General features: G+C 46.1%; 56 protein-coding genes, 1 rRNA gene and 1 other RNA gene. 11 read left to right on the top strand and 47 right to left on the bottom strand.

The genetic code is table 11. The features are described 5' to 3' along the window. The first annotated feature begins 25 nt into the window (after nucleotides 1-25). Nucleotides 26-700 (top strand): endonuclease, encoded by a 675-nt coding sequence (locus tag ABD744_RS00295; protein ID WP_344794253.1) that lies wholly within the window; start codon nucleotides 26-28, stop codon nucleotides 698-700. A 92-nt stretch (nucleotides 701-792) separates the two neighbouring features. Here the strand turns inward: ABD744_RS00295 and ABD744_RS00290 are convergent, their stop codons facing one another. The 10 genes from ABD744_RS00290 to bioB all read right to left on the bottom strand — a co-directional run bounded on the left by ABD744_RS00290 (nucleotide 793) and on the right by bioB (nucleotide 11,703). Continuing rightward, nucleotides 793-2,592: an acyl-CoA dehydrogenase C-terminal domain-containing protein gene (locus ABD744_RS00290; protein ID WP_344794251.1), complete on the bottom strand. Its 1,800-nt coding sequence runs from the start codon at nucleotides 2,590-2,592 to the stop codon at nucleotides 793-795. 132 nt (nucleotides 2,593-2,724) lie between these two features. Continuing rightward, nucleotides 2,725-3,642 (bottom strand): prenyltransferase, encoded by a 918-nt coding sequence (locus ABD744_RS00285; protein ID WP_344794249.1) that lies wholly within the window; start codon nucleotides 3,640-3,642, stop codon nucleotides 2,725-2,727. Between the two features lie 112 nt (nucleotides 3,643-3,754). Next, the gene (locus ABD744_RS00280) at nucleotides 3,755-5,557 is read right to left on the bottom strand and encodes an acyl-CoA dehydrogenase C-terminal domain-containing protein (RefSeq protein ID WP_344794247.1); all 1,803 of its coding nucleotides are present in this window, start codon (nucleotides 5,555-5,557) and stop codon (nucleotides 3,755-3,757) included. Between the two features lie 330 nt (nucleotides 5,558-5,887). Continuing rightward, the gene (locus ABD744_RS00275) at nucleotides 5,888-6,712 is read right to left on the bottom strand and encodes a putative metalloprotease CJM1_0395 family protein (protein WP_344794245.1); all 825 of its coding nucleotides are present in this window, start codon (nucleotides 6,710-6,712) and stop codon (nucleotides 5,888-5,890) included. A 41-nt stretch (nucleotides 6,713-6,753) separates the two neighbouring features. Continuing rightward, on the bottom strand, nucleotides 6,754-7,005 hold the full coding sequence (locus tag ABD744_RS00270; RefSeq protein ID WP_344794243.1) for a flagellar biosynthesis protein FlgE: 252 nt from the start codon (nucleotides 7,003-7,005) through the stop codon (nucleotides 6,754-6,756). A 92-nt stretch (nucleotides 7,006-7,097) separates the two neighbouring features. Next, nucleotides 7,098-7,796 carry a dethiobiotin synthase gene (gene bioD / locus ABD744_RS00265; protein ID WP_344794241.1) on the bottom strand — a complete coding sequence of 233 codons (699 nt, stop codon included), beginning with the start codon at nucleotides 7,794-7,796 and terminating at the stop codon, nucleotides 7,098-7,100. A gap of 12 nt (nucleotides 7,797-7,808) precedes the next feature. After that, nucleotides 7,809-8,585 (bottom strand): malonyl-ACP O-methyltransferase BioC, encoded by a 777-nt coding sequence (gene bioC / locus ABD744_RS00260; RefSeq protein WP_344794240.1) that lies wholly within the window; start codon nucleotides 8,583-8,585, stop codon nucleotides 7,809-7,811. Between the two features lie 34 nt (nucleotides 8,586-8,619). Continuing rightward, entirely contained in the window at nucleotides 8,620-9,378 is a 759-nt protein-coding gene (locus ABD744_RS00255; RefSeq protein ID WP_344794239.1) for an alpha/beta fold hydrolase, read from the bottom strand. After that, entirely contained in the window at nucleotides 9,378-10,601 is a 1,224-nt protein-coding gene (bioF, locus tag ABD744_RS00250) for an 8-amino-7-oxononanoate synthase (protein ID WP_344794237.1), read from the bottom strand. Before bioF ends, ABD744_RS00255 begins: the two co-directional genes overlap by 1 nt. Nucleotides 10,602-10,644: 43 nt before the next feature. Next, nucleotides 10,645-11,703 carry a biotin synthase BioB gene (bioB, locus tag ABD744_RS00245; RefSeq protein ID WP_344794235.1) on the bottom strand — a complete coding sequence of 353 codons (1,059 nt, stop codon included), beginning with the start codon at nucleotides 11,701-11,703 and terminating at the stop codon, nucleotides 10,645-10,647. A gap of 114 nt (nucleotides 11,704-11,817) precedes the next feature. Here bioB and ABD744_RS00240 point away from each other — a divergent pair, with 114 nt between their 5' ends. Both ABD744_RS00240 and ABD744_RS00235 read left to right on the top strand, forming a co-directional pair. Then, nucleotides 11,818-12,498, top strand: a complete 681-nt coding sequence (locus tag ABD744_RS00240; protein WP_344794233.1) for a ComF family protein — start codon at nucleotides 11,818-11,820, stop codon at nucleotides 12,496-12,498. A gap of 37 nt (nucleotides 12,499-12,535) precedes the next feature. Next, nucleotides 12,536-13,510: a serine/threonine protein kinase gene (locus tag ABD744_RS00235; protein ID WP_344794231.1), complete on the top strand. Its 975-nt coding sequence runs from the start codon at nucleotides 12,536-12,538 to the stop codon at nucleotides 13,508-13,510. A 41-nt stretch (nucleotides 13,511-13,551) separates the two neighbouring features. Here the strand turns inward: ABD744_RS00235 and ABD744_RS00230 are convergent, their stop codons facing one another. Then, nucleotides 13,552-14,934, bottom strand: a complete 1,383-nt coding sequence (locus ABD744_RS00230) for a trehalose-6-phosphate synthase (RefSeq protein ID WP_344794229.1) — start codon at nucleotides 14,932-14,934, stop codon at nucleotides 13,552-13,554. Between the two features lie 189 nt (nucleotides 14,935-15,123). Between ABD744_RS00230 and coaE the strand changes: the two genes are divergently transcribed. Continuing rightward, nucleotides 15,124-15,720 carry a dephospho-CoA kinase gene (gene coaE / locus ABD744_RS00225; RefSeq protein ID WP_344794227.1) on the top strand — a complete coding sequence of 199 codons (597 nt, stop codon included), beginning with the start codon at nucleotides 15,124-15,126 and terminating at the stop codon, nucleotides 15,718-15,720. Between the two features lie 33 nt (nucleotides 15,721-15,753). After that, complete coding sequence (gene yacG, locus ABD744_RS00220; protein WP_344794225.1) at nucleotides 15,754-15,954, top strand: DNA gyrase inhibitor YacG; 201 nt, start codon at nucleotides 15,754-15,756, stop codon at nucleotides 15,952-15,954. 9 nt (nucleotides 15,955-15,963) lie between these two features. On the opposite strand, the gene ABD744_RS00215 is transcribed toward yacG, so the two are convergent. The 22 genes from ABD744_RS00215 to rsmI form a co-directional block, all read right to left on the bottom strand. Beyond that, nucleotides 15,964-16,854: a Nudix family hydrolase gene (locus tag ABD744_RS00215; RefSeq protein ID WP_344794223.1), complete on the bottom strand. Its 891-nt coding sequence runs from the start codon at nucleotides 16,852-16,854 to the stop codon at nucleotides 15,964-15,966. Nucleotides 16,855-16,950: 96 nt separating this feature from the next. After that, a complete protein-coding gene (argJ, locus tag ABD744_RS00210; protein WP_344794221.1) occupies nucleotides 16,951-18,171 on the bottom strand; it encodes a bifunctional glutamate N-acetyltransferase/amino-acid acetyltransferase ArgJ in 1,221 nt (406 codons plus the stop codon). Between the two features lie 133 nt (nucleotides 18,172-18,304). Beyond that, entirely contained in the window at nucleotides 18,305-21,022 is a 2,718-nt protein-coding gene (secA, locus tag ABD744_RS00205; protein ID WP_344794219.1) for a preprotein translocase subunit SecA, read from the bottom strand. A 166-nt stretch (nucleotides 21,023-21,188) separates the two neighbouring features. Then, nucleotides 21,189-22,031, bottom strand: coding sequence for a peptidoglycan DD-metalloendopeptidase family protein (locus ABD744_RS00200; protein ID WP_344794217.1), 843 nt, complete (start codon nucleotides 22,029-22,031; stop codon nucleotides 21,189-21,191). A gap of 231 nt (nucleotides 22,032-22,262) precedes the next feature. Continuing rightward, nucleotides 22,263-23,171: a UDP-3-O-acyl-N-acetylglucosamine deacetylase gene (lpxC, locus tag ABD744_RS00195; RefSeq protein ID WP_344794215.1), complete on the bottom strand. Its 909-nt coding sequence runs from the start codon at nucleotides 23,169-23,171 to the stop codon at nucleotides 22,263-22,265. 112 nt (nucleotides 23,172-23,283) lie between these two features. Continuing rightward, nucleotides 23,284-24,444 carry a cell division protein FtsZ gene (ftsZ, locus tag ABD744_RS00190; RefSeq protein ID WP_344794439.1) on the bottom strand — a complete coding sequence of 387 codons (1,161 nt, stop codon included), beginning with the start codon at nucleotides 24,442-24,444 and terminating at the stop codon, nucleotides 23,284-23,286. 55 nt (nucleotides 24,445-24,499) lie between these two features. Continuing rightward, entirely contained in the window at nucleotides 24,500-25,738 is a 1,239-nt protein-coding gene (gene ftsA, locus ABD744_RS00185; protein ID WP_344794213.1) for a cell division protein FtsA, read from the bottom strand. Nucleotides 25,739-25,788: 50 nt separating this feature from the next. Then, the gene (locus ABD744_RS00180; RefSeq protein ID WP_344794211.1) at nucleotides 25,789-26,640 is read right to left on the bottom strand and encodes a cell division protein FtsQ/DivIB; all 852 of its coding nucleotides are present in this window, start codon (nucleotides 26,638-26,640) and stop codon (nucleotides 25,789-25,791) included. 6 nt (nucleotides 26,641-26,646) lie between these two features. Further along, a complete protein-coding gene (locus ABD744_RS00175; protein ID WP_344794209.1) occupies nucleotides 26,647-27,573 on the bottom strand; it encodes a D-alanine--D-alanine ligase in 927 nt (308 codons plus the stop codon). Between the two features lie 8 nt (nucleotides 27,574-27,581). Further along, entirely contained in the window at nucleotides 27,582-29,042 is a 1,461-nt protein-coding gene (gene murC / locus ABD744_RS00170; protein WP_344794207.1) for a UDP-N-acetylmuramate--L-alanine ligase, read from the bottom strand. Beyond that, the gene (murG, locus tag ABD744_RS00165; protein ID WP_344794205.1) at nucleotides 29,032-30,123 is read right to left on the bottom strand and encodes an undecaprenyldiphospho-muramoylpentapeptide beta-N-acetylglucosaminyltransferase; all 1,092 of its coding nucleotides are present in this window, start codon (nucleotides 30,121-30,123) and stop codon (nucleotides 29,032-29,034) included. The genes murC and murG overlap by 11 nt, the downstream gene beginning before the upstream one ends. After that, nucleotides 30,113-31,306, bottom strand: a complete 1,194-nt coding sequence (gene ftsW / locus ABD744_RS00160; RefSeq protein WP_344794203.1) for a putative lipid II flippase FtsW — start codon at nucleotides 31,304-31,306, stop codon at nucleotides 30,113-30,115. Before ftsW ends, murG begins: the two co-directional genes overlap by 11 nt. Continuing rightward, complete coding sequence (gene murD, locus ABD744_RS00155; protein ID WP_344794201.1) at nucleotides 31,299-32,657, bottom strand: UDP-N-acetylmuramoyl-L-alanine--D-glutamate ligase; 1,359 nt, start codon at nucleotides 32,655-32,657, stop codon at nucleotides 31,299-31,301. The genes ftsW and murD overlap by 8 nt, the downstream gene beginning before the upstream one ends. Before the next feature lie 29 nt (nucleotides 32,658-32,686). Further along, nucleotides 32,687-33,769, bottom strand: a complete 1,083-nt coding sequence (gene mraY, locus ABD744_RS00150; RefSeq protein WP_344794199.1) for a phospho-N-acetylmuramoyl-pentapeptide-transferase — start codon at nucleotides 33,767-33,769, stop codon at nucleotides 32,687-32,689. 9 nt (nucleotides 33,770-33,778) lie between these two features. After that, complete coding sequence (locus ABD744_RS00145) at nucleotides 33,779-35,155, bottom strand: UDP-N-acetylmuramoyl-tripeptide--D-alanyl-D-alanine ligase (RefSeq protein WP_344794197.1); 1,377 nt, start codon at nucleotides 35,153-35,155, stop codon at nucleotides 33,779-33,781. Beyond that, a complete protein-coding gene (gene murE / locus ABD744_RS00140) occupies nucleotides 35,152-36,624 on the bottom strand; it encodes a UDP-N-acetylmuramoyl-L-alanyl-D-glutamate--2,6-diaminopimelate ligase (RefSeq protein WP_344794195.1) in 1,473 nt (490 codons plus the stop codon). The genes ABD744_RS00145 and murE overlap by 4 nt, the downstream gene beginning before the upstream one ends. Nucleotides 36,625-36,636: 12 nt before the next feature. Further along, the gene (locus tag ABD744_RS00135; protein WP_344794193.1) at nucleotides 36,637-38,325 is read right to left on the bottom strand and encodes a peptidoglycan D,D-transpeptidase FtsI family protein; all 1,689 of its coding nucleotides are present in this window, start codon (nucleotides 38,323-38,325) and stop codon (nucleotides 36,637-36,639) included. A 40-nt stretch (nucleotides 38,326-38,365) separates the two neighbouring features. Continuing rightward, nucleotides 38,366-38,755: a cell division protein FtsL gene (gene ftsL / locus ABD744_RS00130; protein WP_344794191.1), complete on the bottom strand. Its 390-nt coding sequence runs from the start codon at nucleotides 38,753-38,755 to the stop codon at nucleotides 38,366-38,368. A 2-nt stretch (nucleotides 38,756-38,757) separates the two neighbouring features. Further along, nucleotides 38,758-39,693, bottom strand: coding sequence for a 16S rRNA (cytosine(1402)-N(4))-methyltransferase RsmH (gene rsmH, locus ABD744_RS00125; protein ID WP_344794189.1), 936 nt, complete (start codon nucleotides 39,691-39,693; stop codon nucleotides 38,758-38,760). Further along, nucleotides 39,693-40,148, bottom strand: a complete 456-nt coding sequence (mraZ, locus tag ABD744_RS00120) for a division/cell wall cluster transcriptional repressor MraZ (RefSeq protein WP_344794187.1) — start codon at nucleotides 40,146-40,148, stop codon at nucleotides 39,693-39,695. Before mraZ ends, rsmH begins: the two co-directional genes overlap by 1 nt. A gap of 293 nt (nucleotides 40,149-40,441) precedes the next feature. After that, an RNA gene (gene rnpB, locus ABD744_RS00115) (RNase P RNA component class A) lies at nucleotides 40,442-40,802 on the bottom strand. 52 nt (nucleotides 40,803-40,854) lie between these two features. Further along, complete coding sequence (gene rsmI / locus ABD744_RS00110; protein WP_344794185.1) at nucleotides 40,855-41,703, bottom strand: 16S rRNA (cytidine(1402)-2'-O)-methyltransferase; 849 nt, start codon at nucleotides 41,701-41,703, stop codon at nucleotides 40,855-40,857. Between rsmI and ABD744_RS00105 the strand changes: the two genes are divergently transcribed. The 4 genes from ABD744_RS00105 to ABD744_RS00095 are packed head-to-tail and all read left to right on the top strand — an operon-like array spanning nucleotide 41,696 to nucleotide 45,027. Continuing rightward, on the top strand, nucleotides 41,696-43,504 hold the full coding sequence (locus ABD744_RS00105) for a penicillin-binding protein activator (RefSeq protein ID WP_344794183.1): 1,809 nt from the start codon (nucleotides 41,696-41,698) through the stop codon (nucleotides 43,502-43,504). The two genes, rsmI and ABD744_RS00105, sit on opposite strands and share 8 nt — an antisense overlap. Continuing rightward, nucleotides 43,449-43,847: a YraN family protein gene (locus ABD744_RS23115; RefSeq protein WP_425562104.1), complete on the top strand. Its 399-nt coding sequence runs from the start codon at nucleotides 43,449-43,451 to the stop codon at nucleotides 43,845-43,847. Before ABD744_RS00105 ends, ABD744_RS23115 begins: the two co-directional genes overlap by 56 nt. 20 nt (nucleotides 43,848-43,867) lie before the next feature. Further along, nucleotides 43,868-44,461, top strand: a complete 594-nt coding sequence (locus ABD744_RS00100) for an SIS domain-containing protein (protein ID WP_344794181.1) — start codon at nucleotides 43,868-43,870, stop codon at nucleotides 44,459-44,461. Continuing rightward, nucleotides 44,458-45,027 (top strand): BON domain-containing protein, encoded by a 570-nt coding sequence (locus tag ABD744_RS00095; protein ID WP_344794179.1) that lies wholly within the window; start codon nucleotides 44,458-44,460, stop codon nucleotides 45,025-45,027. Before ABD744_RS00100 ends, ABD744_RS00095 begins: the two co-directional genes overlap by 4 nt. Nucleotides 45,028-45,069: 42 nt before the next feature. Here ABD744_RS00095 and ABD744_RS00090 read toward each other — a convergent pair whose 3' ends face one another. From ABD744_RS00090 to rplM, 7 genes are all read right to left on the bottom strand, one after another. Then, nucleotides 45,070-45,486: a ClpXP protease specificity-enhancing factor gene (locus tag ABD744_RS00090; RefSeq protein ID WP_344794177.1), complete on the bottom strand. Its 417-nt coding sequence runs from the start codon at nucleotides 45,484-45,486 to the stop codon at nucleotides 45,070-45,072. Between the two features lie 21 nt (nucleotides 45,487-45,507). Then, entirely contained in the window at nucleotides 45,508-46,131 is a 624-nt protein-coding gene (locus ABD744_RS00085) for a glutathione S-transferase N-terminal domain-containing protein (RefSeq protein ID WP_344794175.1), read from the bottom strand. Between the two features lie 80 nt (nucleotides 46,132-46,211). Then, nucleotides 46,212-46,973, bottom strand: a complete 762-nt coding sequence (locus ABD744_RS00080) for a cytochrome c1 (RefSeq protein ID WP_344794173.1) — start codon at nucleotides 46,971-46,973, stop codon at nucleotides 46,212-46,214. Beyond that, a complete protein-coding gene (locus ABD744_RS00075; RefSeq protein WP_344794171.1) occupies nucleotides 46,973-48,196 on the bottom strand; it encodes a cytochrome b in 1,224 nt (407 codons plus the stop codon). The genes ABD744_RS00080 and ABD744_RS00075 overlap by 1 nt, the downstream gene beginning before the upstream one ends. Next, nucleotides 48,196-48,789, bottom strand: coding sequence for a ubiquinol-cytochrome c reductase iron-sulfur subunit (gene petA / locus ABD744_RS00070; protein ID WP_344794169.1), 594 nt, complete (start codon nucleotides 48,787-48,789; stop codon nucleotides 48,196-48,198). Before petA ends, ABD744_RS00075 begins: the two co-directional genes overlap by 1 nt. Nucleotides 48,790-49,006: 217 nt before the next feature. Next, nucleotides 49,007-49,399, bottom strand: a complete 393-nt coding sequence (gene rpsI / locus ABD744_RS00065; protein ID WP_344794167.1) for a 30S ribosomal protein S9 — start codon at nucleotides 49,397-49,399, stop codon at nucleotides 49,007-49,009. An 11-nt stretch (nucleotides 49,400-49,410) separates the two neighbouring features. Continuing rightward, complete coding sequence (gene rplM / locus ABD744_RS00060; protein WP_344794165.1) at nucleotides 49,411-49,839, bottom strand: 50S ribosomal protein L13; 429 nt, start codon at nucleotides 49,837-49,839, stop codon at nucleotides 49,411-49,413. 225 nt (nucleotides 49,840-50,064) lie between these two features. Here rplM and ABD744_RS00055 point away from each other — a divergent pair, with 225 nt between their 5' ends. Next, nucleotides 50,065-50,874 carry a hypothetical protein gene (locus ABD744_RS00055; RefSeq protein ID WP_344794163.1) on the top strand — a complete coding sequence of 270 codons (810 nt, stop codon included), beginning with the start codon at nucleotides 50,065-50,067 and terminating at the stop codon, nucleotides 50,872-50,874. Here ABD744_RS00055 and ABD744_RS00050 read toward each other — a convergent pair. From ABD744_RS00050 to ABD744_RS00025, 6 genes are all read right to left on the bottom strand, one after another. Then, a complete protein-coding gene (locus ABD744_RS00050; protein WP_344794162.1) occupies nucleotides 50,871-51,668 on the bottom strand; it encodes a TatD family hydrolase in 798 nt (265 codons plus the stop codon). The two genes, ABD744_RS00055 and ABD744_RS00050, sit on opposite strands and share 4 nt — an antisense overlap. Beyond that, entirely contained in the window at nucleotides 51,668-53,248 is a 1,581-nt protein-coding gene (locus ABD744_RS00045) for a peptide chain release factor 3 (protein ID WP_344794160.1), read from the bottom strand. The genes ABD744_RS00050 and ABD744_RS00045 overlap by 1 nt, the downstream gene beginning before the upstream one ends. A 268-nt stretch (nucleotides 53,249-53,516) precedes the next feature. Then, a complete protein-coding gene (locus ABD744_RS00040) occupies nucleotides 53,517-54,194 on the bottom strand; it encodes an energy-coupling factor ABC transporter permease (protein ID WP_344794158.1) in 678 nt (225 codons plus the stop codon). A gap of 2 nt (nucleotides 54,195-54,196) precedes the next feature. Then, nucleotides 54,197-54,703 carry a ribosomal protein S18-alanine N-acetyltransferase gene (gene rimI, locus ABD744_RS00035; protein WP_344794156.1) on the bottom strand — a complete coding sequence of 169 codons (507 nt, stop codon included), beginning with the start codon at nucleotides 54,701-54,703 and terminating at the stop codon, nucleotides 54,197-54,199. After that, nucleotides 54,667-55,401 (bottom strand): hypothetical protein, encoded by a 735-nt coding sequence (locus tag ABD744_RS00030; RefSeq protein ID WP_344794154.1) that lies wholly within the window; start codon nucleotides 55,399-55,401, stop codon nucleotides 54,667-54,669. The genes rimI and ABD744_RS00030 overlap by 37 nt, the downstream gene beginning before the upstream one ends. A 20-nt stretch (nucleotides 55,402-55,421) precedes the next feature. Then, nucleotides 55,422-56,972 carry a 2-isopropylmalate synthase gene (locus ABD744_RS00025; RefSeq protein WP_344794152.1) on the bottom strand — a complete coding sequence of 517 codons (1,551 nt, stop codon included), beginning with the start codon at nucleotides 56,970-56,972 and terminating at the stop codon, nucleotides 55,422-55,424. Between the two features lie 164 nt (nucleotides 56,973-57,136). Between ABD744_RS00025 and ABD744_RS00020 the strand changes: the two genes are divergently transcribed. Next, a complete protein-coding gene (locus tag ABD744_RS00020; protein WP_344794150.1) occupies nucleotides 57,137-57,475 on the top strand; it encodes a glutaredoxin domain-containing protein in 339 nt (112 codons plus the stop codon). A 104-nt stretch (nucleotides 57,476-57,579) separates the two neighbouring features. Here the strand turns inward: ABD744_RS00020 and rrf are convergent. Then, nucleotides 57,580-57,671: ribosomal RNA gene (rrf, locus tag ABD744_RS00015) — 5S ribosomal RNA — on the bottom strand; the annotation flags it as partial.

The following is a 57,671-nucleotide window of genomic DNA, read 5'->3' as shown; positions in this document are numbered from 1 at the left end:
ACAAACGTAAGTAGGGATTGAACCGATGAAACCCAGAGGCCTGATTACAGCCTCATTTATCACATTAGGTATCTTTGCTACATACAATGCTTTTGCCGATGGGCAGTCTAAAATTGATGACCCTAAAAAAGCAGCCAAAGATATTTTTTGGGATGAGCTGTATCCAAACGGCGGAAAATCATTTTTCTGCGAACAGCCCTTCGAGGGCAAAACAAGACGTATTGTCGCCGGGCATATTTATAACACCCAATGGATGTTAGACCACTATGACTGCGGCACCAAAAGCCGTTGTCGTAAATCCAATACCGATTATAAATACGCTGCTTCCGATCTACATAACTTATATCCGGTTTCACCTCGGGTAGAGTTAAATCGCAGAAACTCAAAATACTCGGAGTTACCGAATCGCAGCGACCAATTTCCTAATCTGAATTGCTCTTACAAGTCAGCGTTTCAGTCGGTTGAGCCTGCAGATGAAATCAAAGGCAACATTGCACGGGTTATTTTCTATATGAATAAGGCATACAACCTGCCCATTCTGGGAAGCTCACAGATGCTACTAGAGTGGAACGAACAAGACCCGGTGGATCAGGCCGAAATAGACCGAAATAACCTGGTAGAAAAAATACAGGGCACCAGAAATCGGTTTATCGATAACCCACATGCGATAAAAGACTTGGATATTACAATTACCCGATAACAATTAATCCAGTTCATCAGCACGAACCTTAAATTGTTACAGACAATAAAAAAGCTCGCATAAGCGAGCTTTTTTATTGAATCAAAGAACGCTTAGAAAGCGAACTTATCATCATCCAATTCGTAAAGCACTTCCGCGCCATTCTTGATCGAAGCAGTTAAGCCAATGTAGTTAGGCAACAAACGCTTGATGAAGAAACGACCAGTCGACAATTTAGCATCGTAGAAACCGCTGGTATCACCTTCCGCAATTTTAGTTAGAGAAGCCTTAGCCATCTTAGCCCACATGTACGCGTATGCAGTGAAGCCGAATACATGCAGATATTCTACTGAAGCAGAACCAATTTCATGCGCGTCTTCTTTTGCTGCAGCAAGAATATGAGCTGTCAGATCGTCCAGGTTAGCAACCGCATCTTTCAATGCCGTGATGAACTCAGCCAATTCGGCATTACCTTCATTCTCTGCGATGAACGCTTTCATTTCGTCCGCGAACAACTTGTATGAAGCACCACCGGTCATTGCAACTTTACGACCCATAAGGTCAAGCGCCTGAATACCGTTTGCTCCTTCATAAATCTGAGTAATACGAATATCACGAACGTGTTGCTCCTGGCCCCACTCACGAATGAAACCGTGGCCACCAAACACCTGCTGACCCGCGATTGCAGACTCAAGCGCTTTATCAGTCAAGAACGCTTTAGCAACCGGAGTAAGAAGAGCAACCATAGTATCTGCAAGTTTCTTCTCTTCTGCATCGTCAGTAAACTTAGCACGATCCAACCAAGCTGAAGTATAGGTTGAGAAAGCACGGCCCGCTTCCGTGTAGGCTTTCATAGTCAAAAGCATACGACGTACGTCTGGGTGTACGATAATCGGATCGGCTACTTTATCTGGGTGCTGAGCTCCTTTTGGAGAACGACTCTGAACACGGTCAAGCGCGTATTCAACAGCACTCTGGTAAGACGCTTCTGCCGCACCAATGCCCTGAATACCTACCGCCAAACGCTCGTAGTTCATCATAGTGAACATACATGCCAAGCCTTGGTTCTCTTCACCAACCAACCAGCCTTTCGCGCCGTCGTAGTTCATTACACAAGTAGCAGAACCTTTAATGCCCATCTTCTTCTCGATAGAGCCACAAGAGAAGTCATTGCGCTCGCCCAAAGAACCGTCGTCATTAACCAGGAACTTAGGTACCAAGAACAAAGAAATGCCTTTAGGGCCTTTCGGTGCATCAGGAAGCTTCGCCAACACCAAGTGAATGATGTTTTCAGCCATGTCATGCTCACCCCAGGTAATGAAAATCTTAGTACCTGTGATGTTAAAACTGCCATCAGCATTTGGCTCTGCCTTAGTACGGATAATACCAAGATCTGTACCTGAATGAGGCTCAGTCAAATCCATCGCACCAGACCAAACGCCTGAGTACATGTTTGGAAGATACTTATCTTTCAACTCTTGACTGGCGTGAGCGTTGATTGAAAGACATGAACCAGCTGTCAACATCGGTGCAAGACCAAACGACATGTTAGAACCCTGGATCATTTCTTCGAACTGACCAACCAAAGTCTTTGGCATGCCCATGCCGCCGAACTCTGGGTTACCACCCAGGCCGTTCCAGCCACCTTCGATGTAGGTCTTGTATGCCTCAGTAAAACCTTCCGGAGGTGTTACCTTGCCATCTTCCCACTTTGAGCCTTGCTCATCTGCTTCACGGTTTAAAGGCGCAAGCACTTCATTCGCGATTTTTGATGCTTCTTCCAGAATTGCGTCAGCAGTTTCAGGATCAACAACGTCTGCTACGCCAGGCAACCTTGCCCATAGCTTATCAGCTTCAAAAACATCCTTAAGAAGGAACTGCATATCACGCACAGGCGCTTTATATTCAGCCATTTTCGTCTCCAGCTTTGTTATTTAGCTCAATCAATTAGGAAGGCAATTTACTCGAAATTAACCGCCAACTCTCACAAATTGGGCGTAATTTTACTCGAATTAGAAACGTTTGTATAACGAGCGAACGCTTGGTCAAGCGAAGATTCTGGAAAAAATCAAAGAGATCGCCAAAGAAAGCGGAAAAAAGTGGCAAAGCATGACATTTTTCCCGAGAGCAGCCAGTTCATTTTGCTTTAACCGAGCCAGACTGAAAGTATCATAAAACAACGGAAACACGAAAAACAGCACCGCAAAAGTCACTGCACTTAAAGACGGCAACCAGCCGGTCATGACGGCAATGGCCAACAGGGCAAACACCCCCAACAACTGAACCCGAAACACCGCCAGTGAAAAATCGTAACCGTAAGCAATCCACAAGTGGTTTCGGTTTACTGTCCGGTCTGCTTCGACATCAGGGTACTGGTTCAATAACAAAACATTGTTAATCAATACGCCAAACATCAAGCTCACCAGCAAGGCCTGCACTGAAATCCCGCCCGATAAAATATAAACACCACCAAGAAGCGCCAACCCTCCAATGCCAAGTCCAGGCGCTACCACACACAACCAAGGATGCTGATTCACTTTATCCGAATAATTCACAACCAACCATAGCCCTAATACGCCCGCAGGCAGCAATTCAATGCCAACACTCAACACGAACCACACACCAATAATTGACGAGACAGTGATGCAGGTTTTGGCTATTCGGCGCGTAGTTTCTAAGTAATCCGGATACTCAACCAGCGTGCCACTGCCGCCACTGAACATGGTTTTTTGCGTTGATGTGTCCAGGCCGGATATAAAATCCTGATACTCATTAAGCGCATTGACTCCCATATGTGCAGAAACCAAAGCAACCAGAATCAACAAGCTATCAAACAAAGAAGGTAAACCGGACTGGAAAAAGGCCAAAGACCAAATCAAAAAAGCGCAGGTCAAAGATAAACTTAAGAACGGTGCTCGAATCACACCCAAAAAATTAGTAAGCCACTGCTGATCAACTTTCATCCGCCATCATCCCTGACATTTAAGACCATGAAAAATACAAGAGTCAAAGCAGTATAACCGAAAACAAAAAAACCGCAGCCAGGCTGCGGTTTTTTTTAAGAAGAGCTATGCCTTATAGGAAAGACATGTTTTCTTCTTCGATGTCCATCAAGTTCTCTGCACCAGACAACATAGTTGCTGCGTGTGCACGAGTACGAGGAAGGATACGCTCAAAGTAGAACTTAGCAGTCTGAAGCTTAGCTGTATAGAAAGCCGCTTCTTCAGTACCAGCGTCCAACTTGTCTTGAGCTACTTTAGCCATTTCTGCCCAGAAGTAAGCAAGCGTTACGTAACCAGAGTACATCAGGTAATCAACAGAAGAAGCACCTACTTCATCACGGTTCTTCATTGCTGCCATACCAATCTTCATAGTTAGGTCGCCCCACTCTTTGATGTGCTCAGAAAGAGGTGCTACAAACTGGCTGATTGCTTCGTTGCCTTCGTTCGCTTTACAGAACTTATGAACAATCTTAGTGAAACGCTTCAGAGATTCACCTTGAGTCATAAGAACCTTACGACCAAGAAGGTCAAGCGCCTGAATACCTGTGGTTCCTTCGTACATCATAGAGATACGAACATCGCGCATTAACTGTTCCATGCCCCACTCTGCGATGAAACCGTGACCACCGAATACCTGCATACCGTGAGAAGTAGATTCGAAACCAACCTCAGTCAGGAATGCTTTAGCGATTGGCGTCAAGAAGCCCAGTAGCTCATCTGCTTCTTTACGCTCTTCTTCAGAAACGTTCGCAGACTTAACAATGTCAGCTTGCTTAGCAGTCATGTACGCAAGTGCACGACCACCTTCACCCAATGACTTAATAGTCAAAAGCATACGACGTACGTCTGGGTGAACAATAATTGGATCAGCGCCTTTCTCAGGAGCCTTAGGACCAGTCAATGAACGCATTGCCAAACGGTCTTTAGCGTAAGCAAGCGCACCTTGATAAGACGCTTCCATTGCAGAGCTACCCTGCAGAGCAGTACCGATACGTGCAAAGTTCATGAATGTGAACATGCAGTTCAGGCCTTTGTTCTCAGGACCGATCAACCAACCTTTCGCACCGTCGAAGTTCATTACACAAGTTGAGTTTCCGTGGATACCCATTTTATGTTCGATAGAACCACAAGATACGGCGTTACGCTCACCTACAGAACCGTCTTCGTTTGGAAGCATCTTAGGTACGATGAACAAAGAGATACCTTTCGTACCCTTTGGCGCATCCGGAAGACGAGCAAGACAGATATGGATGATGTTATCAGCCATGTCGTGCTCACCAGCAGAGATAAAGATCTTAGTACCTGTGATGTTGAAGCTGCCGTCTGCATTTGGCTCAGCTTTAGTTTTCAACAGACCCAAGTCAGAACCACAATGTGGCTCAGTCAAACACATAGTACCTGTCCACTCACCAGAGATAAGCTTAGTCAGATACGTTTCTTTCTGTTCTGGAGTACCGTGTAATTCAACAGTATCAACCGCACCGTGAGAAAGACCTGGGTACATGCCCCATGCCCAGTTGGAAGCACCAACCATTTCACTGACTGCGATACCGATAGATGCAGGTAGACCTTGACCGCCGTACTCAGGGTCACAAGTCATTGATGGCCAACCGCCTTCAACGTACTGCTGATAAGCTTCTTTAAAGCCAGTTGGAGTTTTTACGCCATCCTCGCTCCAAGTACATCCTTCTTCATCGCCTACGCGGTTAAGCGGAGCAATAACGTTCTCACAGAATTTTGCGCCTTCTGAAAGAATGGCATCAACCATATCTTCAGTACAGTCATCAGCACCCAGTGCTTGATAGTGAGTTTGCATGTCAAGTAGTTCGTCCATGACGAACTTCATGTCGCGTAAAGGAGCCTTATAATCTGGCATAGTAACTTCCTCGGCATGATTTTAGGTTAACGAACAGGCTACGAATTAAGAAGGTTTATAGCGACTGTTCCCAATTTTAAGGTCAACTTGTTTTGTACAAAGTTTAACCTACTTATCAAACGGTTGTTTGAAACATACGTTTGCAACCAATCTTTGTCAAGCTAATTCAAACAATTGTTTTAATTTCAAAGTCCAATTTAGGGGCAATACTCTAAAGTAAATTCAATAAAAATAAATCGTTAAGAAGCACAGGAAAATTTAGAGAGCAAACATTAAGAACGGCTCATTAGATTGGCTACAGATAGGAATATAGAAGAAAAAATGCTGGGGTCAAACCAGTTCGTCAAGATTTATCTTAGGCGGTTCAGCATTGATATTTTCGAAAACGGCCAACGCGTTTTTGCGCGCCAGATCCGACGCTAACAGGTTGGTAAAGTCCTCCGGTGATAAGCCGGTCGATCCGGTAAAGGCCTCAGCATCCGACGTCGTATTATTCTCAGCGGTAGCAGCCTGAGAGGTTGGATTGACCGTTTCTGTGTCTGTTGCCGCTATAGTTTCCTCAGAAGATTCTGCGGCTTCCGCCGTTTGTGTCTCTTCTTCGGTGTTGGCCTCTGTTTCTTCTTCGGTGTCTGGCTTATTCAGCTCGGATTGAGCTTCCAGCTTTATTTGAATGGCCTGTGCCGCAACGGCGCGATCCTGAGCAGAAGGCTCGGCCGGGGCCAGCGCTGCACGACGAACGGTTTCCGCTTTCTGAATGGTCGCTTCCGGATTACCCTGAATAGGAGAAATATCAATTGGGACTTCACCACCGACGGCATAATTGATTCCGTCAGGCCCACGCTGATAAGTGTAACTGGCCGCGCCGGCGTATTGCCCACCCGCCGATTTATGCGCCTGCTCGTGATTTCTGACTTCCAGATCACGCGCTTCCAGCTTTTGGATTTGCTCAAGCTCTTGCTCGGTAAAGCGGGGTTGCTGGCTATTGTCTGAAGGTTTTTGTTCTGACTGACGACCTGAGTCATCACTTTCTTCCGGTTCATCCAGAGCGGCAACCGTTGAGTCTCGCTCACTCAGTTCTTTTTGAGTCTGCGATGCAATCTGGGCCGAGTCTCTGGCTTCCGTAAAACCGACGAATGACGCTGAACCTATTTGCATTTATTTACTCACCTTCCCAATCGAACCAAACAATCTAAAAATCAGACAATCTCATCTAATAAAGTTCCAACCGACTCATTGGCTGTGGATATCACCTTGGCCGATGCTTTGAACTGCAACTCGTACACATTCAAATCAACCACAGCAGTTAACATATCATCGGTCGGGTTAGAAACTGGCGGTTGGCTCACGGGAGGCTGACCACCAGACGCTATCGTTTTAGCGCTTTGGTTCAACCCTTCTCGGCTTCGAGATAAGCCTTCTAAGCCAGATCCTAAAATTCCTGAAATCATACAGACCTCTAACCCACTAACCTGTATATAATTTAACCAAAGATTCCATCAAAGTGCCAATTTTAATCGAATATTCCGGGATAAATATCCGATCAGTGGTTATTTATCAACGCTGACACATCCAAATACTTCGCAACATTGGATGGAGATGAATCTTCCAACAAAGGCACTTCGCCCAAACAAGGCGCACTTAACATATGCATTAACGTATCAAAATTCTCCTGATAACGACTCATTTCGGGATCAATTTTATTGGCAACCCATCCAGCCAAAGTCAAACCGCTTTGCTGAATGGCAGATAGGGTTAATAAAGCATGGTTTAAACAACCAAGCCTCATACCCACCACCAGGATCACAGGCACATCTAGACGTTTCACCAAGTCAGCCAAGGTTTCACGATAACTCAGGGGCGTAAACCAACCACCAGCGCCTTCAATTAACTTAACCTTCGCCGGTTTCAGCATTGCTCCCCGAATAAACCCTTCCAAACCACTTGCAGTTAAATTTTTGCCACTGTCCATGGCCGCAATATGAGGCGCAATAGCAGGCTCATACGCCACCGGGTTGATCGTTTCATAGCGTACCTTCACAGAAGAAGCCGCCTGAAGGATCAGAGCATCTTCATTGCGTAACCCCTCATGCGTCACTTCGCACCCGGCAGAAACCGGTTTTAAACCCAAAGTGGAGTACTCCTGTGCTTCAAACGCTTTCAGTAAGCCAGCAGTCACAACCGTCTTACCAACGTCCGTGTCCGTGCCTGCAACAAATGCAGTGTATCGATTCACCTTCATGACACTCCCCTTTTAAACCACGTTAAGAACGAAATAGCAGACCTCATAACTGGCAGGCAACTGACCAGACTCGGTACGATATTGCTCATAAGCCGACATCAACGCTTTATATTGCCCTTTTGACATAGCCCTGGAACCATCAATCACGGTGTTGGCTCCAATGCCTTTGATACTGTGCAGCAAGGATTTTAAGTCCGGGTAATGAGCCGTCACCAATTCACAATGAAAGGCCGCAATGGAGCCAAATCCTGACAACTCAGACAATAGAGTTTCCGCAGACAAAAAACGATTCACGTGCGCGTTTCCATCCACTGCCTGCCAGGAATCTTTCAGCTCGAACAAAGTTTTGGGAAGCAAGGTGGATATCGCAATCAAGCCACCCGGTTTGACCACTCGCCGCAAGTTTTTCAACAACACTTGCAAATCTTCGCACCATTGGATGGCCATGCTCGAATAAATTAAGTCGACCGAATTGTCAGCAAATGGAAGATTCTCCGCATCCGCCACCACCGAGCCCATTAATAAAGAAGCATGCTGCTGTCTGGCATGCACCACCATGCCTTCGGACAAATCCACCGCCAATAAATCATTATCAGGGAATGCCTGCTTCAGCTTAGGCAGAAAAAAACCGGAGCCTGTGCCTAAATCGACCACAGGGCCATGACCGCTGAACAGCGGTATCGTAAGACTCAGTAAATGATCCCCCACGTATTTTTGGACACGGGCATAAGTATCATAGTCTTTAGCTTTCTTTCCAAATGCAGTGGCTACTTGCTTCTTATCTAACATTGGCGAACAAACTACTTAGTTATGTAAAACGTATTCACGTTCTGATGAGTGGAATTAAGGCATTGGCAACATGCGCTCCATGAGCAACTGGGGCCAAATGACAGCCCTCTATGTTGTTATCGCGCTTCTCAGGCGAAGCGATTAAACTGTCATCTTTAAAATACAAATCGCTCAATAGCCCTTTCATTTTCAGGTGATGCCAGGCATCGGTCACATCCAGCCGATACAGATGTTCCAGCGACGCCTTCAGTACAGCCGGCTCAGCGGGTAAGGCGTCTCGAACATCCTGCTTTAATAACAGGAGTTGGGATTTAGCCTCGCCCTGTCCGGTTAAGGAGATAAAGTACTCCAATCCTTTCAAGGGTGAACGAACCATTCGTTGCAAAAACGCCTGAGAAGTTCCTTCATCAAACACACTGAATGGGTCTTCAATAAAGCGAGGTCGAGCGCCTAACCCTATCACCTGACAAGGCTTGGATAACCGGGCGGACATTTGCACGGCCAACATTGCACCGTATGACCAGCCGATCAACAAAGTGTTCGGCGAGGACTCAATCAAGCCGGAGGTGTTCTGAAACCAGTTTTCCAGCAACGTATCAAAGCTCTGCGTGTTAAGAATATCGGCCTCCAAACTTGCCGCACCCGAACCTGAGTGATACCCCGGCAAGTCAACCAAATGAACATCAAGAGCCAAGCGCTTAAAGCTAGCCCTGAAGTCATCCAGCCAACGAGAGTGACATCCCCAGCCACCGATAACAACCACCCGACGCGTTGATGGTTCTGACCGTTCCATTACAGATGATCACTAAAACAGTCGGCCGCTCTGGCCAAAGAGTCTCGATCCCGATCAGAAAGCGCCTGATAAACGTCAGATAAGCCATTTAATAAACGTTCCAACTGCAACTCCGAATGCGCTGCAGAGAACGTAACGCGTAAACGGGCTGTGCCCTTCGGCACCGTAGGAGGACGAATCGCAGTAATCAATAACCCCCGATCCTCTAAAGCCTGGCTGAGATCCAACGCCAACCGCTCAGAGCCCACTAAAATAGGTTGAATCGGAGTATGAGAAGGCATTAATGTAAAGCCTATACGACTCGCGCCTTCCCTAAACCTTTCAGTCAATCGGAGAAGTTGATCTCTGCGCCATTGATCCTGTTTAATTCGCTCAATACTGACTAACGTTGCAGCCGCAACTGCAGGCGGTAACGCGGTGGTATAAATGTAAGTTCGGGCTTGCTGAATCATGGTTTCAACCATACTTTCAGAACCCGCAATAAAGGCTCCAAACGTACCAAACGCTTTGCCTAAGGTCCCCATCAACACCGGCAGTTGCTGTTGGTTTAATTGAAAGTGCTCAGCGCAACCTGCGCCAGCGGTTCCCAATACCCCCAGGCCGTGCGCATCATCCACCATCAAACAGGCATTGTACTGATCAGCCAGGTTGGCAACTTGATCCAAAGGCGCCAAGTCTCCGTCCATACTGAATACGCCGTCCGTCACTATCAACGTTCGACCACCCTTCGCGCCACATAACCGCTGCTCCAGCGATGACATATCATTGTGCTGATAACGCTTAAAACGAGCACCACAACTTAAACCGGCATCAATCAAAGAGGCATGATTCCAGCGATCTTGCAGAATGGTATCGCCTTTTCCAACCAGCGCAGCAATGGCCCCCAAGTTGGCCATATAACCTGTAGAAAACAGTACGGCCCGGTCACGTCCGGTAAACTCGGCCAGCGCTACTTCAAGCTGATGATGCAATTCACTGTGGCCATTCACTAAATGTGAAGCACCGCTGCCAACGCCGAATTCTTCGGTGGCAGATATAAACGCAGACTTTACTTCGGGGTCGTTGGCCAGTCCTAAATAATCATTACTGCAAAATGAAAGTACCTGACGCCCATTCACCTCTTGTTCAGGTTTTTGGGCGGAGGATAACACACGTCGGGTTCGATAGAGATGTTGCGATTTCCGAGCCGTCAACGACTCGTTTAGACCATCAAAATCAGCCATTTAGCTCTGCCATTAAGCTTTGATTTAAGCCCAGCCATTCAAATTACGCAGTGGCGTCATAGAAAGCGTGGTCGTCTTGCTGTTTTTCAACGGCACTCATTAACGCCGCTTCCTGCTCTTGCTCAGAGCGTTTCTCGCAGCGCTGCTCAGGCTTGATTCCCAAGCGAGTAAACAACTGTTGGTCTTGCTCTGCACGAGGATTATCCGTCGTGAGCAGTTTCTCACCGTAGAAAATGGAGTTAGCACCGGCAAAAAATGCCAACGATTGCATTTCGTCGTTCATTTCTTCACGACCCGCTGATAGACGCACATGTGATTCCGGCATCATGATCCGAGCAACGGCAATGGTGCGAATAAAATCAATAGGGTCAAGTTCTTCGTTTTCAGCAAACGGTGTGCCTTCAACGCGTACCAACATATTAATGGGCACACTTTCCGGCTGCTGAGGCATATTCGCTAATTGAATCAGCATGCCTGCTCGATCAAGCTCGGTTTCACCCATCCCCAAAATGCCGCCGGAGCATACCTTCATACCCGCCTTACGGACATTATCAATGGTCTCCAGGCGATCCTGATAGGTGCGGGTGGTAATGATATTGCCGTAGAACTCCGGAGAGGTGTCCAGGTTATGGTTATAGTAATCCAAGCCGGCATCCGCCAACGCTTTGGACTGATCTTCGTCCAGCATCCCAAGCGTCATGCACGTTTCCATGCCCATATCACGAACACCTTTGATCATATCGATCACATAAGGCATGTCTTTTTTGGTCGGTGAACGCCAGGCTGCCCCCATACAAAAACGGGTAGAGCCGATTTCTTTAGCTTTTTTCGCCTGCTCAAGAACCTTTTCAACTTTCATCAACTTCTCTTTTTCAAGATCCGTCGTGTAGTGGCCGCTCTGAGGGCAATACTTACAATCTTCAGGACAAGCACCGGTTTTAATCGACAGCAATGTACTGACCTGCACTTCATTTGGGTTAAAGTGCTTACGGTGAACTGTTTGAGCGTAGAACAACAAATCATTAAAGGGCATATCAAACAGTGCCTCAACCTCTGCTGTTTCCCAATTATGACGTACCTGACCTAGTTGCTCGAGATTCATATACCGCTCTCTACCGATGTTGGTTTTGTGAAATAAGTGATGGAATGCAATATTAATCGACAAATCCATCTTGTCAACTATTACAATCCCAGCAGGTTTACATTAGATCAATAAATGAACAAATGTCAGTTATGCCTCAGCCGAACAAATAGTTCTGACCAATATTTTTGTTACCAGTGTCTGCCTTATCTGCCGTTCATCACCAAACACTGTAAAAAATGCGCCTTGCCTACCGAAGTGGATCTGGATGTATGTGGCAGATGCCAAACCAACCCGTTTGATTTTGACCGAGCCTTCAGCCTTTTTGAATATCGCTACCCAATGGTTCACTGGATTGGAAGCTACAAAGCCAACAAGCTGACAAACCTGGTGCAATTAGAGCAATGGTTTTATTCAGCCTTCTATCATCAGTACCATGAGCAAACGATTGATGCCATCATCGCCATCCCAAGCTCTCCTGTGAAAACGCTGATCCGAGGAGAAATACCTTCATACCCTTTAGCACAAGCAATCCATAAGAGAACCCATATCCCCTTCATTCGAGGGGTTCTATCAAAAGATTGGTCAGAACAATCCCAGAAAAGCAAAAGCCGTGAAGCACGCCTGAGCAACCACCGCTTTAAACTCCATGAAGAACGCCTTTGGCGCGGGTCTACGCAATTAGACACCGTATTGTTGGTCGATGACGTCATGACCACCGGCGCCAGCCTGAACGAAGCCAGCAAGCTTTTAAAAAAAGCGGGGGTAGGTAAGGTTTTCACATTAACCATTGCCCGAACTCCCTCTTATCCATAGACTGGGCCAATTGTCGCCTCCAAAAGGAAAGAATCACGTGACCCACCCATACCAAGCACTGACTCAAGATAAAATCATTGATTTCGTAGAGTCCTGCGGCTTTTATTCAGACGGGCGAATATTTCCTTTAAACAGCTATGAAAATCGCGTCTATCAGGTGGGAATTGAAGACAGCACCCCCATCATCATTAAAATTTATCGTCCCAACCGCTGGACTCGAGAGCAGATTCAAGAAGAGCATGACTTTTTACTCGAACTGTCCGCCGCTGATATCAATGTGGTTCCGCCGATGGAAATTAACCACGCAACACTGCATCAGCAAGACGACTTCCTTTTTTGTTTATTTGAACGAAGATCGGGCAGGCCCCTGGAACTGGATCAGCTTGACCAGCTGTATGAAGTAGGCACCCAGCTTGGCCGCATTCACTCGATAGCCAAAGCTCAGCCCTTTGCTCACAGACCCGAGCTGTCTGTAAACACTTTCGGACATCAAAGCGCAGAAATCGTAATAAATTCAGGCATGCTGCCAAACTACCTGCAAGAACCATATCAGGTTCTTTCTCAGCAGCTACTTGAAATCATGGACGATCGCTGGAAGAACTCTCGCCATCAGACCATACGCCTGCAAGGTGACTTCCATCCGGGTAACATATTGATTCGCGACGAAGCCTCCATTTTCGTCGACTTTGATGATTGCCGCAGCGGCCCTGCTATCCAGGACATCTGGATGCTGCTCTCTGGCGACACAGCCCAACAAGAAGCACAGCTTTGCGAAATCAAAGAAGGGTATGAAATGTTCGCTGAGTTCCCCGTTCAGCAAATTCCCTTGATCGAAACCATGAGAACCTTACGGCAGATGCATTACGCCGCTTGGCTGGCAAGCCGCTGGGACGACCCGGCTTTCCACCATAGCTTCCCCTGGTTTGGTCAGGAGCGTTATTGGTCTGAACACTTACTTGCGCTTAAAGAACAACTGTCTGGCCTACAAGAGCCCGCTTTAAGGTTGCTTTAATACCGCTTTTAAAGGTCAGCAATCGATACAGTAACGCAGACTCACGAATGATGCGGCTGAGGATTCACACTCTGCCGTTTCATCGTGACCAAATTTGAATGTCTGTTTTTCTTTGCCTGCTCAACCACATCAAACGTAAACTTCGATTTTTTTCTTTCCGCACTTAACGCTCTGAACGTTTCGGCCAACTGCTCGTGTCTTAATTTTCGTTCACTGAGCGGCATCAGTAATGCCGCTTTAATGGCCTTTGACACCCCAACTACATCCAGAGGATGAACCACCATAGCGCCACTTAACTCATTTCCATCAATGGCCAATTTAGAAATAATTAACACGCCAGGATCATCCGGGTTCTGTGCAGCCCAAAAATCAATGGCATTGCAACTGCAATAACAGCCATAACTCAAATCCAAGAAAACTTTTGCTTCGCGATACAAAGTATCAATCGCCGAAGGCACATCCTGAGACAACATCATTCGAAATGGCTTTCTCGAAAATGAGCGCCAATGTTCATTTAAGTCATGCAAATCTTCTTTCCATCGGCGAACAATGTTCCGGGTTCGATCCGAGCCAATGGCAAACGGCACAACCACAGCCCCAAAAACAATATCCCGAGCCAAGGTTGGGTTGTCCTGCAGGAACAGTTCATACGCCTGATTGCGGTTCGTCCGGTTACTGATCCAGGACGGAATATCGATGGACAACACCAGCTTATCACTGGATGCCATATCGAAAGCCCCCTGTATATCCGCAGAAATATCATTTTTAACTTGAGATACCGCAGGGTAAGCCGCCACTTTTAAAATCTGATTGTCTTTCTTAAGCCGCTTATCCGCTAAGGTCAGAGCACCACCGATGGTCGTGACTGCGTCTGTGAAACTGCAAATGTCCGATTCCCGGGAAAATGAAATCAAATCAAAGTAGAAGAAGTCTTGCAGTAATTCGGTGGCCACAGGGAGTGTATTCAGTACTTCTGCGCCACAAAACGAACTTGGCAATGAAATGCCAATCGGCAGTTTCGGTTGAATCTCTTTCAGATAACGGGCCAAAGGAATCCAGTGTGCATCATGCAACCACAGCACATCACCATCACGATACAAGGCCGCTAATGCCTCTGCTAAGCCCTTGTTCCAACGTCGATAAGCCTGATACTGGTGCTGATTATAGCTGAACCCTTTTCTTAAATGATGAAACAGCGGCAGTATGCAGTCTTCATAAAATGACTGACTCAATTGCAGCTCATCACGCTGATCCAGATTCAGAGCAATAAGCTGAGTCCCAGGGCCTGGCGAACTGCCTTCCCGCTCAACGCACAACCACAGGCCTTCCGCCTGCGCGTGCAACCCAGCCACTTGTTTGGCGACCACATCCTGTGAATCCACACCGCCATACCAGCTGAGACTAATCAATCGACCAATCTTCACATTAACTCCCTTTTTTTAGGTAAAGCCTAAAGACATTAGCTTAACACTCTGATTCAACTAACAATGTAGTATAGTGCATTTTTTGAACAGTCAAGCTAATCCATCAAACCTAAATAAAAGCAGCGCATTTCCCATCAACCTAAAGCTCTTTTATAATGCTTCATTACTAAATATAGGAGAGAGTTGGACATGCAGGTGATTGGACTTACCGGCGGTATTGGCAGCGGTAAAAGCACCGTTTCCAAGGCATTTGCCGCGCTTGGGATTCACGTCGTTGACGCCGACCAAAAAGCCAGAGACGTAGTTCAGCAGGGAAAGCCGGCACTATCACAAATAGCAGATCACTTTGGTCAATCAATCCTCCAAGGGGACGGCAACCTGAACCGGGCCAAACTCAGAACCATCATTTTCAACGCTCCCAAAGAGAAAGACTGGCTGGAGCATCTACTTCACCCTCTTATTCGGAAAGACATCGAACAAGACTTACTTTCAGCGTCTTCGCCCTATGCCATTCTGGAAAGCCCCCTGTTGTTCGAAACAGACCAGCATGAAATGACCGACAAAACACTGCTGGTGGATGTGCCTGTCGATGTACAGGTCGCCCGAGGGTGTATCAGAGACAATAATTCCGAAGAGCAAATCCGAAAAATCATTGCGAGCCAGATGCCGCGAGAAGAGAAACAACTAAAAGCTGATTTTATTTTGGACAATAACGAGGACATTTCCACGTTGAGCGATAAAGTCGATAAACTGCATCAACAGTTTTTAAAATTATCGGCTTGCTAACACCAATCAACCATCACCCATTTGAAGACGCATATGACTGACAAAATCACCCTGTTTAAATGCCCGACGTGCAGTGCTCCTACGCAATACGAAACCGAAAAATACCCGCACTTTCCGTTTTGTTGCGAACGCTGCAAAATGATTGACCTAGGCGCATGGGCCGCCGAAGACCACAAAATTGAAGGCGATGAAACGGGCTTTGACGACCTGTTTTCAGAAGACGGAACGCTCTAAGCCTTCCTTTCAGGGAAGAAATGCAGAAATGCCTGCGATGCCTTGCGCCCCGTTTTTCTTAGCAACACCCATATCGTCAAGGCCGATTCCGCCCAACGCATATACAGGCATATGAGCCATCAGCGCCAGTTCTGCAAAACGCGGCCACCCCATTCCAAGCACTTCGGGGTGCGTCGGCGTCGAATTCACCGGTGACAGTAAAATAAAGTCCACATTCAATGCATTGGCCTTGAGCACTTCCTCTTCGTTATGGCAAGAAGCGGACAACCAGTTCACATCTGGCCGGTCATCAGTCGCAAGCAACTCGGCTGACGATAAATGCAAGTAGCCACTTTCCTGATCAGCGCCTTTGACAGTAACCCGATAACCTTGCGCCCTCAGATTAAGCACCAAGGCTTGGTTATTTGAGTTTAATTCTTCCCTCAAATAAATCATCAGGTTTTTTGGTGAAAAATGAGCACCCCAACCGTCGATAAGCGGTTGATTCAATTCGTTTGTCACCGCCAAATACGGCGGCAATAAGATCGCATTCAATATCCCTTTGTTAGCCGCCGGGAACGAATAAGATGCAAGCTGGTCTTTAGGGCACCAAATAACCGGCTGGCCTTCTTTACCATGTGGCTCGCCTTCGAACTCATTCACCACATGAACGTCCAGTAATACATGCTTATCCGGATACTCATACCGAACTGAGATCAGAGGGTAATGACCCAATACAATAACCCCCAGCTCCTCATGGATTTCACGTGCTAATGCCTGCGTAACTGTTTCATCGGATTCAACCTTACCGCCAGGAAACTCCCACAGCCCACCCTGATGCTGATGATCGGCTCGCTTGGCAATGCAAATATCCCCGTTTGCGCGTTCTATCACGGCAACCGCCACATGCACTAACTTCATAAAGTCCTCTGAAAGTTGAATCAGTTAAGAGGGATCGTATTAAAATAACCAGACCGCTTCTGGCAACTCAGCGCCTAAAGCGGTATCAGAGAACGGTTACGTACGGTATTCGGCATTGATGGTAACGTAATCATGAGACAAATCACTGGTCCACACCGTCTCTGAAGCTTCTCCGGAGGCCATATCAATGCGAATAGTAATGTCTTCACGGTTCATTACGTCTTGACCATCGGCCTCGCTGTACGACAACGCCCTGCCACCATGTTCAACGATGCAAACATCGTCCAGGTAAATCGCCAGCTTATTCAGATCAAACGGTGCAATGTTAGCCCGACCGACCGCCGCTAAAATGCGCCCCCAGTTTGGGTCACATGCAAACAGTGCAGTTTTGACCAACGGAGAATGTGCAACGGTATAAGCGATTTCCAGAGCCTCGTCCTGGGAGACAGCATTTTCAACCTGAACCGAAACAAATTTTGTCGCCCCTTCACCATCACGAATGATGGCCTGAGCCAAATCGATCATAAGTGCCTGTAAGTGCGCTTTAAAAACTGCAAACAGCGGATCTTGCTCTGAGTTAATGACGGCCGCCTCAACCTGACCTGTCGCCACCAAAATACAAGAGTCGTTGGTCGATGTATCGCTATCGACCGTAATCCGGTTGAACGACTTGGTTGCTGTTTCCGTCAACAATCCTTGCAACACATCAGGCGCAATGACTGCGTCCGTCGCAATAAAGCCAAGCATGGTCGCCATGTTTGGCTTTATCATGCCTGCACCTTTTGAAAGGCCGGTGATGGTGATGGTTTCACCCTGATATTCGAACTGAACGGACGCCCCTTTCGGACGTGTATCTGTGGTCATAATGCCAGACGCCGCTTCAACCCAGCCATCCTCAACCAGAGCAGACTTAACCAAAGGTAAAGCATTCAGTAACCGATCCATTGGCAGGTTTTCACCAATAACACCGGTCGAGAACGGCAACACCTGGTTGGCCTCAACCTCCATGATCTCAGCCAAACGCTCACAGGTTGCTTTCGCATCTTTCATTCCCTGTTCACCTGTACCTGCATTGGCATTTCCGGTATTCACCACCAAATAACGCACACTGGCTTCACTCAAATGTTGCTTGGAAAGGGTAACAGGCGCGGCGCAAAATCGGTTCTTAGTAAAAACACCTGCAACACTGGAGCGCTCAGCCAACTCAAAAACCACCAAGTCATTTCGACCCGGAGTTTTGATGCCCGCAGATACCGTTGAAATTTTAACGCCTGATACAGGGTGTAAAGTAGCTAGATTTGGATTACCGGTTGCCATATTACTCTTCTCGGAGACTATTTATAGAAACAAAAAGAGCCTTTTCAGGCTCTTTAACTCAGGCATTAAACTGCCTTATTTCATGTTGAGCAAACCCAAGAGGTCGCTCACCAGTAAAGTACAATCAAACCGATTATATTTTACCGTGACACTGCTTGTATTTTTTACCTGAACCGCATGGGCACGGATCATTTCGGCCAACTTTTTCGCCATCACGAACGTAAGGCTGTTCGGCATCCCCACGCGCTTCACCAGACTCCGGCTCAGCGCCTTCACCTGAAACCGGGTCAACCGAGTCATGACGGTATTCAACTGGCGTTTGCTCTTGCTGTGCCAGACGCTGTCGCTCCATCTCTTCCACTTCTTCAGGTTTTTGAACCTGAACATGGCACAAGATACGAACCACTTCTTGTTTAATGTCCGTCAACAACTGCTGGAATAACTCAAAAGCTTCTCGCTTGTATTCTTGTTTCGGGTTTTTCTGAGCATAACCTCGAAGGTGAATACCTTGACGAAGGTGATCCATTGTCGCCAGGTGGTCTTTCCACATGGAGTCCAATACCTGCAACATAACTTGTTTTTCGAAGTTACGAAGGGTCTCAGCACCCGCAATTTCTTCTTTGGCTTGATAAACCGCTGCGATTTCCTGTGAGATTTTTTCTCGAAGCGTTTCTTCATACAGTCGCTGATCTTCGTCCAACCACTGCTGGATTGGCAACTCAATGGCAAACTCAGTCTTCAAGTGCTCTTCAAGGCCAGGAACATCCCACTGCTCATGCAGACTTTGCGGGGGAATAAAGGTGCTGACAGTGTCAGTCAACACGTCATCACGCACCGCCTGAATGGTTTCCTGAATATCTTCACCCGCCATCAACTCCTGGCGTTGTTGATAAATCACGGTACGCTGATCATTGGCAACATCATCGTATTCAAGCAACTGCTTACGAATGTCGAAGTTTCGACCTTCTACTTTCCGCTGTGCCTTTTCAATGGCATTACTGACCATACGATGTTCAATCGCCTCACCTTTCTGCATGCCCAACGCCTGCATAAAGTTTTTCACGCGATCGGAAGCAAAGATGCGCATCAAGTCATCTTCCAGCGACAAGAAGAAACGGGTAGAACCTGCATCCCCTTGACGACCAGCACGACCACGCAATTGGTTATCAATACGACGGGATTCATGACGCTCAGAACCCACCACATGCAAACCGCCCGAATTTAAAACAGCGTCGTGTCGTTTCTGCCATTCGGTGCGAATTTGATTCACTTGCTCTTCGGTCGGGTCTTTTAACTTAGCAACTTCAACTTCCCAGTTACCACCCAACACAATATCGGTACCACGACCGGCCATGTTGGTAGCAATGGTCACAGCACCAGGGATACCCGCCTGAGAAATAATTTCCGCTTCCTGGGCATGGTGTTTCGCATTCAATACACTGTGAGCAATTTTGTCTTTCTTCAATAAACCTGAAAGATACTCAGACGTTTCGATTGACGCAGTACCGACCAGCAAAGGCCGACCAGCGGCCACACAATCACGCACTTCATCAATGATTGCAGCGTACTTTTCTTCCTTGGTGAGATAAACCAAATCGTTGAAGTCTTTTCTTTCTGGCGTTTTATTGGCAGGAATAACAATTACATCCAAACCATAAATCTGCTGAAATTCAAACGCTTCGGTATCGGCAGTACCTGTCATACCCGATAAGGTATCGTACAAACGGAAGAAGTTCTGGAAAGTAGTGGAAGCCAAGGTCTGGCTTTCAGCCTGAATTTGAATACCTTCTTTTGCCTCAATCGCCTGATGAATACCTTCACCCCAACGACGGCCAGGCATGGTACGGCCTGTATGTTCGTCAATAATAACAACTTGTTTATTTTGAACAATATACTCTACGTTCTTATGGAACATCACATGGGCTTTTAACCCGGCATAAATGTGGTGCAATAAGTTCAGGTTCTGAGGCGCATACAAGCTGGCCCCTTCTTCCAACAAGCCTGCTTCCACCAACAACTCTTCAACGTAGGTGTGACCGTCTTCGGTCAACTCTAAGCTCTTCTGCTTTTCATCGTAGGTATAATGCCCTTCGATCGCTTCCTCATGAAGCTGCAGCTTTGGTATCAGCTTGTTAATGTTCGTATAAAGTTCAGCATTATCAGCCACAGGGCCAGAGATCACTAGAGGTGTTCGCGCTTCATCGATCAGGATGGAGTCAACTTCATCCACCACCACAAAGTTTAAACCGCGCATGACCTGCTCTTCTTTTCGGAAGGCCATGTTATCGCGCAGATAATCAAAACCAAACTCGTTGTTGGTTCCGTAAGTAATGTCCGCCTGATAAGCCGCTTTTTTCTCTTCCTGATCCTGGCCGGAATAAACCACACCCACAGACAGTCCTAAGAAGCGATACAATCGGCCCATCCACTCCGAATCACGCTTCGCCAGGTAATCATTTACCGTCACTACGTGCACGCCTTTTCCTGACAAGGCATTCAGATAAACCGGCAAAGTCGCTACCAGTGTTTTACCTTCACCGGTACGCATTTCAGCAATATTGCCGCCATGCAGTGTCATCCCACCGATCAACTGGACATCAAAATGACGCATGCCCATCACCCGCTTACCCGCTTCCCGAACGACCGCAAAGGCTTCAGGTAAAACAGCGTCAAGGGATTCACCCTCTTCAACTCTTTTCTTAAATTCGGCAGTTTTAGCGACAAGTTGTTCATCAGAAAGCGCTACGTAATCCGCTTCCATTTCATTGATATTAGCTACGATCTTTTTTAATCGTTTAATTTCACGATCATTCTTGCTGCCAAAGAGTTTTCTTACTAAGGGTGCAAACATAGAAGCCTTCTGTGAATTTCCAATAAGTACTAACTACTTGGTTTAACTTATTTTGGTTTTTGTCGTATTCCAACCAAGTAAGCTCAGAGTGTTATACCTGATTCTTGTTACAATAGGGAACAGATAATAAAAGGATTTTAAGAAGAATACCAATAGCTGTTTAACGCTATCGACTTGCTCGATGAATAAATCGTGCAGGATCGACCTGTCGATTGTTTTTAAGGACTTCAAAATGCACGTGAGGGCCGGTGGATCGGCCTGTGCTACCCATCAGCGCGACTGTCTGATTTTTAGCAACCACATCACCCACTTTTACTTTGATTTCTTTGCAGTGTGCATAGCGGGTTGAATAACCATTACCGTGATTAATCTCGACCAGCAAGCCATAGCCATATCGTTTTTCTGCCCAAGTCACCACACCGGCGGCAACAGAAATAATTTCACTGCCATCTTTACCCGCAAAGTCTACACCGGCGTGCCAGGCAATACGGCCATGAAACGGGTCACGACGCTTGCCATAACGAGAAGACATCCAACCTTTGGTAATCGGTCGGCCAGCCAGAAATATATCTTTTTTGAATTCCCGATCACTCAGCAAAGAATGAAGCACTTCAATTTGCTGCTGACGATCAACGATGCGTTCTTGTAATTGATTCAAAGCATCTTTTAGCGTTGGCGCCTGATAATATTCATCCAGCATATCCGACGGGCCGCCCATTCCGGGCCCAGAGGCAAAATCAAATTCATTGGTATCGATGTCCGCCATTTGAGTCAAGCGTTCACCTAACCCTTCCAAACGCAACAAACGCGCCTGAAGCTCACCCATTTTAACGGATAACGCATCTATTTTACGCGATGAGATTTGTCTTTGCTCGGCAACTTCTTGCTCCTGATCACTGAGTTCCTGTGACCAACGAGTAATCATATCCGGCGTAAGCACATCGGACTGCTGACTTGAAGCGTAATTAAATCCTGCATAGGCAACTGAAGCCAGGATAATTACAAACAAGAAAAAACACACCAACAAACGCTTACCGTTCATTGAGTACGTTAAAGATTGTCCATGTGATCTGCTAATAAAAACAATATTCATTAGGTGCTTACAAAATAAACTTCGACCAATACAGTATATAGTATGAAAAAAATATAACCTACCAATTCATTAATTTTTACACGCCAAAACGAAAAAAGCCGCCAGTAGAACTGGCAGCAAATTTAGCGTTCGTAAAAAACTAACTGATTAAGCGGTTATTGGTTTGATGTAGTTGATTGGAGCGTCCGCCACATCATCAAAAGTCACCAATTCCCAAGCATCGTCCTGAGCCATAAGCTCACGAAGCAACAGGTTATTTAAACCATGCCCTGATTTGAATCCGGTGTATTCACCAATCAGACTCTTACCAAGCAGGTATAAGTCACCCACTGCATCCAATACCTTGTGTTTAACAAATTCATCTTCATAACGAAGACCGTCTTCATTAAGAATTGAGAATTCGTCAACCACAATTGCGTTGTTCAAGCTGCCGCCCAACGCCAGATTCTGGGAGCGAAGGAATTCAATATCCTTCATAAAACCAAACGTTCGCGCCCGACTTACCTCTTTCACAAAAGAAGTACTGGAGAAATCAAGCGACGTCTCTTGGTTACCTTCATCAACAACCGGGTGATTGAAATCAATAGTGAACGTGACTTTAAAGCCATCAAACGGCTCAAATCGTGCGTATTTATCACCTTCACGAACTTCAATCGGCTTTTTAATACGAATAAACTCTTTAGGAGCATCCTGTTCTGCAATACCAGCAGACTGAAGAAGAAATACAAACGGCCCTGCACTGCCATCCATGATAGGGACTTCAGGGGCGGAAAGTTCCACCACCGCATTATCAATACCCAATCCGGCCATTGCCGACAGCAAATGCTCTACAGTATCAACACGAACATTGTCTTTTATCAGGGTCGTAGACATCGTAGTGTCGCCCACGTTATCGAATTTCGCCTCTATCCCCTCGACTCCTTCAAGGTCGGAACGACAAAACACAATCCCTGTGTTCGCAGGTGCAGGCTTCAAAGACAAATAGACTTTTTTACCTGAATGTAAGCCCACACCAGTGGCTCTAATACTGTTTTTCAAGGTGCGCTGTTTAATCATGGCAACCACCAAATTCACTTGTTTGTACGCAAAGGCGCGCGAGTATACCAAAGAACTGCCTGGCAATCACTCTCTTCATCTACAGTATCCTACTAAATGCAGAATAAACAAATTAGTCCGCCTGGCGACGTAGGAAAGCAGGAATATCTAAATATTCGATGCTGTCTTCACCACCGGACACTTTGGCCACTTCTGCAGCTTCTTCCACAGGCTTATTGCGCATAACCGTCGGGCGATCCAATTGACGATAGTCCACTTGCCCATCCGCTGCTTTCGCTGTGTTATCCACAACTTTCACTGGTTTCTCAACCATGTGTGCGCTACCAATGCCTGTCGCCACAACAGTGACTTTGATTTCATCGGTCATTTCTGGATCAATGGACGTACCCACAACTACCGTAGCCGTTTCAGAAGCAATATCTTCAACGATTTCACCAACTTGTGCGAACTCACCCAGACCCAACTCCGGGCCGCCCGTGATGTTAACCAAAATACCGCGCGCACCATTCAGGTCGATATCATCCAATAACGGACTGCGAATAGCCGCTTCAGCAGCCTCTGCCGCTCGGTCTTCACCGGAGGCAACGCCTGTGCCCATCATCGCCAGACCCATTTCAGACATCACCGTTTTAACGTCTGCAAAGTCAACGTTGATCACACCCGGATGAGTAATAAGATCAGCAATGCCTTGAACCGCACCCAGCAATACATCGTTCGCTGCTTTAAATGCATCCATCAAGCTGGTGCTTTTACCCAGAACGGTCAGCAATTTTTCATTCGGAATGGTAATTAAAGAGTCCACATGCTGAGACAGCTCTTTAATGCCTTCTTCCGCAATTTTCATGCGCTTACGGCCTTCAAACGGGAACGGTTTTGTAACAACCGCTACTGTCAGAATCCCCATATCACGGGCCACTTCAGCAACAATCGGTGCAGCACCTGTGCCTGTACCACCACCCATGCCAGCGGTAATAAATACCATATCAGCACCGTGTAAAACTTCCACGATACGCTCACGATCTTCAATCGCTGCCTGGCGACCCACTTCAGGATTAGCTCCAGCGCCAAGTCCTTTAGTCAGTTCATTACCCAACTGCAAAATGGCTTTTGCCATATTCTTTTTTAATGCTTGAGCATCGGTATTGGCACAAATGAAGTCCACGCCTTCAATATGGTTATCCACCATATAGCAAACAGCGTTACCACCACCGCCACCAACACCTACTACTTTAATAGTTGCCTGGTTAGGAACGTTATCCACCAGCTCGAACATATTAGACATTTTGTTTCTCCTTTAAACGAACGCAATCTTCTTATTGTTTAAAATCTTAAAAGTTTCCTTGAAACCATTTCTTCAGCTTACTTACCACGCCCTCATCCTCTGAAACGTGTAGTACTTCCCCTGAACTTACAGCACTTTCTTCCAACGTTTTGCGGCCATACTGCAACAGTCCAACCGCCGTTGAGTAGATAGGATTACGAACCACGTCCGTCAACCCGGTCACTCCCTGAGGTACTGCTAAGCGAACCGGCATATGAAAAATTTCCTCCGCCAGTTCCACAACACCTTCCATTTTTGCAGTCCCACCGGTCAAAACAACGCCCGCCGGGATCAGGTCTTCAAAGCCGCTTCGACGCAGCTCTGCCTGAATTAAGGTAAACAATTCTTCATAGCGAGGTTCAACCACTTCGGCCAACGCCTGTCGGGATAAATCCCTTGGTGGTCGGTCTCCAACACTCGGCACTTTGATGGTTTCATCAGCACCAGCAATCGTGGTCAAAGCACAGGCGTACTTCATCTTGATTTCTTCTGCGTGCTGAGTTGGCGTTCTCAACGCCATCGCAATGTCATTCGTCACCTGATCGCCCGCAATCGGAATCACTGCGGTATGACGAATCGCGCCTTCCGTAAACACTGCGATATCAGTGGTACCACCACCAATATCAACCATACAGACACCCAGTTCTTTTTCATCTTCGGTCAATACAGCATAACTTGAAGCCAGCTGCTCCAAAATCACATCATCCACTTCCAAAGTGCAGCGACGTACGCACTTCTCAATGTTTTGCGCCGCATTATCCGCACACGTCACCAGGTGCACTTTTGCTTCTAACCGAACACCAGACATACCCAGGGGCTCTTTAATGCCTTCTTGGTTATCAATCACGTATTCCTGAGGCAAAATATGCAGGATCTTCTGATCCGCCGGGATCGCCACCGCTTTTGCAGCTTCAATCACCCGCTCAAGATCCGCTTGCATCACTTCTCTGTCTTTAATTGCAACAATGCCATGAGAGTTCATACTGCGAATATGATTCCCTGCAATGCCGGCAAAAACCGAGTGGATCTCACAGCCTGCCATCAACTCAGCTTCCTCAACCGCACGCTGAATGGACTGCACTGTGGATTCAATATTCACTACAACCCCTTTCTTCATGCCACGAGAAGGGTGTGAGCCAATACCAACAATTTCAATACTTCCGTCATCTGCAGTTGCACCAACAATCGCAACGACTTTCGATGTACCAATGTCTAAACCGACAATCATGGTTCCTGATGCAACCATAGCTAGGCAATTCCTCTTTTCACCGAAGCACGCTTCGGATGTTCCTTAATTTATGTATCAACCTTTTGTCGCAATGTACCGTTATTATCTTGTTCTGATGGCTTCCAAGCCACCGCCAGACCATTGGTATATCGCAAATCAACCTGTTCTATTTCTTCGATCTTTTTATGCAAAGCTAACCGATAAACTTTGACAAACTTATTCATCTTTTCATTCAGTCGATCCCGGCCTAAATTCAGCTTAAGCTCATTACGACAGGTGAGCTGCCAAGCACCTCGACTCGATTGAGTCAGCGATTCAATCGACAATCCCACCGTCGATAACTGACGGTTCAAATCACTGTACGTTGCCATCAGCTCCAGCTCTTGACCTATCGAACCGTCCAGTACTGGCAACCCTGAAAACGGCGCGGTATCCACTACTTCAAACACCTCACCTTCAGCGCTCAACAAGGCCCTTTCACCCCAACGGGCAACCGGTGTATGCTCTGTTAAAACCAGCTCTACTCCGTAAGGCCAAAACCGCTTCACGACGACCGTTTTAATCCAGCCCCGACGCTCTGTTTCTTGCCTGAGCTGCTCCATGTCCGAAGACAAAAAGCCTTTCTGACCAAATTCCAGTACGTTTTGTTTCAGTGCACGACTATCTACATGAGCCACATCACCTGAAATTGCAACGTTCACTATCGGACGATCTAAAAACGCAATAAATTCTTTACCCAAAAACAAAGCGCTGTAGATAAAGCCCGACACAAACATCACAACCACTAAAACAGACCATGGGATACGCGAAAACCAATCCAACCGAACCTTTTTACGAGGCTTCCTGGGCTCTCGCTCTGTTACTTTTCGGCTGGCGCCTCGCCTTGGCGTACTGACTGCCGAAGTCGTTTCACCAGCCATCTTTCATCACCCTTTCAACGACGCTTTGGATAAGACGTCAAGCACCAGTGCTTTAAAGTCCATTCCTGTGGCTGCTGCCGCCATTGGCACTAAACTGTGGTCTGTCATGCCCGGCACGGTATTAACTTCCAATAAATAAAACTCGCCAGTGGCCTCATCACGCATGGCATCCACTCGACACCAACCTTTACACGCCAGCGCATCCGTCGCTTTGACGGCCAACTCACGAAGAAAATCTTCCTCTGCTTGAGGTAATTCGCAAGGCAATAAATACTTAGTATCATTGGACAAATACTTAGCATCGTAATCGTAAAAACTGTGATCGGTTTCTAGCTTAATAACCGGTAACGCCTTTCCATTCAAAACCGCAATGGTGTACTCACTGCCCGTCACCCACTCTTCCACCAGCACAACACTGTCCAGTGCACGAGCGGCCTCAATTGCCTCTTTCAGCGCTTCCCACGAAGTGACTTTGCTCATGCCAATACTTGAGCCTTCATGGGCGGGCTTAACGATCAATGGAAGCGACAACCGCTCCGACAGCCCTGCCACATCCGTTTGGTCCGTAACGGCTTCGTATTTTGGGGTGGAAATGCCATTCCCAACCCAAATGTGTTTGGTCAGTGCCTTATCCATAGCCACCGCCGAGGCGGTTACTCCACTCCCGGTGTATGGCATTCCTAAACATTCCAGAAAGCCCTGAACTTTACCATCTTCGCCGCCTCGACCGTGAAGCGCATTAAAAACTCGCTCAAACCCGCCTTCCATCAAACGTTGCATCCAGTCACCGGTCGCATCGATTGCTTCAAAGTCTACGTTTGCTTGCGACAGGGCCTCGCAAACCGCATGGCCACTTTTAAGGGAAACTTCCCGTTCGGCTGAACTTCCGCCGAACAAAACGGCAACCTTGCCAAACGACTCTGCTACGCTCATAGACTTTCCTAACCTTTTACTTTGCTTAAATCTAAGTTCACATCCGCCAAACCAGCGGCCAGAGCACCAATGTCACCAGCCCCCTGAGTTAACAAAATATCGCCGTCTTTCAATACACCCGAAAGCACTTTAAGCGGATCATCATCTCGCTCCATAAAGACCGGTTCCACCTGGCCTCGCTGACGAATGCTACGACACAAACTTCGTCCATCGGCACCCGGAACCACTTTTTCACCGGCCGGATAAACCTCCATCAAAACCAAACCATCGGTTTCAGACAGAACCTGCACGAAGTCTTCATACAAATCGCGAGTCCTTGAGTAACGATGAGGCTGATACAAAGTCACCAAACGTCGATCCGGCCAACCATCTCGAATGGCTGCGATCGTCACGGCCACCTCTCGTGGGTGATGACCGTAATCATCCACCAACATGACCTGGCCCTGGCCTGTCTCAAATTCACCATACACCTGAAAACGTCGACCTACGCCTTTAAACTGAGCCAAACCTGCCACAATCGCCTCATCTGAAATACCTTCATCCGTGGCAACGGCAATGGTAGCTAAAGCATTCAGCACATTGTGTTTGCCTGGCATGTGCAGTTCGATATCAAGCGGCGCCTTACCTTCCGGCCTTACTGCAGTGAAAGTCACTTTCTTTTGATCTTGTACGATATTGGTCGCCCGATAATCCGCTTGGCTGTTTTCAATACCGTAAGTCACCGTCTGACGGCTGATTCGGGGTAACAGCTGCTCAATGACCGGATCATCCACGCAAACCACTGCCAAGCCATAAAAAGGCAGGTTGTGCAAAAACTCAATGAACGTATGCTCCAACTTGGAGAAATCGCCACCATAGGTTTCCATATGGTCTGCATCGATATTGGTCACAATGGCCGTCATCGGCTGCAAGTGAAGAAAGGATGCATCACTTTCATCCGCCTCAGCCACTAAGTAACGACTCGCCCCCAGCTTTGCATTGGTGCCGGCACTGTTTAACTTTCCGCCAATCACAAAGGTTGGGTCCAAACCGCCCTCTGCTAACACAGAAGACACTAAGCTGGTCGTCGTTGTTTTACCGTGCGTACCCGCCACCGCAATCCCATGACGATATCGCATTAACTCCGCCAACATTTCAGCTCGAGGTACAACCGGGATACGATTATCCAAAGCTTCGGCGACTTCCGGGTTGGTGGTATCAACCGCACTGGACACAACGATAACATCACAACCTGCAACATGTTCTGCTGCATGCCCGATAAAGATCTTCGCTCCTAGCGATTCTAACCGCTGTGTATTCACTGACGACTTAAGATCCGATCCTGTAATCCGATAACCCTGGTTTAACAAGACCTCGGCAATGCCACACATTCCCACACCGCCGATTCCGACAAAATGAATGGTGCGAATTCTGCGCATTTCCGGTACATCCCAACCGGCAGATTTAATACTTTGCTTGTCATTTGACATTGATTAACTCCTGACAATGATTCAATACCAACCCTGCCGCTTCTGTTTTACGGTTATTCCAGGCGTTGGTTGCCATCATCAATAAACGATCTTGTTCAATAAATGAGCTCAATAGAGCACTTAATGCTTCGGGAGATGTGCTGCCTTGTTGGCAAATCACCCCTCCCGCCACATCTTCGATATACTTTGCATTTGCAGTCTGGTGATCATCCACCGCAAACGGAAATGGCACCAAAACCGAGCCAACCCCAACGGACATTAACTCTGACACAGTCAATGCCCCGGAACGACAAATCACCAAGTCAGCGTTTAAGTAGGCGGTTTTCATATCTTCAATGTACGGCACTACCTCTGCTGAAATGTCTAGCTCACGATACAGGCGCTGTGTTTCCTCTAAATTCTTTTTACCCGTCTGATGAAGCACCTGAAACGTAATCCCTTTACGCATTAAATCGGCCAGTGCAGCGGGCACCATTCGATTCATCGCAACGGCACCCAGGCTACCACCCACTACCAGTATGCTTACTGTGCCTTGTTGCCCTACCTTGCGCTGTTCGGGCGACTGGTCACAAATCAATTCTTCACGAATTGGGTTACCTGTGCAGGCATCCGCAGATTCAAAAGTGTCCGGAAACGCTTCCAATACTCTATTTGAAATTCGGGCCAACAGTTTATTCGTCAGTCCGGGAATGGCATTCTGCTCGTGAATCACCAGAGGTATACCCTTAGCCCGAGCAGCAACGCCTCCCGGTCCGGTAACAAAGCCACCCATTCCTAATACTACATCCGGTTTAACGCGACTCATCACCTGCATGGCTTGCCCAATGGCTTTCAAAATCCGAAACGGCGCTTTTAACCACCCCAAGACACCATTTCCCCTTAAGCCTGCAATGTCTATGTACTCAATGTTAATGCCTGCTGCCGGCACTATTTGAGACTCCAGGCCACGCTTTGTACCAAGCCAGCAAACACGACCACCCTGCTCAATAACCCGTTGAGCACATGCCAACGCAGGATAAATATGGCCGCCTGTGCCACCCGCCATCACCAACAGGGTTTTACCCGACCAGCTAGCGTCCATTCGTCACCTCCTCTTGAGGCGCACTATTTCCTGATTTATCAAGTCGGGTTTCATAATCTATACGTAAAATAATGGCCGCAGCCACACAACTAATAATCAAACTGCTTCCGCCATAACTCAAAAATGGTAACGTCAATCCTTTGGTAGGGAGCGTTCCCGTATTAACACCGATATTAATGATCGCCTGCATCGCAAAAATCATAGATAAGCCGTACGCCATATACGCATTAAACAACAGACCTTTTTCTTCCGCTTTTCTGCCAATGGTGATCGCGCGCCAAGCAAAAACAGCAAATAGCAACAAAACACCGATGGCCCCCACCGCCCCCATTTCTTCAGCAATAATGGCAAATACAAAATCCGTATGCGCTTCAGGCAGGAAGTACAGTTTCTGCATACTGTTACCCAAACCGACACCAAACCAATCACCACGTCCAAAAGCAATCAAAGCCTGGGTAAGCTGATAACCACTGCCAAACTGTATGTCTGCGTCCCAAGGGTCCAAGAATGACTGCAAACGAGCCATCCTGTATGGCTGTGATACCGCAATACCTACCACACCTACTAAACAAACCACAATGGACAAAAAGAAGTGCGACGCTTTAACTCCTGCCAAAAACATCATGGCCATAAAGGCGCTTAACATAACAACAGCAGCACCAAAATCAGGCTCCAAAAGCAACAGAAAAACAAACGCGCCCAGTACTAATACCGGCCGAAGAAAACCTGAATAGCGAGTCCTTACTTCATCCAGATGTCTCACCAAATAAGAGGCGGTATAGATCACCATGCTCACTTTGGCGATTTCTGAAGCCTGTATATTAAAGCCACCAAGACCAATCCAGCGGGTACTTCCGTTCACATCTCGACCAATACCCGGCACTAAAACCAGCACCAGTAAGGCAAAGCCAAGCCCCAAAGCCAACCAACTCATTTCTCGGTACAGCCGAATCGGAATCGATAAAGTAGCAAATGCAGCCACCATCCCGATCGTTAAATAAATTAAATGGCGTTTAATATGAAAGAATTCATTTTTATAATTTCCCGCAGCGATTTCTGTCGACGCTGAAGTCATGCACACAGTGCCAATCGTCAACAACAGCAAAACACTCATAGTCAAAAGACCATCAAACGGCAACTGCCATTGCCGCGATGAACTATAACGGTCTGCGAGACTAGTCATTTATTTCACCGAGCTGTTCAACCAAGCCCGAGAAAACCTGCCCCCGGTGCTCAAAGTTACGGAACATATCGAAGCTGGCACACGCCGGCGAAAATAACACAACATCGCCCTTCTCTGATGCGTCCACAGCTTGTTGAAGAGCATGCTCCAGGCCATTTGCACGTTGTACATTGACCGACTCCGGAACCGCATCAGCTATTTCCTGCTGATCTTCACCAAACACCACCATAGCCTTACAATGTGCAGCCAACGCAGCGCCTAACTCGCCAAAATCGGCGCCTTTGCCAACACCACCAGCAATCAAAACAATATTTTTACTGTCGCTGGCCAAGCCCTCAATGGCTGCCTTTGTCGCGCCTACATTGGTTCCCTTTGAGTCATTAATGAAGGTTCGCCCATTAATTTCTTTCAACCACTCGCAGCGATGTGCCAAGCCTGTAAAGTTAATGGAGGCCTCGATCATGGCCTCCATGGGAATACCGGCCGCATCCCCCAGTGCCATTGCTGCCAATACGTTGGCCAAATTATGACGCCCCTTCACCTTCAGTTGTTGCTCAGACACCAAAGGTTTTTGACCTTTCATTAACCACAGTTGGTCATCCACCTGCTTTAAACCAAATTCAGCCAGATCAGGCTCATCAGTGGTAAATACCACCGAACTTGAGTCAGACCCCAGTAACGGCTGAGTCAACATGTCTTTTTTATTCCAGACCGAACAACCGCAATGTCGATAGATTCGCTGCTTCGCTTTATGGTACGCAACCATATTGCCATAACGATCCATATGATCCGCCTGCAAATTCAGAACTGTCGCGGCTTTGGGCTTCAAGCTATAAGTTGTTTCCAGCTGAAAACTCGACAACTCAAGGACGTACAAGTCAACAGGGGTCGGGGTCAATAAATCCAATGCCGGAACACCAATATTGCCGCCAACCTTCACATTCAGGCCAGCTGCTTCGGCCATTTCCCCAACGAGTGTCGTTACCGTGCTTTTGCCGTTAGAACCGGTAATTGCAATGACAGGCGCTTGAACAGCGCGAGCAAACAACTCAATATCCCCAACAACATCCACACCTTGATCAATCAGTGCTTTAAACGGCGCTTGTTGCGTATCCAGGCCAGGCCCGACTATCACCGATGATGCTCCCTCCAAAATAGAAACATCCAGTTCCCCGGCAATCACCTTAACGCCAGGACAAGACTCCTTGAGCTTATTCAACAAAGGCGGTTCATTACGTGTATCCATCACCACAAAGCGCTGGCCAAGGCGAGTTAAATAACGAGCACACGAGAGACCTGAAAGGCCTAACCCAACAATGACTGAATACTTATCCGTCGTTATTAAACTCACTCAACTCACCCTGATCCATTAATGACTATCTATCGAATTTTTAACGTTGCCAGACCACAAAGCACAAGAATCACTGTAATGATCCAGAAACGCACAATGACTTTCGGCTCCGGCCAGCCTTTCAGCTCAAAATGATGATGAATAGGCGCCATCCTGAAAATTCGTTTACCCGTCAATTTGAAAGAAGCAACCTGTAAAATAACGGACAACGTCTCCATCACAAATACACCACCCATGATGAACAAAACAATTTCCTGACGAATGATGACAGCAATAATGCCCAATGCGGCACCCAGAGCCAAAGCACCCACGTCCCCCATAAAGACCTGAGCCGGATAAGTGTTAAACCATAGGAAACCGAGCCCTGCCCCTACCATGGCGCAACAAATAACCACCAGCTCTCCACTGCCCGGCACGTAGGGAATATTTAAATAATCGGCAAAATGAGCATGGCCGGAAACGTACGCAAAGACCGCCAAGGCACCTGCGACCAATACGGTCGGAAGAATCGCTAACCCATCAAGGCCGTCTGTCAGGTTCACCGCATTACTGCTGCCCACCACCACAAGGTATGTCAAAAGAATAAAACCTACCCCGAGCTCTAAAGCAAAGTCCTTAAAGAATGGAATAATCAATTGCGTTTCAGCAGGCGAGTCCGCTGCTGCATACAGAGCAATAGCCGCAACCAGACCTGCAGCAGATTGCCAGAAATACTTCCAACGCGCCGGTAAACCTCTGGAGTCCTTTTCAACCACTTTACGGTAGTCATCCACCCAGCCAACAGCACCAAACACACCGGTTACCAGCAACACAATCCAGACGTAAAAGTTGGACAGATCCGCCCAAAGAAAGGTGCTCACCATAATCGCAATCAGAATAAGCGCGCCACCCATTGTTGGGGTACCGGCTTTACTCAAATGAGACTGAGGCCCATCCGTTCGAATGGCTTGACCAATCTGGTGATAACGAAGTTTTTTAATGAATCCCGGACCAAGAACCAACGAAATTGCCAGCGCCGTTAAAACACCTAAAATCGCTCTTAGTGTCAGATACTGAAAGACACCAAAACCACTGGCGTATTCCGATAACCATTGAGTCAGCCATAACAACATGACAAATACCTATTTTTTGAAGTTATTTTTGTGTTGAACAAAATCATTTTTAAGCGCTTCGATGACTCGTTCCATCCCCGCACTTCTAGAACCTTTCACCAAAATATGAACGCCCCCCTGAATACTGTTCAGGAGATCAGAAATAAGGACGTCCATGTCAGTCTTTTTATAGGCAGTACCTAGAAAACCACCGCACTCAATGACACAATGTGCGTAAGAGCCAATAGCAAAAACCCGACTGAATTTGTGATTCAGCGCTTTCCGACCTAACTGAGCATGAGCGTTCGCCGCTCCGCCCCCAAGTTCAGCCATCTCACCCAGCACCAACCACTTTTCACCTTCACACTCGCCCACCGTTTGAATCGCTGCCTCAACAGAACGCGGGTTCGCGTTATATGTATCATCCCACACGGTAACATCTTCATATTTAACCGGGGATAAACGCCCTTTCACCGGGTGAAATTTAGTTAGACCTTGCAAAGCAACCTTCACATCCAGACCCATTGCATGGACCACCGCCAGGGAAGCCAATGCATTCTGGATCATATGATCGCCCAACGCATGAAAATCAAATTCGTAATCCTGATCACCCACCTGAACCAACAGCTGGTAACCTAAAGGCTCTATGGCGGTTTTGCTTTTAAGGCAGACATCCGCTTGCGAGGTCAATGAACCGGAGAATGTCACTAATTTCCTGCCGTTTAACATCGCCAACCACGAATCAAAGCTTGCATCGTCTTTGTTCAGCACCACAACACTGTCAGACTGAGACGCGCGGATTATTTCACCTTTGGTTTTTACAATATTTTCAAATGAGCCAAAGCCTTCTAAATGGGCGGCGGAAGCATTCGTAATCAGCACCACCTCTGGTTGAGTCAATGACACGGTGTAATCAATTTCACCCACACCGCTGGCACCCATCTCAATGACACCAAACTGATGTTCAGCCGTTAACTCAGCTAACGTCAAAGGCACCCCGATATGGTTGTTTAAATTCCCTCGGGTAGCATGAACCTCGCCATGTTCAGCCAAACATAAGCGAATCATTTCCTTCGTCGTGGTTTTACCACAACTTCCGGTGAGAGCAACCAGTCTGGCCGTTGTTGCATTTGCAAACGCTGATCCTATTTTCCCCAAAGCAGTTAAAGTATCTTCAACCACAATGTGTGGAATATCCTGCGCCAATGGACGACTCACGATCATCGCACAAGCCCCACGAGCAATCACTGCATCAATGTATTCGTGGCCGTCGAACTTCTCGCCGACTAAAGCAACAAAGAGCTCATGCTCTTCGATTGAACGCGAGTCGGTTGAAATGGACTGAAATTCAAGATCAGAGCCATAAAGACCTCCTGATGTGACCTTTGCGATTTCACTCAATTTCATTTAGATACGTACTCCGCTAATGCAGCCTTGGCCTTCAACACATCAGAAAAAGGGTGTTTCACACCATCAATTTCTTGATAGTCCTCATGGCCTTTGCCCGCTACCAAGATCCAATCGTCTGGCCTCGCCTGCTGAACTGCCCAATTAATTGCCTGCTCACGATCCAGCTCAATTTTGATCTCTGCCGGAGTTTTAAAACCACTCACAATGTCTTTCATTATCTGCTCAGGATTTTCGGTGCGCGGATTATCGTTGGTTGCAACCACCACGTCTGCCAAACGTTCGGCAATTTCAGCCATTTCTGCACGTTTGCCACGATCTCGATCCCCTCCACAGCCAAAGACACAATATAGCTGACCAGAACAGTGTTCTTTTATCGCAATTAACGCCTTTTCAAGTGCATCGCCAGTGTGCGCATAATCCACAATAACAGACGGCGTGTTTTCGTCTCCGAGCAGTTCCATTCGCCCTGAAACCGACTGAAAATCAGCAACTACCCTGGCGACGTCTGCAAGCGCCACATTTAATGCCCCTAATACTGACACCACAGCCAAAACGTTGGACACATTAAATAAACCTATCAACGGGCATTTAAGCGTGACATCCCCCCAAGGCGATGCGACCGATAAATTGATACCATCCGTCGATAATTGATAAGACCGACAATACACATCCGCTGTTGGATTCAATACGCTGTAACTGATTGTGTTTGATAGTGTTTTCAAAAGTTTTTCACCAAACACATCATCCAGATTAATGACTGAAGCTTTAATGCCCGGCTTTTTAAACAACTGCGACTTGGCCTCTCCGTAAGCATCCATTGAGCCATGATAGTCCAAGTGATCACGGGTTAAGTTTGTAAACACGGCCACATCAAATGCCACTTCAGAAACGCGCCCTTGATCCAAACCATGAGAAGAAACCTCCATCGCCACCAGCTCAGCCCCCTCACTTTTAAAGTCTGAAATTAGTTTCTGCAAACTAATTGGGTCTGGCGTGGTATGAGATGCCACCTCTAAAGCGGGCCACACACCATTTCCGGCCGTTCCTATCACCGCTGACGGTTTATCAAGTAAATGAAACGCCTGTGCAACCAATTGGCTCACGGTAGTTTTGCCGTTGGTTCCAGTAACGCCCACCAGCGTCATCGCCTCCGATGGCCGACCATAAAACTTAGCAGCCAAGCCGCTCAACTGCTGCTCAAGGCCTGGTACATCTACAATCCAACTTGAACCTACTTTATGTATGCCCTGCTGATCTGCTTGCCGAAATACAGCTCTTGCACCCTTTTCTATCGCCTGAGTAACAAACTGACGCCCGTCCACCTGCAAACCTTGCACTGCAACAAAGAGCTCACCACCAGTAATGGTTCGACTGTCCAGCGTAATGCCGTCGACAACTACATCGGCAATTTCAGATGACGCCAGCCACTCAAGGCAATCACGCAATTTGACGGTTCTAACTTGCATACTGAAAACTCACTACTTCAATCCATCAAAAGAATCAGGCGGGATATTATTTAAACGCATCGCAGCACTGATGATTCCTGAAAATACCGGTGCCGCAACCTCTCCGCCATAATACCTGTCTCCGGAAGGGCCGTTAATCGTCACCACAACCGAATACCTTGGCTTCGAAATAGGCGCAATGCCTGCAAAATATGCGATGTAAGCATCATCCTGATAACCGCCTTGTCCCACTTTATGCACGGTTCCGGTTTTTCCTCCCACGCGATAATAGGGTACTGCTGCACGAGTGGCGGTGCCGCCTTTTTCCGTCACTGTCTCCAGCATCAATAACACTTGTGACGCAACCCGTTCAGACATCACCGATTCACTCCGAATGCCTTCAATTTTACTCACTTCTGAACGAGACATCAGCGTCAACTCCGGCCGCTCTCCGTTATTTCCAAACGCAGTGTAAGCACCGGCTAACTGCAATGGGGTAGCAGATAGACCGTAACCGTAAGATAAAGTTGCTAACTCAATGGGCCTAAATTTTCTTTGCATCGGCAACATGCCATTTCCCTCACCAGGAAAACCTGTACCCGGCGCCTGGCCAAACCCTGCTTTAAAAAGCGTCAGCCAAATTAAGTCACTTCCTAAATTTTGAGCCAGCTTAGTGGTACCCACGTTGCTCGACTTTTTTATGATTCCGGTGAGATCCAGCTTACCGTAGTTCGAATGATCTCGAATTGTTTTACGGCCCACCCGAATATAACCCGGAGAAGTATTTACTTTCGTCGAAGCGGCGTAACGACCCGATTCCAATGCAGTCGCAATGGTAAAAGCTTTAATCGTTGAACCCGGCTCAAACGTATCGGTGATGGCTCTATTTCTTAAATCACTGACTTTCAATCGAGACCGATCATTCGGGTTATAAGACGGTTGGTTAACCATCGCCAACACCTCTCCGGTATTCACATCTACCACCACCGCACTGCCCGATTCAGCCCGGTGTTTAATGACCGACTCTTTAAGCGCTTTATAGGCCAAATATTGAAGCCTCAAGTCAATGGACAATACCAGGTCTTTACCGTCTTCAGATTCAGACACTTGTTTAATATGACGAATCACTCGCCCCTGAAGATCCTTAATAACTTTTCGCTCACCTGACGAACCTTTTAGCCAGTCATTAAAAGCCAGCTCTACGCCCTCTTGCCCCTCATCATCAGTATTGGTAAATCCAATTACATGCGCTGCTACCTCACCTGCCGGGTAAAAGCGTTTGTACTCCCTTTTGCTGTACAGACCTTTCAAACCAAGTTCGAGTACTTTTTGGGCCTGCTCCGGAGGAAGCTGACGTTTCAGGTAAACAAATTTCCGCCCTTTTGAAGCACTGAGCTTCTTCCGTAATGCAGGCTCCCTCAGATCCAGCAAGGCTGACAACGCAGTGACCTGCTCATTCGATAGTTCAGGAAAAAACGAAGGGTTAATCCAAATAGATTCAACAGGCGTACTGACCGCCAAAGGCTCTCCGTTTCGATCTAAAATCATCCCACGATGCGCCGGATCAGTTTCCGTACGTACCATTCTGAGATCACCCTGATTTTTTAAGAACGCCTGTTCGGATAACTGAAGATAAATAAGACGATAGCCCAACCCAAACAGCAGCAACAAAATAACCAGCAGAACAAGACGTGTTCGCCATAACGGCATAAAAGAGCTCACGCCTTCACCTGAACTCTCCTTTTCTATTATTTTCTTATAGCTAGCGCCCATTCGACATCACCAGCTCAACATCCTTGGCCTTAGGCAAAGCCAAATTCAAATACTTAACAGCAACCTGCTCAACCCGGGTGTGCGCAGATAATGCGCTTTGCTCTAAAAGCAATTGCCCCCATTCGGTTTCCAGTGCATCTCGTTCTTGTTTTTTCATTTTCAGCTCATGAAATAAGCCGCGACTGTAATGCGCGGAATACACAACAGATAAAGAAGAGCCGACAATCAGACTTAATAAGAAAATAAAAAACAGGGAGTAACGCGTTAAAACATGCCTGGGAAAATCCAGTTCTATTTGCCAGACCCGACGAGTCTTCTCTTGAATCCGATGAATCCAAGAGAGGCGTACTGGTGCTGAGTCCTGAGGGTTTTTAGCCATTTTTAAAGTTTAACTGCGGCTCTAAGCACTGCGCTTCGTGCGCGAGGGTTTTGCTTAATTTCTTCATCACCAGGTTTGGACGCTTTGCAACTAAGCTTCATCGTCCGGGCAATTTGATCATCGGTCACAGGCAAGCCTTTCGGAAGCTGCTTACCTTTGGCCTGCTCTTTCATGAACCGCTTAACAATTCGGTCTTCAAGTGAATGAAAACTGATCACGACCAGGCTTCCACCGGGTTCCAACACCTCAAGAGACTGTTCTAACAAGTCTTTCAGGTCACCCAGTTCATTATTAATGTGTATCCGAATTGCCTGAAATGAACGCGTTGCCGGGTGCTTAAATTTGTCTTTTTTAGGCACAGCGCCACTGATCAGATTAGCCAACTCCAACGTATCCGAAAGCGGCTGCTCTTCACGGCGATTTATGATGGCACGCGCAATTCTTCTGGAGAATCGCTCTTCGCCGTATTCCCACAGAACACGCGCAATTTCAGATTCTTCAGCAGTATTCACCCAGTCGGCGGCCGATTGGCCCGCCGACGGGTTCATACGCATATCCAATGGTCCACTTTTTAAAAAGCTAAAGCCACGATCCGCATCATCCAGTTGAGGTGAGGAAACCCCCAAGTCAACCAGTACGCCGGAAACCTTTCCTACTTCATCGCGCCTTTTCATCACCTCCCCCAGGGAAGCAAAACTGTCATGTTCGATTTCAAATCGCCCATCTTCCTCAGCCAGCTGATTTCCAACCTCAACCGCCTGCGGGTCTTTATCAAATCCGATTAGCCGCCCTTCGTCCTTCAAGCCATTCAGGATCAAACGACTGTGCCCGCCCCTACCGAACGTGCCATCTACGTATAGACCATCTGGCCGTTGAAGCAGTAAAAATACAGCCTCATCCAATAACACAGTTTCATGTTTAAATTTTTTTTCGGTCATCAAAGCGATAGATTCATCATCTCTTCTGGCAATGAATCATCATCAGAGTCATCATCCAGATATTCATCTCTACACCGCTCCCAGAGCTCTTCACTCCAAAGCTCAAATTTCTTACCCTGACCAATCAACATCAACTTCTTATCTAAACTGGCATATTCTCTTAACGGTGCAGGCAATAACACGCGTCCACTTCCATCCAGTTCTAAATCCGTTGCATGTCCTATCAATAAACGTTGAATTCTGCGAGCAGCACGATTAAAACTAGGAAGCGCTTCAATTTTTTTCTCAATCACTTCCCACTCAGAAAGCGGATAAATCAGTAAACAACGTTCCTCGGTATCGATAGTAATTACCAAATTACCACCAAACTGCTCCATCAATCGCTCACGATAGCGCGTAGGAAACGCCATGCGTCCCTTGCCATCCATATTGATTGAGCTTACACCTCTGAACACTATTCCCCACCTTGCGACCCTTTTTTCCAAAAAGAGCCACTTTTATCCACTTTCCTCCACATTTCGACACTATAAGAAGACTCTTGACTTTTTGCAAGCAAATACATTATTTAGAAAAAAAGGCAAAACCCTTTTAAATCAAGAAGATAAAAACAAAAGCTCAAGACAAACTGAGAAAAATAAGCATAAAAAACAGACGAGTAGAGACAAAACCTAATAATCCACATTAAGTTTAAGACTAAGGTATCATTAGAAGAGTACTAGGAATGCAAAAAAGGAATATCTAAAGAAAAGTTCCAAGCCAGCCTGTAAGCCGGGTTTTGTCGAGGATAATCATTCATCTAGGCTTTTTGTTGCCAAAAAGCTCAAGCAACCTACCCGAATCCACTGCGGGCAGCAGCAAACGGATTCCTATTTGGTCTTGCTCCGAGTGGGGTTTACCATCGCCGTAAACTGTTACCAGTTACGCGGTGCGCTCTTACCGCACCATTTCACCCTTACCGGCTCTAACGAGCTTAGGCGGTATACTCTCTGTTGCACTGGCCGTCGGCTTTCGCCGCCCAGGCGTTACCTGGCACCCTGCCCTGTGGAGCCCGGACTTTCCTCCCCCTGATTACTCAAGAGCAACCAGGCAGCGATTATCCAGCTGACTTGGAAAACGCATAGTACTGTATATACCCTCAGCCCTCAAGCGCTTTCCGAGAAACTATTCCGATAACTCAAGCGCCCGCTGATAAATTTCTTTCTTTCTCAACCCCGTAATCTCAGACAGCAGTGCCGAAGTTTGTTTCACACCAAGGTATTTAAGCGAAGATTTAATCATTGAGTCCAGACCTGCCAAGCTGGCAGACACCTCTCGCTTATCCGCCCCTTGAACCATCACCACCATTTCGCCCCGTTGCTGATTAGAATCCTCCTCAAGCGTTTCAATGAGCTTTTCAAAAGTGCCAGACAAAAAGGTTTCATATGTTTTTGTAACCTCCCTAGCCAAGACAACTTTTCGCTCACCAAACACCTCATTCATATCCACCAAACAAGGCAGTATACGGTGCGGAGATTCATAGAAAATTAACGTCGATGTATCAGACAGGTGCTCATTGAGTTTATTTTTCCTTTGGCTGCTCTTGGCCGGTAAAAAACCAATAAAACTAAAGTAATCCGTCGGTAAGCCGCTGGCACTCAGTGCGGCAACCGCTGCACAAGCTCCCGGTAACGGCGACACACGAAAACCGGCCTCCCTCACTTTATTCACCAAATGATAACCAGGATCAGAGATCAAAGGCGTACCCGCATCACTAATTAAGGCAACAGTATTACCCTCCTGAAGCTGCTGGACAATCCAGTCAGATTTTCCTCGCTCATTGTGATCATGAAGGGCAGTTAAGGCGGTTTTTATTGCATAATGATCAAGCAATCTGCCACTGTGTCTGGTATCCTCACAAGCAATTAAATCAGCTTCATTCAACACCTTTAAACTTCGCTGGGTAATATCATCTAAATTCCCAATTGGCGTAGGTACGATATATAAAATAGGTTCAGAGGGTCCTGTGGACATAGTTAAATTTCAATCCGCTTCAGTCATTAGAAAAACGTTAGTATATGGGTTACTCATTCTCCTGTCTGCCTGTGCTTCAACACCGGAACAACATCACCAGGCAAGCACGTCATCATTTTCTAACGCGGATGCCTTTTTAAATAAAGCACTGTCATCACAAGAGCCTTTTTCTTCACAGTTCAGAATTGAAGCGGCCAACGAATACTTCAACGTAAAAGAATACGACAAAAGCTTATCAGCACTGAATTTAGTACCAAAGTACGACAACTTAAACCAGCAACACCAAGCTAAATATATCTACCTGAAATCACTGACACTTTTCTTCACTAAAAGTGATCAAGCATTATCCTGGTTCGACAAAATGACATCCGACCTTCTCGCCTCTTTACCGGAAGACGATCAGTGGTCTTGGCAAAAACACTATGCATTACAACTGGCTACTTCTGAACAACTGACGTTAGCGATAGACCTACTCTCGCATTTAGAGCCGATTTTAAACACCACCCAGACAGCAGAATTCAACCAAACCATCTGGCAAGTCCTTACTGACAAACCAGCCTCTTTGCTTTCTGAGAACATCAAAGAATCGCATTCAGACGTCGTCAATGGCTGGATTGAACTTGCGATGATCACCAACAGCCAAACAGCAATTCAATTCAAAGGCATCGCGCTGGCCCGGTGGCAGTCAAAACATCCAGACCACCCTGCATTGAGCAACCTGCCAACAGAAGTAAAAAACATCCCTCAATCCAGCAACGTCAACATCCGCTCCATTGCGGTATTACTTCCTCTAGAAGGAAAATTTGCCAGCGTCAGCAAAAGCCTGGTACAAGGCATTTTAATGGCCAACTATCAGCTCCCTGAAGATATCCGACCAGAAATTCAAATCATCAACAGCAACACCGACAATTTTCTCGATACATACAATGCAATTGAGTCCGATTTGATTTTAGGCCCGCTCAGCAATAAGAACGTCAAGCAACTGTTAACACTTCCTCAATTGAAACACCCGACCATTGCCCTGAACTCTCCAGAAACAACGCAACTGCCGACCAATTTATTCTTCATGGAACTGCAAGCAGAAGACGAAGCCCGCACCATGGCAAAATTCGCCATCAAAGAAAATAAAAAAACCGGGGCGATTCTCACCTACGATTCCAACAAAGGCATGAAACTCGCCTCAGCGTTCAGCCAGGCATTTAACAACATGGGCGGTAAAATCAGCCATATTCAAGCCTACGAAGGGACTTGGGCCAACAGTCTTAAAAAACTCCTTGAAATTGATAAAAGCAACCAAAGGGCACAACAACTCAGCCGGTTACTTAGATCCCCCATCGAATTTACTGCTCGCCGACGAGACGATGTCGAGTTCATCTACAGCCCACTCAAATATAAAGACCTTCGTCAGACCAACCCGTTGATGGCATTTTATTTCGCCGATTCTATTCAGGTGTACAGCAATTCCGATATCGCCAGCAAATTACACTCCGGTAAAACAGATAAAGACCTAAACAAAGTCATTTTTGCGGATTCAAAGTGGAATCCGTCAAGTTACAGCGCTGCAAGCCTGCTACCCACCAAAGATCAACCCAGAGCCAAACTCTATAGCTGGGGAGCAGATATCTTTGCCACAGCCTTTAACCTTCCAAGCCTACTGGCCATGAACAATCAGCAAATTGAAGCATACAGCTCAAACATCTATTTCGACGGAAAGCATCAATTCATCCGAGAATTCCCTGTCAGTCATGTTCGCTATGGAAAGCCATATGAGACGGCCACTCCGCCAATTACTATCAACTAAACAAATTGGCGATAAGTATGAAAGCATTGCAAGGGCTCATTTAGAAACCAATGGGCTCAAAATCCTTAAGAAAAATTACTTATGTAAGCTTGGAGAAATTGATATTATCGCTCTCCATAATGACATTGTGGTCTTCTGTGAAGTCAGATCAAAATCCAATACGTATTTTGGCCAGCCAGAAGAGACAGTTGACTCAAACAAACAGCAACGAATTCATCGAGCCGCGAATCACTTTTTAATCAATACGCCTCGACTCAAAAACAGTTTTTGCCGATTTGATGTGATCAGTATCATTTTCAATAACGATCATCACCAAATCAACTGGATTCGAAATGCCTTCTAAATTGCCCTGATGAGAACCAAATGAGTCTGCAAGATCGCATACAAATGCACATCGGCCAATCCGTAGAAACAAAAATGCATACGGCCGAATTATTAACCGACGACATATGCCTCGTTAGCCAATGGCTGATCGGCTGCCTGGTGAGTGACAACAAAATCATCACCTGCGGTAACGGTGCATCGCTCGCTGTAGCTCAACTGCTCTCAACTTCGCTGCTGAATAAGTTTGACCAAGACAGACCCGGCCTTCCATCCCTCACCATCGGGACAGACAGCTGCGCAACCAACGGCATTTCCAACTCGTTCAGTTTCGCCGAGGTCTACGCCAGACAAATAAAAGCTTTAGGCCAGCCTGGTGACATCCTAGTCATCATCAGCACCGGCGGAAACTCCCCTAACATCATTCAAGCCATTCAGGCCGCTCACGACCGTGAAATTGCAGTCATCGCCCTTACGGGTGGCGATGGCGGCGGGGTTGCCAGCCTATTAACAGAGCACGATATTGAACTTCGCGTGCCGAGCGACATCAAACCCATCATTCACGAAGCACACATGAGCATCATTCACTGCCTGTGCGACCTTATTGATCACCAACTGTTTGAGGAATCTCAATGACCCCCATCAAGGCTTTAGGCGTTCTCTTCATAGTAACTTTTATGTCGGGATGCGTAAGCTTACTGGATGCTACGTCCGACACCCCGATCGAAGAACACAAAGGCACCCGAACCCTTGGCGCCGTTGTCGAAGACTCCAACATCGAAACCAAAATCAGTGTTAACCTACGAAAAGCCTCTGAATATCTGAAAAATTCCAACATAGACACCATCAGCTTCAACGGCACCGTGTTATTAGTGGGCGAAGTTCCTGATGACGAGAGCAAGACATTAGCAGGCGAAGTGGCCTCCAAAACGCGAGCTGTCCGTAAAGTCTATAACGAATTAAAGGTTTCCGGTGTCAGCACTTGGTTGTCGCGCGTTAACGACAGCTGGCTCACCACCAAAGTATCGACCCAAATGACATTTGAGAAAAACCTACCCAGCTCTAGAATCAAGGTAGTCACGGAACAAGGTACCGTCTACTTAATGGGCCTGGTCACCAAAACGGAAGCGGAACACGCCGTTGCCATCACTCAAAAAATTTATGGCGTAGAGCGCATTGTAAAACTATTTGAATACATCTAGCCCCATAAGCTAGACAATAAAAAAGAGCCATGCGGCTCTTTTTTATTTTACAACTTTCAAACTTGGCTTAGATTTTTCAGCTGGCTTTTCATCCGCACTTGGATCATCAACCACCTTCAAAGGCGGCTCATCATCCGGCTGAGGAGCACCTGGCTCTGCACCAAAGACCATACCTTGACCGTTTTCCCGAGCATAAATCGCCAAGACAGCTACGATAGGTACGTAAACTCGCATTGGCACACCACCAAACCGGGCATTAAAATCAATTGCGTCATTACTCACAATTAAGCCACGCACAGCAGAGGGTGCAATGTTTAGAATAATTTGTCCATCTGATACAAAATCCTGAGGCACCTGCACATCCCGAACACCGGCATCAACAACGATGTACGGAGTGAAGTTGTTATCAACCATCCACTCCTGCAGTGCTCGAATTAAATAAGGCCTACTTGGCGTCATTATCCTAACTCCGAGATTTCATTAAAGACACATTTCTCTTTCAGCTTCAGACAAGCTCGCCTGGAAAGATTCACGATCAAATAAACGAGTCATGTAGTTCTCAAGCCCTTTAGGCGTGGACTCCGGCAATTGAATACCCAGTCTTTTTAAACGCCACAATATTGGACCCACCAAGCAATCAACAACCGTAAAGTCATCGCTCATAAAGTAAGGTTTTTCTTCGAAAATGCCCGCAACAGCAACAATACTATCTGTTAAACGCTTACGAGCGGCTTCCACATCACCCTTACCCGCTAGGATCTGATCAACCAATGGACTCCAGTCTCGTTCGATACGATACATCCAAAGACGGCTTTGCGCACGCGCTACCGGATAAACAGGCAACAGAGGAGGATGCGGAAAACGCTCATCCAAGTACTCCATCATGATCTCTGGCTGGTACAACACCAACTCACGATCAACCAAAGTTGGTAATTCGTTATATGGATTCAATGTAGCTAAATCTTCTGGCTTGCTATCTGGGTTAATATCCAGAACATCAACCGCTACACCCTTCTCAGCCAGTACAATACGAACTCGATGGCTGTAATGACTCTCGCCGTCAGAATAAAACGTCATAGAAGATCGTTTGGCAACTACGCCCATAATTCACCCCAAATTAAAACCAAAAATAGGGTGTGCGGTTAAACCGTACACCCATTTGTCATTTTTACTATACCACTGTATTAGTGGAGATCTTTCCAGTATTCACGATTCAGTAAATACGCAAAGATAAAGAAGACAGACAAGAACAGCATGACATAAATACCAATGCGAATACGTTTTTCCTGCATTGGTTCTGCAGTGTAAACTAAAAAGTTTACAAGGTCATAAACCGTCTCTTCGTATTCAGCTGGTGTTAGCTTGCCTTCTTCAGCCAGATAAAGCACATCACATTTTTCTTCAGTAATGTCCTGACCAGTAAGTACATCCACTTCAACCGGTACCTGTGCACAACCTTTCTTTTGAAGCCCTTGCAGTTCAGCCAAAACATGCGGCATACCTACATTAGGGAACACTTCGTTGTTCACACCGAACGGACGAGTTGTATCTTCATAGAACGTTTGCAAATAAGTATACAGCCAGTCTTCACCACGTACACGAGCAACCAACGTCAAATCCGGTGGCGCAGTACCAAACCAACGCTTTGCTGCATCCACAGTCATTGCGTTTGTCATGTGCTGACCGATTTTAGCACCATCAAAGATCAGGTTTTCAGTCACCAGATCATGAGGAATGTTCAAATCGTCTGCGACTCGCTCATAGCGAGAGTATGCCATTTCATGACAACCCTGGCAGTAGTTCACGAACGTCTGAGCACCGTTTTGCAACGAAGCCTTGTTCGAAACATTTGGCTTCATATCATCCAAAGGATATCCGCCACCTGCTGCCACTGCCAAAACAGGAGCAACAATGCTTAACAAAAATACAGAAAGTAGTTTTTTCATTAGCCTGTCACCCTCTCTGGTACCGGTTTAGTCTTTTCTGCCTTTGTGTACCAAGGCATTAAAATAAAGAATGCGAAATACACAACTGTCATCACTGGCGCTAACCATGGTGGCTGAGCGTATGCAGGCAGAGCACCACAAACACCAAGCACAACGAATGAAACAACAAACAGTGCAATTGCAATCTTACTCAGCATTCCCTTATAACGAATAGAGCGAACCGGGCTGCGATCCAACCAAGGTAGCACAAACAGAATAGCAATCGCTGCCGCCATCGCAATTACACCCAGTAACTTATCAGGAACCGCACGCAGTACTGCGTAGAACGGAGTGAAGTACCAAACTGGCGCAATGTGATCCGGTGTCTTGAACGGGTTAGCCTCTTCAAAGTTAGCATGCTCTAAGAAGTAGCCGCCCATTTCTGGCATGAAGAAAATAATTCCGCAGAACACAAACAAGAAAACAACAATACCCACCAAATCATGAACCGTATAGAAAGGGTGGAAAGGGATACCGTCTTTCGGTACACCGTTTTCATCAAGATTTTTCTTAATGTCTACGCCGTCAGGGTTGTTAGAGCCAACTTCATGAAGCGCTAAAAGATGCATAACTACCAGCGCAACAATCACCAATGGCAAAGCAATAACATGAAGAGCGAAGAAACGGTTCAACGTAATTTCTGAAATCAGATAGTCACCACGAACCCAAGTCGTCAGGTCTTCACCGATGTACGGAATTGCACCAAACAGAGAAATAATTACCTGAGCACCCCAGTAAGACATCTGACCCCAAGGCAGTACGTATCCCATAAATGCTTCAGCACACAAAGCAAGGTAGATACACATACCAAAGATCCAGATCAACTCACGAGGCTTTTGATATGAGCCATAGATGATTCCACGGAACATATGCAGATAGACCACGACAAAAAACGCTGAAGCACCAGTGGAGTGCATATATCGCAACAACCAACCCCACTCAACATCACGCATAATGTACTCAACAGAAGCAAAAGCCCCTTCCTGAGAAGGAACAAAGCTCATCGTCAACCAAATACCGGTTAACAGCTGGTTAACCAAAACCAACATAGACAACACACCAAACACATACCAAACATTAAAGTTCTTTGGTGCGTAGTATTTGCTCATGTGTTTTTCATAAGCTTCTGTGACTGGCAGGCGATCATCAACCCACGCCATCAACCCTTTTTTATCACTACTCATTATGCGCCCTCCTGATCGACACCGACAAGAATCACGTTGTCACTCAAATAAGAATGAGGCGGCACTTCCAAGTTCGTTGGCGCCGGAACACCCTGGAATACACGACCAGCCAAATCGAAACGAGAACCGTGACACGGACAAAAGAAACCACCCAGCCAATCATCACCCAAATCAGCAGGTGCAATCTCTGGACGATATTTTGGTGAACAACCCAAGTGCGTACAAATACCAACCAACACTAGGAATTCAGGCTTAATAGATCGATTAATGCCCTTTACATACGCTGGCTGCTGAGGAACTTCTGAGTTAGGATCTCTTACTGAACCATTAAGTTTCTCTAGATTATCCAGAGTTTCTTTAGTTCGACGAACAATCCAAACTGGCTTACCACGCCATTCAACAATCATTTGCTGACCTGGTTCCAGCTTACTAATATCCGCTTTAACCGGAGCCCCTGCAGCTTTCGCTTTTGCACTTGGGTTCCAGGACGCTACAAACGGGACCGCAACTCCTACTGCGCCAACTGCACCAACTGCAGATGTGGCTCCAATAAGGAGGCGGCGGCGCCCTTTATTTACGCCTTCTTGATTCATGCTAGGTTATCTCCCATCAGCCAACCGAACAGAATCCGCTAACAATAAAATGCAACGAATTCCAGCACACTCTCGTTATGTCATTTTAGTCGCGGAATACTATAGAAAATAACCCTACAATACAAGCGACTAAAGACGAATAGAGCCTGATATAGATTGATATAAGGCAAAAAAAAGGCACTTCCAAAGAAGTGCCTTTTTCCAAACAGAAATCGAATTAACGCTTCGAGAACTGTGGACGCTTACGCGCTTTACGTAGACCAACTTTCTTACGCTCAACAACACGAGCATCACGAGTTACATAACCCGCTTGACGAAGAACCGGACGTAAAGTCTCATCATAAGCCATCAATGCACGAGTAATTCCGTGACGGATAGCACCCGCCTGACCTGAACCACCGCCACCGCTTACAGTAACGATAACATCAAACTTCTCTAAGTTTTCAGTTAGCTCTAGAGGCTGACGAACAACCATACGAGCCGTTTCACGACCAAAATACTCGTCCAAAGAACGACGATTTACAGTAATTGAACCACTACCTGGTCTTAGGAAGACACGTGCAGCGGAACTCTTGCGGCGACCTGTACCGTAGTATTGTGTTACAGACATAATGACTTCCGTTAGATATCTAGTTCTTGAGGCTGCTGTGCAGCATGTGGATGTTCAGCACCAGCATATACTTTCAACTTAGAAAACATTGCTCGGCCTAGCGGATTCTTAGGCAACATACCTTTAACCGCTTTCTCAATTACCATCTCAGGCTTACGATCAATTAACTCAGCAAAGTTCATTGAACGCATACCACCTGGATATCCAGTGTGACGGTAGTACATTTTATCTGCAGACTTCTTGCCTGTTACCTGAATCTGCTCTGCATTAACAACAACGATATAATCGCCAGTGTCAACATGAGGAGTGTACTCAGGTTTATGCTTACCACGAAGGCGTGATGCCACTTCAGTAGCCAGACGACCCAAAGTTTTACCTTGAGCATCTACAACATACCAATCGCGTTTAACTGTTTCTGGTTTTGCGCTAAAAGTTTTCATTCTTTCCAGCCTATAAACGGCAAATTATAAAAAGCAGCGCATTCTACACAAATAGAAATACATCTGCAAACCAAACTTTAAAGCGGACTCTTTCAGCGTGGGAAACTGAGCGGCGAATTATACAACAAAATACAATTAATGTAAGCCCCAAAGGTTGTAACAGACTCCCCGATTCTATATAAATATAGAAAGTAGGTAATTCTAATAATAAGACAAGGTTAAGAGATGATAAAAACAACAATCCGCCATCCGTCTATCTCCCTGATTGCGAAACTAGGCATCATCCTCAGCACAGCTTTTTCATCCGTCAGCCTTGCAACCGCAGGTGAGAAAACCCTGATTACTGCAACTCAGCTAAAACTGAATACATTCCAAATATCAACCCGCTTTCATCAACTTACGCTTCATGAAGGTGATACAGCAATTCAATCCAAGCTGGAAGAAGACATAGAAGCATTGAGAGCCAACCGCTCCCTACTCGAAACGCAAGATGCACCAGAAAGCAAAGAAGCCATTAAAGAAACCATTGCCATTTCAGAAGATTATGCCCACTTTGCACTGAGCAACGAAATGGCTTCCGAAGGTTACACATCTCAGTACGCGATCAACGATCTACACAAAACACGCTTAAACCTGATAACAACTCTCAACAAAATCATTGAGAAAGAATTAGAAGTAATAGGTGAGTCGAGCAAATACGAGCTATATAAAGCCGCTACATTAATGCAAAAGATGACATCACAATACGTTCGCAGAGCCAATTCCACTGGCGGTGCAGGCGTTTATGTTGCGAACGAGGAAAACCTGGAAACACCAGATGTGATGGCTCAGCAATTTACAGAATTACTTTCTACCCTAATGAAAACCACAAAAAATGATCCAAACATTGGCGCCCTGATTCGAAACATCGACAGAAAATGGCGTTTTATTAAGCCATCATTCGAGAAATACAATCAAAACACGGTACCTTACTTGGTAACAAAGTATTGCGATACCATCGTGACTAAATTTGCAGAAGCGGCGGATAAAATCTAAACATCTTGGCCCAAACCGTCTAGCCCAAATAAATTACAACTGTTGCGATAAACTGTATCCGCAACAGTTGTTACCGGCAACTGAAGTAATTCTGCCAACAGAGCCACAACCTTAATTACCGTCTCAGGTGTATTCCTTTTTCCTTTAAGCCACTCTGGCGACATATCCGGGGCATCAGTTTCGATCACCACTTGCGTTAAGCCTAAGCGAGTAACCATTTGTCTGACCTTATTGGCGTTTTCCCAACTGATAACACCGCCTAACCCAATGTAAAAACCTCTTTTTCGAAACTCATTGGCTATTTCATAACTCCCCGAAAAGCCATGAACAACCCCTTTATTTACGTTGAAGTAATCCAATAGATCCAAAACTGCCTGATCACACTTACGGTTATGTATAATCACCGGCAATGACAGACGTGAAGCCATTTCAAGCTGCCTGGAAAAAACCTCTTTTTGTAGACCAAAATCATTTGAGCAAAATTTATCCAACCCCATCTCCCCCAAAGCAATCAGCTTTGAGCCAATAAGATTAGAAGTTTTTAAGTATTCACTTAACAAACTAAGATCGCTAAGGCTGGTTTTGTCCACAAAAAAAGGGTGTATACCTGCTGCGATATACACCCCTTGATGACAACTTACCAGAGTTTCCAGTTTCTCCATCACTGAAAACCTAGTCGCAGGAATCAGAAAGCGCTGAATACCCAGCGCCTTACATCGGGAAAGTAAGCCCGCCCGATCCCCATCAAAGCAGTCAAAGTCCAAATGACAATGCGTATCAAAATATTGATTCACTAATGCTCTCTGGTTGATCTGAAGCGTACGTCAGGCCAACGCTCCTCCATCATAGTCAAATTAACTCGGGTAGAAGCCAAATAGGTTAAATGACCACCGCCATCAACCGCTAGCCCATCTGAAGCTTTCTTTTTGAAGTCTTCAAGCATCTTAGGATCATCACACTCCACCCAACGCGCAGTAAATACATTTACAGGCTCATAAATGCATTCCACTTTGTACTCATCCCTCAATCGCTGAGCCACCACATCAAACTGCAGCACACCAACAGCACCCACCACAAGGTCGTTGTTTCTGGTCGGCATAAATAGCTGAGTTGCCCCTTCTTCACACAACTGCTGCAGACCCTTTTGCAATTGCTTAGTTTTTAATGGGTCTGCCAGGCGAACTCGCCTGAACAACTCAGGCGCAAAGTGAGGAATTCCTGAAAATTTCAGTTCTTCACCCTCGGTGAAGGTGTCACCAATTTGAATTGTGCCATGATTATGCAACCCAATGATGTCACCGGATAAAGCGCTTTCAACATTGGAGCGATCTCCGGCTAAAAAAGTTACCGCATCAGCAATCTTCACATCCTTTCCGGTACGAACATGTTTCATCTTCATACCTTTGGTATATTGACCTGAGCAAATCCTCATAAACGCAATTCTATCGCGATGCTTAGGGTCCATATTGGCCTGAATTTTAAAGATAAAGCCACTCAGTTTTTCCTCGTGGGGATCAACTTCACGAGTCTCAGTATTTCTCGCCTGAGGCTTCGGTGCCCACTGAACAAAATCGTTCAGCATTTCCCGAACACCGAAATTTGAAAGTGCCGTACCAAAGAAAACCGGTGTCATTTTACCTTCTTGATACAATTCCAGATCAAACTCATGACTGGCACCCCGCACTAGCTCAATTTCCTCAAGGAAGTCTTCATACAGACCCCCTAGGTGCGTTTTGGCCTCTTCTGACTCCAACCCTTCAATCCGTACATCTTCAGGAATCGTTAACCCTTTTCCCGACTCGAACACGTAAATGGTATCCGTATACAGATTATATATGCCTTTAAAGGCCTTCCCCATACCGATTGGCCAGGTAATAGGCGCGCATTGAATTTTCAGGATTTCTTCAATTTCATCCATCACCTCAATCTGGTCACGAACTTCCCGATCCATTTTATTGACGAATGTAAATATTGGCGTATCACGTAAACGACACACCTCCATCAATTTGATGGTTCGATCCTCAACCCCTTTTGCGCCATCAATCACCATCAATGCCGAATCGACAGCGGTTAATACTCGATACGTATCTTCAGAAAAATCCTCGTGACCCGGTGTATCAAGAAGATTGACCGTCCGACCCAAATAAGGAAACTGCATCACTGAAGTCGTGATCGAAATACCACGCTGCTGCTCCATGGCCATCCAGTCTGAAGTGGCCATCTTAGTGCCTTTCTTACCTTTAACAGTACCAGCAACTTGAATGGCATTTCCGAATAACAGTAACTTTTCAGTAATAGTGGTTTTACCCGCATCCGGGTGAGAAATGATCGCAAACGTCCTGCGGTTATCAATCTCGACAGCGTGCTTTGACATCAGTAGCATCCAACATTAAAAAATTGCCGACATTATACAGCAACTTTTATCCGGTGTTAGATTCATTCAAAAGTTAAAACGGAATGATAAAAAAAGCCGATACCTGTGTATCGGCTTAAAGAACCAAAGCGAGGATGGAAACTGAGGCTCTATGTGACGGACACCAAGATGAATTACCTTGTGCCAATGCTCAAAACAATTATAAAACCGTTACAATCTGGAACATTAGGGGCAAACGCCATATTTTTACCTTTTGTCGACGAATCAGTCATTTGTATTTATCTTTCGCGTTCCGTTCATAGCGTAACTCATCATAAGTCTTCACCCAATCAGGTAAAAAAATAACAAAACTGACCAATAGCATTCCGCTCAACACACCTTCAGAAATACAAATCACAGGCGCATAGGTAAGGTAAGTAGCAAGTACTCCACTCCCAGAGTGGCCCATCATAATGAGCAACAACCAAAGCCCAGCTGCAGGAATGACTAACGTTAACACCGTCGCAAAAAAACCGCACAAATAAATATAAGCAAACGGATTGTCCAACCAGTAAACAACCAACCGATAGATCAATAAAGAAATAACAACGGGTAACATTCCCCAGAAAAATGTGTTCAGCGGCCAGCCATCCAGAGAATTTACACCCAAAAGAACCAGAGCAACGGAGGCCATCAATACAATAATAGATGAGAAAGCCCAACCAAGAATTAGGGTCATCAGATTAACCCCCAACATATAGATAGAGGCACTGTCGTCTAACCACCCCCTTAACTGCCACAAACACACTACTACAGCAAAAGAGCCAAACACCAAATGCTGCCTGAGACGAAATACAAAAAAGGCAGGCCAATCAATGCTTTTAATCGCAAGCAAAAACTGAAGAAAAATAAGTAACACTAAAATGATATTAATAACGAGAGGTACATCATCAATATCCAGGTACATCGTCAGACCCGCTCATCAATTTTCGTTTGAATTAATGGCAGCTGAAGCACCAACGCGTCCTCCCTCCCGCCTTCACCCGGATAATAATTTTTACGAATGCCTAATTCAGTAAAGCCCAGCTTCTGATATAAATGTATAGCGCTGCCGTTCGAAACCCGAACCTCCAACAACATAAGCTCACAAGCATCACTGATGCAGTGGGCTATGGTTTGCTCAAGAAGATACTGACCAAAACCCTGCTCTCGAAACTTATCATCAATGCATATATTTAATAAATGGGCTTCGCCAACAATATTGGATACAACACTGTACCCCATGAGACCAATAGCAGAGCTTTCTAATACCAGAAAGTAATAATTAGGTTTAAAGCAATCCTGAAAAACGCCTTGCGACCAAGGAAAAGGATAGCCTGTCTGTTCAACTCTAAGGATATCGTTTAAGTCCGACTTCTGAGCAAAACGAACAGTACAGTCTATTGGCCGTTTTTTAATACTAGAAGATGTTTCCATAGTTCCCGCTTAGCTGAGGCAGACATCATGAGTTCATGAAGTTCATCGGAAGTGATAACGTTGGATGAAGCATCGAGAATGGAAGGTAATTCAGTAGACAAGCGCTTTCCTAATAAAAAAAATGTATTTACACCCAAGTCATAACCCTGTTTTTGAAAAAATGCCTTCATACTTTCTTCAAAAAACGGTCGAGACTGAAACTCAGTGGCTGCCTTAACTATAGGCCAATCAACTTTATGCAGAAATTCAATGGAGGCTGATGCACCAATGTACTTTACTACTGCGTCTAAGAAACGCTGCTCCATGGATGACAAAGGATCATCTGTCTGACGAAGAACACAAACACTCACGCCCAACGGGTACCTGATATACAAGAAACTGAAAGGGGCCACAAGCTCTTTGCTTTTACTCTCAGAACCATGTGAGGTCAGCTTAACCTCAGCTGTTTCGGTTATTGTTGGCGGGGATGCATCTTCCGCCCCCATCAAAGAGCGCAGCTGATCTAAAGGAGCGGCGACAGAGGTGGCTGGAGGTGACCCCATTGAATCAGAGCCAGGAGCAATCGCAACAGGAGATCTCTCCATTGCTGGCTCTGGCTCAGGCCAACTTAGTTCAGGAGCGTTAGGTAAAACAAATTTAGGGTACCACTGAGATACCCCCATGACGCTTAAATAACTTTCCTGGATTTGCTGATCCATAGTAATGGCCTAGAAAGGAATTATACGCCTTCGCCCGCTTGAGGGTGCGCTCTCACGACGTTAGCCCCTAACAAGTTAAGCGCATGAAGATATGCTTTTGCCGAAGCAATAACGATATCTGTATCCGCACCAAGGCCGTTTACAATCTTGCCGCCATGATCCAGACGAACCGTTACCTCACCCTGAGAGTCCGTTCCTGAGGTAATCGCGTTTACTGAATAAAGAGTAAGTTCGGTTTCAGAATGGACGATCGTTTCGATAGCTTTAAAGGAAGCATCGACAGGGCCACTTCCCTGAGAAACACCTTTGAACTCTTTACCATCAACAGAAATAACAATTTCTGCTTCAGGTGTTTCGCCCGTACAAGACATTACTTTCAAACTCACCAATTCATACTTATCTTCAAATTGCCCAGAGTTATTATCGCTGACCAACAAGTGTAAATCTTCATCGTAGATTTCATGTTTTTTATCAGCTAAATCTTTAAAGTTAGCAAAAGCATGATTCAATTCTGTTTCTGTTTCGAAAGTATGCCCCAGCTCTTCCAAGCGAGTCTTAAATGCATTTCGACCTGAGTGCTTGCCCAAAACCATTCTGTTGGTATTCCATCCAACGTCCTGAGCCGACATAATCTCATACGTCTCTCGATGCTTTAAAACACCGTCCTGGTGAATACCCGATTCATGAGCAAATGCATTCGCCCCAACAATTGCTTTGTTCGGTTGAACAGCAAAACCCGTCACCGAAGAAACCAGTTTCGAGGTCGGAACAATAAATTGAGGATCAATGTTCGTTTCTATATTGAACAAATCTTTTCGGGTACGAATCGCCATTACAATTTCTTCAAGTGAGGCGTTACCTGCTCGCTCACCTAAACCATTAATCGTACATTCGACCTGTCGTGCACCGTTTTGCACTGCTGACAATGAATTTGCGACAGCCAGACCCAAATCGTTGTGGCAATGGACAGAGAAAATAGCTTTATCTGAGTTCGGAATACGCTCTATCAACGTTTTGATGGTTTCGCCGAACTGCTCCGGAATCGCATACCCAACTGTATCAGGAATATTAATGGTCGATGCCCCAGCATCAATCGCCGCTTCGATAATCCGACATAGAAAATCAATTTCAGATCGACCTGCATCTTCACAGGAAAACTCTACATCAGCCACATGATTACGAGCTCGTTTAACGGCAGCCACCGCCTGCTCAATGACTGCATCAGGCTGCATACGCAGCTTATGCTCCATATGAATAGGTGAAGTCGCAATAAACGTATGGATACGCCCTGAGTTTGCGCCTTTAAGTGCCTCTGCAGCACGATCGATATCTTTATCAAGAGCCCTAGATAAACTACAAATAGTACTGTCTTTTACCGAATCAGCAATGCTTTTAACTGATTCAAAATCACCAGGGCTTGCAATAGCAAAACCCGCTTCAATAACATCAACCTTCATTTTTTCCAGTGACTTCGCGATGCTTAATTTCTCTGACTTTGTCATAGAAGCACCAGGGCTTTGCTCCCCATCACGCAAGGTGGTATCGAAAATAATTACACGATCATTGCTCATCACGAACTCACTGTTGTTATTAATACAAAATTATTAAAGACGAAAAAAACTTACCCTAAATAAGGCAAGGTAACGAACAATTATAAAGCACAAGATAAGCGTTGTGGAACTAATAACACAACTCTCTTTCTAAACTCATTCTTAATTTAAGAATTGAGATCCGTATGAACCTTTTAAAATGCAGTCTTTTTATTATTTTGTTTAGTGTTGTCCAGATATCTCTGGCGACACCACCTAATACAACATCAACAAACAAAGTTCAGACCAACAAGGTTTACCTCTTCACTCAAACATTTTGCCCTTCATGCATCTACGCTAAAAAATATATGACCGAACAAAATATAGATTTCATCGAATTAGACATCGAAACAAACCCGCAAGCGCTGTCTGCGTTCCAAAAAATTAACGGCAGGGGAACACCTATGATGGTCATCAACAAACAAATCAGCTATGGCTTTGACAAAGAGTTTCTTGAGGCCAATATATATTCTGAAAAGCAGTAGATCATTATCTGAAAGTAACAAAAACCAGAGGGTCATCATTGATCATAAAACAGACTGGCAATAAAAAACCCCGATGCGTTAGCATCAGGGTTTTTAAATAAGGCGCTTGACGATGACCTACTCTCACATGGGGAGACCCCACACTACCATCGGCGCGGACCGGTTTCACTTCTGAGTTCGGAATGGGATCAGGTGG

This window comes from Litoribacillus peritrichatus, assembly GCF_039537985.1.
Taxonomy (GTDB): Bacteria; Pseudomonadota; Gammaproteobacteria; order Pseudomonadales; family Litoribrevibacteraceae; genus Litoribacillus; species Litoribacillus peritrichatus.
This window is presented reverse-complemented; position numbering and strand designations above follow the sequence as displayed.

Bases quoted from the DNA above. Each gene is read 5' to 3' on its own strand.
- ABD744_RS00295 (WP_344794253.1), top strand. From the start codon at position 26: ATGAAACCCAGAGGCCTGATTACAGCCTCATTTATCACATTAGGTATC.
- ABD744_RS00290 (WP_344794251.1), bottom strand. From the start codon at position 2,592: ATGGCTGAATATAAAGCGCCTGTGCGTGATATGCAGTTCCTTCTTAAG.
- ABD744_RS00285 (WP_344794249.1), bottom strand. From the start codon at position 3,642: ATGAAAGTTGATCAGCAGTGGCTTACTAATTTTTTGGGTGTGATTCGA.
- ABD744_RS00280 (WP_344794247.1), bottom strand. From the start codon at position 5,557: ATGCCAGATTATAAGGCTCCTTTACGCGACATGAAGTTCGTCATGGAC.
- ABD744_RS00275 (WP_344794245.1), bottom strand. From the start codon at position 6,712: ATGCAAATAGGTTCAGCGTCATTCGTCGGTTTTACGGAAGCCAGAGAC.
- ABD744_RS00270 (WP_344794243.1), bottom strand. From the start codon at position 7,005: ATGATTTCAGGAATTTTAGGATCTGGCTTAGAAGGCTTATCTCGAAGC.
- bioD (WP_344794241.1), bottom strand. From the start codon at position 7,796: ATGAAGGTGAATCGATACACTGCATTTGTTGCAGGCACGGACACGGAC.
- bioC (WP_344794240.1), bottom strand. From the start codon at position 8,585: ATGTTAGATAAGAAGCAAGTAGCCACTGCATTTGGAAAGAAAGCTAAA.
- ABD744_RS00255 (WP_344794239.1), bottom strand. From the start codon at position 9,378: ATGGAACGGTCAGAACCATCAACGCGTCGGGTGGTTGTTATCGGTGGC.
- bioF (WP_344794237.1), bottom strand. From the start codon at position 10,601: ATGGCTGATTTTGATGGTCTAAACGAGTCGTTGACGGCTCGGAAATCG.
- bioB (WP_344794235.1), bottom strand. From the start codon at position 11,703: ATGAATCTCGAGCAACTAGGTCAGGTACGTCATAATTGGGAAACAGCA.
- ABD744_RS00240 (WP_344794233.1), top strand. From the start codon at position 11,818: ATGAACAAATGTCAGTTATGCCTCAGCCGAACAAATAGTTCTGACCAA.
- coaE (WP_344794227.1), top strand. From the start codon at position 15,124: ATGCAGGTGATTGGACTTACCGGCGGTATTGGCAGCGGTAAAAGCACC.
- yacG (WP_344794225.1), top strand. From the start codon at position 15,754: ATGACTGACAAAATCACCCTGTTTAAATGCCCGACGTGCAGTGCTCCT.
- ABD744_RS00215 (WP_344794223.1), bottom strand. From the start codon at position 16,854: ATGAAGTTAGTGCATGTGGCGGTTGCCGTGATAGAACGCGCAAACGGG.
- argJ (WP_344794221.1), bottom strand. From the start codon at position 18,171: ATGGCAACCGGTAATCCAAATCTAGCTACTTTACACCCTGTATCAGGC.
- secA (WP_344794219.1), bottom strand. From the start codon at position 21,022: ATGTTTGCACCCTTAGTAAGAAAACTCTTTGGCAGCAAGAATGATCGT.
- lpxC (WP_344794215.1), bottom strand. From the start codon at position 23,171: ATGATTAAACAGCGCACCTTGAAAAACAGTATTAGAGCCACTGGTGTG.
- ftsZ (WP_344794439.1), bottom strand. From the start codon at position 24,444: ATGTTCGAGCTGGTGGATAACGTTCCTAACCAGGCAACTATTAAAGTA.
- ftsA (WP_344794213.1), bottom strand. From the start codon at position 25,738: ATGGTTGCATCAGGAACCATGATTGTCGGTTTAGACATTGGTACATCG.
- ABD744_RS00180 (WP_344794211.1), bottom strand. From the start codon at position 26,640: ATGGCTGGTGAAACGACTTCGGCAGTCAGTACGCCAAGGCGAGGCGCC.
- ABD744_RS00175 (WP_344794209.1), bottom strand. From the start codon at position 27,573: ATGAGCGTAGCAGAGTCGTTTGGCAAGGTTGCCGTTTTGTTCGGCGGA.
- murC (WP_344794207.1), bottom strand. From the start codon at position 29,042: ATGTCAAATGACAAGCAAAGTATTAAATCTGCCGGTTGGGATGTACCG.
- murG (WP_344794205.1), bottom strand. From the start codon at position 30,123: ATGGACGCTAGCTGGTCGGGTAAAACCCTGTTGGTGATGGCGGGTGGC.
- ftsW (WP_344794203.1), bottom strand. From the start codon at position 31,306: ATGACTAGTCTCGCAGACCGTTATAGTTCATCGCGGCAATGGCAGTTG.
- mraY (WP_344794199.1), bottom strand. From the start codon at position 33,769: ATGTTGTTATGGCTGACTCAATGGTTATCGGAATACGCCAGTGGTTTT.
- ABD744_RS00145 (WP_344794197.1), bottom strand. From the start codon at position 35,155: ATGAAATTGAGTGAAATCGCAAAGGTCACATCAGGAGGTCTTTATGGC.
- murE (WP_344794195.1), bottom strand. From the start codon at position 36,624: ATGCAAGTTAGAACCGTCAAATTGCGTGATTGCCTTGAGTGGCTGGCG.
- ftsL (WP_344794191.1), bottom strand. From the start codon at position 38,755: ATGGCTAAAAACCCTCAGGACTCAGCACCAGTACGCCTCTCTTGGATT.
- rsmH (WP_344794189.1), bottom strand. From the start codon at position 39,693: ATGACCGAAAAAAAATTTAAACATGAAACTGTGTTATTGGATGAGGCT.
- rsmI (WP_344794185.1), bottom strand. From the start codon at position 41,703: ATGTCCACAGGACCCTCTGAACCTATTTTATATATCGTACCTACGCCA.
- ABD744_RS23115 (WP_425562104.1), top strand. From the start codon at position 43,449: ATGTTCGCTATGGAAAGCCATATGAGACGGCCACTCCGCCAATTACTA.
- ABD744_RS00100 (WP_344794181.1), top strand. From the start codon at position 43,868: ATGAGTCTGCAAGATCGCATACAAATGCACATCGGCCAATCCGTAGAA.
- ABD744_RS00095 (WP_344794179.1), top strand. From the start codon at position 44,458: ATGACCCCCATCAAGGCTTTAGGCGTTCTCTTCATAGTAACTTTTATG.
- ABD744_RS00090 (WP_344794177.1), bottom strand. From the start codon at position 45,486: ATGACGCCAAGTAGGCCTTATTTAATTCGAGCACTGCAGGAGTGGATG.
- ABD744_RS00085 (WP_344794175.1), bottom strand. From the start codon at position 46,131: ATGGGCGTAGTTGCCAAACGATCTTCTATGACGTTTTATTCTGACGGC.
- ABD744_RS00080 (WP_344794173.1), bottom strand. From the start codon at position 46,973: ATGAAAAAACTACTTTCTGTATTTTTGTTAAGCATTGTTGCTCCTGTT.
- ABD744_RS00075 (WP_344794171.1), bottom strand. From the start codon at position 48,196: ATGAGTAGTGATAAAAAAGGGTTGATGGCGTGGGTTGATGATCGCCTG.
- petA (WP_344794169.1), bottom strand. From the start codon at position 48,789: ATGAATCAAGAAGGCGTAAATAAAGGGCGCCGCCGCCTCCTTATTGGA.
- rpsI (WP_344794167.1), bottom strand. From the start codon at position 49,399: ATGTCTGTAACACAATACTACGGTACAGGTCGCCGCAAGAGTTCCGCT.
- rplM (WP_344794165.1), bottom strand. From the start codon at position 49,839: ATGAAAACTTTTAGCGCAAAACCAGAAACAGTTAAACGCGATTGGTAT.
- ABD744_RS00055 (WP_344794163.1), top strand. From the start codon at position 50,065: ATGATAAAAACAACAATCCGCCATCCGTCTATCTCCCTGATTGCGAAA.
- ABD744_RS00045 (WP_344794160.1), bottom strand. From the start codon at position 53,248: ATGTCAAAGCACGCTGTCGAGATTGATAACCGCAGGACGTTTGCGATC.
- ABD744_RS00040 (WP_344794158.1), bottom strand. From the start codon at position 54,194: ATGTACCTGGATATTGATGATGTACCTCTCGTTATTAATATCATTTTA.
- rimI (WP_344794156.1), bottom strand. From the start codon at position 54,703: ATGGAAACATCTTCTAGTATTAAAAAACGGCCAATAGACTGTACTGTT.
- ABD744_RS00030 (WP_344794154.1), bottom strand. From the start codon at position 55,401: ATGGATCAGCAAATCCAGGAAAGTTATTTAAGCGTCATGGGGGTATCT.
- ABD744_RS00025 (WP_344794152.1), bottom strand. From the start codon at position 56,972: ATGAGCAATGATCGTGTAATTATTTTCGATACCACCTTGCGTGATGGG.
- ABD744_RS00020 (WP_344794150.1), top strand. From the start codon at position 57,137: ATGAACCTTTTAAAATGCAGTCTTTTTATTATTTTGTTTAGTGTTGTC.